The following is a 50,153-nucleotide window of genomic DNA, read 5'->3' as shown; positions in this document are numbered from 1 at the left end:
GCGGCGCGGGCCTGCACTGGTCGGGCGTGCATTTCCGCATCACGCCGGAAGAACTGCGCCTGAAGAGCCACTACGAAGAGCGCTACGGCAAGAAGTTCATCCCCGAAGGCATGACGATCCAGGATTATGGCGTCACTTACGACGAACTGGAGCCGCACTTCGACTTCGCGGAGAAGGTATTCGGCACGTCGGGCCAGGCGTACAAGGTGAAGGGCAACGTGGTCGGCGACGGCAATGTGTTCGAAGCCGCCCGCAGCGACAATTTCCCGTTGCCCGCGCAACTGAATACGTATTCGGCGCAGCGCTTCTCCGACGCGGCGAAGTCTATCGGCCTGCATCCCTACCGCCTGCCTTCGGCGAACACGTCGGGGCCGTACACGAACCCCTATGGCGTGCAGATGGGGCCGTGCAACTTCTGCGGCTTCTGCAGCGGCTACGCGTGCTACATGTACTCGAAGGCTTCGCCGAACCTCAACATCCTGCCCGCGCTCAAGCAGGAAAAGCACTTCGAACTGCGCTCGAAATGCCACGTGCTGCGCGTCGAACTCGACGACACCAGAAAGCGCGCCACGGGCGTGACGTATATCGATCCGGCGGGCCAGGAAGTGTTCCAGAGCGCGGACCTCGTGATCGTCTCGGCGTTCCAGTATCACAACGTGCACCTGCTGCTGCTCTCGGGCATCGGCAAGCCCTACGACCCGGTTTCGGGCGAGGGCGTGGTGGGCCGCAACTTCGCGTACCAGAACCTCTCGACCATCACGGCGTTCTTCGACAAGGACACGTGGACAAACCCGTTCATCGGCGCGGGCGGCAACGGCGTGGCCGTGGACGACTTCAACGCCGACAACTTCGACCACGGGCCGCCCGGCTTCGTGGGTGGCTCGCCGCTCTGGGTGAACCAGGCGGGCGTGAAGCCGATCAGCGGCATCGCCACGCCCGCAGGGACGCCGGACTGGGGCGCCGGGTGGAAAAAAGCCGTCAAGGACCACTACGCGCACACCGTTTCGATGGACGCGCACGGCTCCAACATGTCGTACCGCGACGTGTACCTCGACCTCGATCCGACCTATCGCGACTCGTACGGCCAGCCGCTCCTGCGCATGACCTTCGACTGGAAGGACAACGACATCAAGATGGCGCGGTACGTGACGGGCCAGATGCAGAAGATCGCCGAGGCGATGGGCCCGAAGGCCATCAACGTCTACACGCGCGAATTCGGCGCGCACTTCGACTCGCGCCGCTATCAGACCACTCACCTCGTGGGCGGGGCCGTGATGGGCACCGATCCGAACACCAGCGTCATCAACCGCTATCTGCAGTGCTGGGATGTGCCCAACGTGTTCGTGATGGGTGCCTCCGCGTTCCCGCAGGGGATCGGCTACAACCCGACCGGCCTCGTCGCCGCCCTCGCCTACTGGAGCGCGAAGGCCATTCGCAACCAGTATCTGAAGAACCCCGGCCCCCTGGTGAGCGTGTGAGAAGCCTCATGACGATCATGAAGAAAGACCTGGTCCCCGTGCGATTCGTTCGTAAAAGCGCACGCGGCGCACTGCGCCGCCTGAACCCCGTTTCGAAGGCGGCGATCACGCTCTCCGCCAGTACTGTATTGTCCATGGCGTTTGCGCTGCTCACGGCCCATGCCGCCAACTCCACTGCCAACCCCGCAGATCCCGCGCTCGTCGCGCATGGCGAATACCTCGCGCGCGCCGGCGACTGCATTGCCTGCCACACCACACAGGGCGGCAAGCCCTTCGCGGGCGGCCTGAAGTTCGACACGCCGATCGGCGCGATCTACTCGACCAACATCACGTCCGACGCGAATACGGGCATCGGCAAGTGGAGCTACGACGACTTTGCCAAGGCGGTACGCCAGGGGGTGCGGCCGAATGGCGAAACGCTCTACCCCGCGATGCCCTACCCCTCGTACGCACGCCTCTCCGATGACGACATGCAGGCGCTCTACGCGTACTTCATGCACGGCGTCGGGCCCGTGCAGGCACAGAACCGCGCCGTGGACATTCCCTGGCCGCTCTCGATGCGCTGGCCGCTGGGCGCCTGGCGCGTGTTGTTCGCACCGAAGGTGCAGGCGTTCGACGGCTCGCATTACAACGACGCGGTCGTCGCGCGCGGCGCCTATCTCGTGCAGGGCCTTGGCCACTGCGGCGCGTGCCACACGCCGCGCGCACGCACGATGCAGGAACTCGCGCTCACCGACCTCGAAGGCGACGACTACCTCGCAGGCGGCGGCCCGATCGACGGCTGGGTCCCCTCCAGCCTGCGCGCCAACCCGCGCACGGGCCTGGGCAACTGGAGCGAGGACGACATCGTGCAGTTCCTCAAGTCGGGACGCAATCTGCACACGGCCGCCTTCGGCGGCATGACCGACGTGGTTCAGCACAGCATGCAGCACATGAACGACGCGGACCTGCTCGCCATCGCGCGCTACCTCAAGACGCTGCCCTCCACTGACCCGAAGGAAACCGCGTATGCCTACGATCCCGCCGCCGCGCGCAAGCTGCAAAACGGCGACGCGAGCGCACGCGGCGCAGCGGTCTATCGCGACAACTGCATGGCCTGCCACCGCAGCGACGGACGCGGCTACACGCGCGTATTCCCGGCGCTCGGCGGCAACCCGGTCGTGCAGGGCAAGGACCCCACTTCGCTGATTCACGTGCTGCTCGCAGGCAGCGCGCTCGAAGGCACGCAATCCGCGCCCTCGTCGTTTACGATGCCGCCGTTCGCCTGGCGTCTGTCCGACCAGGAAGTGGCCGACGTGTCCACCTTCGTGCGTGCGAGCTGGGGCAACGCTGGCGCGCCAGTGAGCGCCGCAGACGTCGCGAAGGTCCGCAAGACCGTCACCGTGAGCAGGCCGGCGCTGCCGCCGGGCGCCTCGCTCAAACACTAACGCTAACGCCAATGGGGTAACTCGCTGGCGCTTTCAATCGCGTTTTCTTCCAGCGCCTGCCGCGGGCCGACTCGGCCGTTCCACTCATGTAACGGTCCATTGTTAATTGTCGAGATAGCACATGATGAAAAAGCTTCTGATTTCTACACCAATTCTCTTATCGCTAGCAGGAACAGCGGCGGCGCAAAGCTCCGTCGCGCTCTACGGCATCGTCGACGCAGGTATTACCTACCGCAGCAACGAACGCACCGGCAGCACCAGCGCGGGCCAGGGCCATTCGAATGCGGCAGTGACGAGCGGCAACCTATCAGGCAGCCGCTGGGGGCTCAGGGGCAAGGAAGAACTCGGCAACGGACTCGCCGCGATCTTCGTGCTCGAAGACGGTTTCGACATCACCAACGGCACCGAGGGCCAGGGCGGCCGCCTGTTTGGCCGTCAGGCGTTCGTTGGCCTCGCCGACACGCAGTACGGCTCGCTCACGATGGGCCGCCAGTACACCTCGCTCGACGACTTCGTCGGGCCTGTCGCTCCGGTCAGCGCGATCGGTGGCTTCGGCGCGCATCCGGGCGATATCGACGATCTCGACCAGACCACGCGCGTCGACAATTCGATCAAGTACACGAGCGAGAAGTATGCGGGCTTTACGTTCGGCGCGCTGTACGGCTTCGGCGGCCAGGCCGGCAGCCTCAAGAGCCAGAACACGTGGAGCGTGGGCGGCAGCTATGCGCACGGCCCTCTGCAAGTGGGCGTGGGCTACGAGCACTCGGATAACAGCAAGACTGGCCCCAAAGACCCGACATCCGGCAAGTGGCAAGGCACCTATGACGGAACATTCAATTCGTCGATCAACGAAGGCTTCGCGAGCGCGCAGTCGCAGCAGGTCGTGGCTGCTGGCGCGACCTGGGACTTCGGCCCGGCGATCGTGGGCGCGAACTACAGCAACGTACAATACAAGGCCGGTGCGAACTCGCTCTATTCGGGCACTGCGACGTTCAATATTGCCGGCCTTTTCGGCATGTGGAAAGTGCAGCCTCACATGCATCTGTTCGCAGGCTATAGCTACACGCGCGGCAGCCATGTGGACGGCATCGAAGACGAGGCGCAATACCACAACGTTTCACTGGGCGCGCTGTATGACCTCTCGAAGCGCTCGACAGTGTATCTGCTGGGCGGCTACCAGCACGCTTCGGGCATGACGCTCGATGCACTCGGCAAACCGGTGGCGGCCACGGCTTCGGTCTCGGACAAGGGCAACGGCCACTCGGCGGCGACGCAGTCGCAGGCGATTGTGAGCTTTGGATTCCGTCAACGGTTCTAGGGAAGGTCTGCAAAATTCCTGGAGTTGATGTCTGGTTGGCCTATCCTGGAAGAACGCGAGTTAAAGGAGTTTCTTGATGACACAGCTCGGTCTTGGTCTGGATCTTTCAACGAAACGCACGCGCAAGCGGGAAACGTCAAGGAACCATTGTTGGTGTCGCCTCTTGGAGTGTCGGATTTCGACCAATCGTCGCCCCTTACCCGCACCGCTAGAGCAGATTCGAGCATCGAATTTATTCTCTAGATCAGGATGAGAGGCAAGTAACAATTGCAGTCCATCGCTTGCACCGTATCCAAAATTATCGACGCATACCTTTTTACGGCGGCAATACGGATTGGTATGTAAGCTGGGCACCGGTCCTCTCCATCCGAATACTCGACCATCTGGATGAACGGTAAGACAGCGCTCTCCAATTAATCTGTAATCTTGCTTCGCGCCGATTGAAGTTAATCGCTTAATGCTTTGGGGAGACGCGCCGAGAAGATACATCGACACCGCCTGCTTTCTGGCGAGGTATCGAGGGAGTTGTTGCTATCAAGTGCGCCCTCGTCTGGAGCCGGCCATTCGGACGTATCCACGCACTGGCCGCAGACAATCCGTCGAGAATGGCTGAAACCGCTGCCATCAGCATCGGTAGACATAGGCGTGCAGCTCCGGCGAAACCCTACCAATCAAACGCTTGAAAAGAACAGTAGATCCCCTTATCGGAAAATCAAGTAACGAGCGTCTCGACCCCGTTGGGAAAACTACAAAATTGGTTCGTACGTAGGGGAAAGGAACAATATTACTTTAGGAAAATTAAATAAAAACTGTTCCCACCGCGAATTTGATCGCCTGTTCGCTGCCACTCGCTAGGAACAGAATCATTTAGACCAACGGGCAGCGTCGGCTAACCTTCCAGCGGCGCGCTCCGGATATCCGACTCCCTCAGCGCCCCTCATCCATTTGCTGCCCGACGACACCTGCCTTCACACGCCAGCGGTCGCTTTCCAGAACAGTCTGTGCGTCGATGCGCCTGAACAGATCCAGAAGCGGCGCAACGAGCCCAGTCCAACCCGTCTGGTGACTTGCACCTAGCCCCGCACCGTTGTCGCCGTGGAAATACTCGTAGAACAGGATCAGGTCACGCCAATGCGGGTCGTCCTGGAACTTGCCTGTCCCGCCATAAACCGGGCGCCGACCATCCACGCCGCGAAGAAACGTACACGTCAGACGGCGGACGATCTCCTGCGCCACCTCGAACAGCGTCATCTTCTGCCCGGATCCCGTCGGGCATTGAACCTTGAACTCGTCGCCGAAAAAGCCGTATAGATTCGTCAGCGCCCTGACGATCAGGAGATTCACGGGCATCCAGACCGGCCCCCTCCAGTTCGAGTTGCCGCCGAACATGCCGGTATTCGATTCCGCCGGCAGATACTGCACCTTGTATTCCTGTCCGCCCACGTTGAGTGTGTACGGGTGGTCGAGATGGTAGCGAGACAGCGACCGGATACCGTACGGCCCGAGGAATTCGTTCTCGTCGAGCAGGTATCCGAGCACGCGCTCCAGTTTCCGCGTATTCAGGATCGACAGGAGTCTGCGGTCTCTATGGCCGATGAAGCCAGCATCGGTCGGGGCCACATGGGCAAGCAACTCGGGGTAACGGCTTCGAAACTGTGCGATCAGCTCCATGAGTCTCGGACAGCGCGAGACTGAATCGGCCTCGAAAACCGTCGACGCGCACAGCGGCAGCAAGCCGACCATCGACCTGACTCTCAGGCGCATCGTCTGGCCGTCGGGCAGACGCAACAGGTCATAGAAGAATCCGTCCTGCTCGTCCCACATGTCGTCCGGCTGGTCTCCAAGCCGGTTCATTGCGTAGGCAATCCACATGAAATGCTGGACGAACTTGAACGCAATCTCTTCGTACATGGGGTCGTGCTCGGCCAGGAGCATGGCCATCTCCAGCATGCTCTGGCAATAAAACGCCATCCACGCAGTGCCATCCGCCTGCTCGAGCGCCCCCCCCGTGGGAAGCTGAGCGCTGCGATCGAACACGCCAATGTTGTCGAGCCCAAGAAAGCCTCCGGCGAAGACGCTTCGACCCGAAGGATCCTTACGGTTGACCCACCAGTTGAAATTGAGCATCAAGCCCTGGAACGAGCGCTCGAGAAAGCGCGGATCGGCGCGTCCCAACGCTTTCTCATACTTGTAGAGCCAGAGCGTAGCGGCGGCATGCACGGGGGGATTCACGTCACTGAAGTTCCACTCGTAGGCCGGGATCTGCCCGCTTGGGTGAAGATACAGGATACGCAGCATCAACAGCAGCTGCTCCTTGGCAAAATCGAAATCGACGGGGGCCAGCGCGATCGTATGAAACGCCAGGTCCCACGCTGCGAACCAGGGGTACTCCCATTTGTCCGGCATGGAGATCACGTCGGCGTTCAGCATATGGAACCACTCGGTATTGCGCACTGCATGCTGGCTGGCTTCGAGCAATGGATGGCTCTGGTGCTCGCGCAACCACCGCTCGAGATCGAAGTAGTAATACTGCTTGCTCCACAACATGCCTGCCAACGCCTGACGGTGTACGCGTCGCTCATCGTCGGTCAGTACCGTCGGCGCAATACGTTCGTAGAACGCGTCCGCCTCGGTCACGCGATCGTCGAAAGTCCTCTCGAAGTCATCGAAGGCGTTGTCCAGCCTGACAGCGCTCAGGCGCAGCCTGATGGTCGCGGCGCCGCCCGCCGGGACCTCGCATGCGTAATGCGCCGCAGCTTTGGTTCCCGCCCTCGCCGGATTCACGGCGTCGCGCTGCCCGTCAATGACATACGCGTGGAACGCGTCCTTCACATAGGGTGAAGCGTTGGGTTGGTTCCACAGACGCCGTGCGTTGCTTTCATTTTCCGTGAAGAGCAGTTCCGTTTCCCCATCGCAATAAAGCCAGTACTCACCCAGTTCCCGATGCGTCGCGCGAATCACGCCCGAATCTGCTTCGCATAGCGAAGGCCTGTAATCGTCGTAGCCCCACGACCAGGTATTGCGGAACCACAGCGTTGGCAGGACGCGAAGCCGCGCCCCTTCCCTTGCCCGGTTGTGCACGGTGACGCGCACGAAGATGTCTTCTGGGGCCGCCTTCGCGTATTCGACGAACACGTCGAAATACCGGTCGTCATCGAATATGCCCGTATCGAGCAGTTCGTACTCGAGTTCACCGCGCGAACGCTTTCCGTTTGTCTCGACCACATCCCGGTATGGATATTCCCGCTGCGGATATTTGTACAGATACTTCATGTACGAGTGCGTGGGCGTGCTGTCGACATAGAAGTAGTACTCCTTCACGTCCTCGCCATGATTGCCTTCGCTATTGGTCAGTCCGAAGAGGCGCTCCTTCAGGATTGGGTCGTGTCCGTTCCAGACTGCAAGCGCGAAACACAACCTTTGCTTGTCGTCGCAGAGACCGCCGATCCCGTCTTCTCCCCAACGGTAGGTACGCGAACGCGATTGATCATGGGTGAAATAACGCCAGGCGTCGCCGTCGCCGCTATAGTCCTCGCGGACCGTCCCCCACTGACGCTCACTGAGATACGGCCCCCACTTCTTCCACGGCAGCTGCGCGGTACGCGACTCGTTCAGACGCCTTTCCTCTGCTGCGTCGACGTTTGCAGGGCACATGCCTCGCCTCCCGATCCACGAGATAGTCGTGAATTACCGTAGTGATGGGCCTGCGCTCGCATTTGTGGCCGCGCACGAGGCCCCCCAGGATCACTGCGGCACCTGCGCGACGGATTCCGGCGTTGCGGGCTGCGCCGGCGGCGGTCCGCTCGCCGGTTGGGGCACGCTCATCTGCTCCGCCTGAACGACCCACCCGCCGCCCATCGCCATGTAGAGGCTGACGAGGTTCGTCAGCGTCGCGGCCCGGGTCTGCGTCTGCTGCAGCTCCGCGCTGAACAGATTGCGCTCGGCGTCCAGCACCTCAAGGTAGCTCGTGTAGCCGCCCTCGTAACGCAGCCGCGCGAGCCGCAGATACTTGCGCAGCGAGCCGACCTGCTGGGTCTGGATCTCGAACTGCTCGCGTGACTTTTGCACGGCGAGCAGCGCGTCGTCGACCTGCTGGAACGCCACCCGAATCGCATTTTCGTAGGCGAACAACGCCTCCTGCTGACGCGCCTCGGCCTGCTTGTTCTGACCGTAGATGTTGCCGCCCGTGAAGATCGGCATCACGGCCGAGCCGGCAAACGACCACACGCGCGCAGGTCCGGTGAAGAGATTGGAGAACTGCGTGCTCACCGAGCCGAACAGCCCCGTGAGCGAGATCTGCGGGAAATACAGCGCGCGCGCCGCGCCAATCAGCGCATTTTCCGCGATCAGGTTCTGCTCGGCCTGCAGCAGATCGGGCCGGCGTTCGAGCAGTTCCGACGGCATGCCCTCAGGCACGGCGGGCGTCGAGAGATCCACCAGCGCGCGGCCGCGCAGGATCGGCTCCGGATTGCTGCCAAGCAGGACCGAGAGCGCGTCTTCCTGCTGCCCGATCTGCTGCTCGAGTTGCGGGATGGTCGCTTTCGTCGCCGCATAGTCCGATTGGCTTTGGGCAAGCTCCATATCCGAAGTCTGTCCGAACTGCTGGCGCAGTGTGAACACGTGCACGGAATCGGCGCGGCTCGCGGTCGTGCTCTGTGCGATTTCGAGTTGCATATCGAGGCTGCGCAGCGTGATATAGGACGTCGCGACCGACGCGACGAGCGTCAGAATCGTCGCCCGGCGGCTCTGTTCGGCCGCGTTCACGTTGGCGCGTGCCGCCTCGGTTTCGCGTCGTACCTGACCAAACAGGTCGATGTTCCAGAAGGCCGATATGCTCGGCTGGAATTCGTTGAAGACCGGCGAGACGCCGGCCGGTATCGGTGTCGGTCCGTCCTGCGATGCGCGCTCGCGCGCCGCGCTGAAACCGACGCTCGCCTGCGGGAACAGCGCCGAACGCGTGCTCACGAACTGGCCCATGAACTCGTCGACACGCGCGGCCGCCTGCTTCACGTTGAGGTTGTTCTCGAGCGCGGTCTTCACCAGGTCGTTCAGCACCGGGTCGTCGAACTGCTCCCACCATGTGGTGTTGGCGACGTCGGCCACTTCCGGGTACGCAAACCGGTACGTCGCCGGCACCGCCACTTTCGGCCGCTCGTAGTTGGGGCCGAGCAGACAGCCGTTCAACAAGCCGATGAGGAGGACCGGCGCGGCGACGCGCACGAAGGCAGCGGCGCGCATGTCAGTCGTCCTTGTGCCGCGCGGACGGCGTGACGGTCGGCGAGCCCGAGCCGCCGGATACCGGCGGCGGCGTTCCGCTGCCAGCCACGGGTGTGTCCTTGCCGCCGCCCTTGCGCGAACCAAGCGACTCGATCCCCCAGTAGAACATCGGAATGAAGAACACGGCGATCGCGGTCGCACCCAGCATCCCGCCGATCACGCCGGTGCCGATCGAATGGCGGCTGTTTTGCGAGGCGCCGAGCGCAATGGCAAGCGGCACACAGCCGAGGATGAACGCAAGCGACGTCATCACGATCGGCCGCAGCCGCTCTTCCGCGGCGGTCAGCGCGGCGTCGTACGGTGTCTTGCCCGCTTCCCGGTTCAGCACCGCGAACTCGAAGATCAGGATCGCGTTCTTCGCGGCGAGCGCGATCAGCATGGTCAACCCGATCTGGAAGTACACGTCGTTGTTCAGGCCGCGCAGCAGGATCGCGAGCAGCGCGCCGAAAAGCGCGAATGGTACCGCCATGAGCACGCCGACCGGCAGCGACCATTTCTCGTATTGCGCGGCGAGGATCAGGAACACCATGATGATCCCGAACACGAACACGAGCCCCCCGGTCGAACCCGACTTGATTTCCTCGAACGCCTCGCCACTCCACCCGACGGCGTAGCCCGGCGGCATCTGCGCGGCGAGTTCCTTCAAGGTGCCGATCACCTGGCCCGAGCTGTAGCCCGGCGCCGCGTTCGCCGTAATTTTCACCGCCGGGAAGTTGTTGAAGCGCGTGATCAGATCGGGGCCCGTGGCGTACTTGTAAGTCATCACCGCCTTGATCGGCACCATGTTGTTCGAGCGGCTGCGCACGTAGATCTGGTCGAGGTCGGCGGGCGTGAGCCGGTAGCGCGGATCGGCCTGAACGATCACCTGCCAGAGCCGCGCGTCCTTGTTGAACTGCGACACGTAAAGCGAGCCGAACATCGTCTGCATCGCGCTGTACACCTCTTCGACCGGCACGCCGAGCGTCTCCGCCTGGTCGCGGTCGACGTTGACGAGCAACTGCTGCGAGCTCGCGTTGAACGTCGTGGTCACGCCGGTCAGCTCGGGGCGCGCCCTCGCCTTCGCGATGAAGTCCTGCACAACGCCCGCGAGCTGCTGAATCGAGCCGTCTCCGTGACTTTCGATCCACATCTCGCTGCCGCCCGTCGTACCGAGACCCGGAATGGACGGCGGATTCACCGGTATGACGAGGCCCTCCTGAATTTTCGAGAGCGTTTCATAAGCCTTGATCAGCACGGCGCGCGCGTTTTGCTCCCGGATGTTCGAGAACTTGTACCGCTCGTCGAAGCTCCTCAGGCCGACGAAGAACGTGCCCGCGTTGTTCTTGTTCTGGCTGTCCAGCAGGCTGTAGCCGTTCACGATCGTGATGCTGCTGACCGCGGGCTGCTTCATGAAATAGTCGGTGACCTTGTCGCCCACGTCCGCGGTCCGGTCGAGGCTCGCCGCGTCGGGCATGATGATCGCACCAAGCAGATAGCCCTGGTCCTCGGGCGGCAGGAAAGCGCCTGGGATCGACTTCCCCATCATGACGGCAAGCACGATCACGGCACCGAAAACAAGGAGGCCCAGCACGTAGCGCCGGATCATGAACCGCACGGCGCGCCCGTAGCCGGCCGTCATGCGCTCGAACTGATGGTCGAACCACCGGAAGAAGCCCTTTTTCTCATGGTGCGTGGGCTTGAGCAGGATGGCGGCAAGCGCCGGAGACAGCGTGAGCGCCACGATGCCCGAGAACACCACCGAAATCGCAATCGTGATCGCAAACTGCTTGTACAGCTGCCCGGTGATGCCGCCAAGGAACGCAACCGGCACGAACACGGCGCACATGACGAGCACGATGGCGATGACCGGGCCCGACACCTCGTCCATCGCCCGCTTGGCCGCTTCTTTCGGACTGAGCTTGAAGACGGTCATGTTGCGCTCGACGTTCTCGATCACGACGATGGCGTCGTCCACGACGATGCCGATGGCGAGCACCATCCCGAACAACGTCAGCATGTTGATCGAGAAGCCCAGCGCCGCCATCCCCATCGCCGTGCCGACGATCGACACCGGGACGGCCAGCACCGGAATGAGCGTCGCGCGCAGGCTCTGCAGAAACACGTACACGACGATCACCACCAGCACGAGCGCTTCGAAGAAGGTATGGACCACGTCGGCGATCGACGCACGCGTGAACTCCGTCGTGTCCATCGCGACCTGGTAGTCGAGCCCTTCAGGAAACGAACTCTTGAGCTCCGCGAGCGTCTCGCGCACCTGCTTCGAGACGTCGAGCGCATTCGCGCCCGGCTGCTGGTAGACCGCGATGATCGTCGCCGGCTTGCCCTGGTAGGTGGTGCGGTTCGAATAGCTCTTCTGACCCAGCTCGGCCCGGCCGATGTCTTTCAGCCGGACGATCGCGGCGCCGGTGCTCGCTGCGCGGATGATGATGTTGTCGAACTCGGCGGGCGTCGCGAGCCGCCCGGTGGTCGTCACCGCGAACGACTGCTCGACCGGGTTGCCGGTTGGCGCCTGGCCGACGGTGCCGACCGCGAATTGCTGGTTCTGGCCGCGTACGGCGTTTTGCACGTCGCCGGCGGTAATGCCGAGCTGCGCCATGCGATCGGGTTTCAACCAGATCCGCATCGCATAATCTGGAGTGCCAAAGATCGAAGACTGGTTCGCACCCGGAATCCGCTTGATCGTGTCGAGCACGTAGACGTTCGCGTAGTTCGCGATATAGGTCGGATCGAAGCGCTCGTCCGGCGAGTAGATCGCGATCACCATCATGAAGGCGTTCGACTTCTTCTGGACCTGGACGCCCTGCGACTGCACCTGCTGCGGCAACTGCGGCAGCGCGAGGTTCACGCGGTTCTGCACGTCGACCTGGGCAAGCTCCGGATTGGTGCCGATGCCGAAGAACACGTTGAGCGTGTAGTTGCCGGTCGACGAGCCGGACGAATACATGTAGATCATGTTGTCCGCACCGTTGACCTGTTGCTCGATCGGCGCGGCCACATTGTTCGCCACGACGTCGGCGCTGGCCCCTGGGTAGGTCGCGGAGACCGTGATCTGCGGCGGTGTAACGTCCGGATACTGCGCGATGGGCAGCGCGAGCATCGTCAATGCGCCGCCGAGCGTGATCACGATCGAGATGACGGACGCGAAGATGGGCCGGTCGATGCAGAAGTGCGAGATGTTCATCGAGTCGCCCCTTACTGCGACGCGCCGCTGGATTTGGCCGGCGCCATCGCTCGCTCGCCCCCGCTCACCTGCGGCGCCGACGCACCGCCCTTCTCCACGACCGTTTTGCCGCCGGTCTGGGTCGAGGGGAGCGTTCCGGCGATCTTGAGCGGCACCTCGGGCACGACGCGGATCGCGCCGTCCACCACGATGCGCTCGCCGGCCTTCAGACCATCGTTGATGAACCAGTTGTCGCCGCTCCAGTCGCCGACTTCGACCACTCGCTGCTTCGCCTTCGACTCATTGTCCACGACCCAGACGAAGTGGCTCTTCGCGCCCTGCAGCACCGAGCGTTGCGGCACGAGGATCGCATTCGGCCGCGTGGCGCCCGACACGCGCGCGCGCACGAACTGCCCCGGCCGCAGCGTACCCTTCGGGTTTGCAAGCGAGGCCCGCACGAGGAACGTGCCCGTGTCGGTACTGAACGCCGGATTCGCAAAGCTGATGGTGCCGTGCTGGGGAAATTCCGTGCCATCGGCGAGTATCACCGCCACCACGAACTCGCTGTTCGGCGGGAAGAGCAGCTTGCCCGCCGCAATCTCGTCCTGAAAGTGCAGCATTTCGTTTTCGGAAATGCTGAAGTTCACCCAGATCGGATCGAGCTGATAGACAAAGGTAAGGAGCCCAGATGAATTGGCGATCAGATAGCTGCCGTCCTGCTGTCTCGCATAGCTCGCGAGACCATCCAGCGGCGACTTGATCGTCGTGTAGCCGAGGTTGAGCTCCGCCGTCTCCACCTGCCCTTGCGCGGAAATCACCGCGGCCTGGGCCTGCTTCTCGTTGCCGATCGCGTCGTCGAGATCCTTCTGGCTCAATGCCTGTTGCGCGGCAAGCGGCTTGACCCGGGCAAGATTCTGCTGCGTGACCGTGAGCCGCGCCTGCTGCTGCGCAAGTTCGCCCCGCGCCGTTTGCAGCGCGGCCTGAAACGGCTTCGGATCCATCAGGAACATCGTCTGGCCGGCCTTCACCTTGTCGCCTTCGGAGTACGTCCGCCGGTCGAGAAAGCCGTCCACGCGCGCACGAATTTCCACTTCACGCGAACTCTGTGCCTGCGCGGTGAACTCGAGTTGGACCGGGGTGTCCTGAGCCGTGACCGTCATCACCGTGACTTCCGGCGCGCCGAGCGCCGGCGGCCCCGATGCCTTCTTGCAGCCGGCGAAGAGCGTCAGCGCAATGGCGAAGAAGATTAGCGGCAGGCGGTCCCGGCGTGCCGCAACCCGGGGTAACGGTCGATGCTCGGGAAAGAACGGTCCGCTCATGAATGGCCTCCCGCAACGCGCTGGACCTGCGCATCGCCCCGGTACGCGCGCCATGGTCACCTCTTCGTTGCCCGCTTACTGTTCGCGATCCGGATCGGCAAGGATCCGCACACTACGCTAGACGCGACGCCGGCCGAGGCAGGACGGGGCCAGCCGACTTGCCGCTCCCGGACAATTGCCCACGCCGGTTATGACTTCCTCGATACATCGTGTCCCGATGATTTGCGCGAACACCGGAATGACTTTTTGTCTACTGGCTGGGGTGCCGCGCACGCGGCGCGCTCGAAAGCGCCACCGGCGCCACCCGGCGCTTTGGTATCGGCGCCGGATTGTCACGGCGCTCGTAGTCGTGAAGTTTGGTAGCGGTCCGGGGCAAAAACAATGAGACTTTGGTCCGATATCCCACTGAGCACGCCTCTTGCTGTTCAGCCTCTTGCTGTTCACGGCGAAGACGCAGCGGTTGCCAATGCAACCGCCACGCGGCAAGCCCAGGTCAGGAGGCGCGGCGCAAACCGGCTATGGGACTTTCCTCAACCGTTGAAGTCGAAAGCCACGCCGGGAGTGTGGCCGGACGCTGTCAATTGCAACCGTGACTATTCGCTGTCCGATAACAGGTCGTGCCGCCGGGCCCACGCGCGACGCCTTTTCCGTTGGCCGTCTTCGCCTCGCCGCCACGATTGTTTTGGGTCGTCCGAACGCCGTTCTGATTCGTCTGGGATGTCCAGGCGGTGCCCGTATTCCGGTTGTAACCGCCCGCGGAGGACCCATTGCCACAGACTGTTTGTCCACGGTTATTGGTCGCGCATTCCGCAAATGCGCTTGAACTGATGATTAAGCAAGCCACTAGCAATACGATCTTCATGGCGGTCTCCCGAAGGTTCTGCCAAAACGTGACTGGCGCATGATCGATGAAGCGTTGATCACCGTCCCGTCGCCGTCTCAAAGAGTGTAGGTCGTGTGCCAAGCGAAGGCCACCGACCGGATACCACTGCCCCTCGTTAGGGGAAACCCCTCTTCCGGAATAACGATAGGTAGATCAATTATTTGAAAATCGTATTCTTACCGCGTCAGAATGTGATTTCTGCATTCTTGTGCATCTCGACACCAACCGGAAGATGGAACTACGCCAGCTCGAAGCCTTTGCCGCAGTGATCACGACCGGCAGCGTCACCGCCGCCGGCCGCCTGCTGGGGCGCTCGCAGCCGGCGATCACGCGGCTGATCCAGGAGCTCGAAACCGAGGTCGGCTATGCGCTGTTCACGCGCAACGGCCCGCGCGTCACGCCGACCGGGCAAGGCATCCTGCTCTACGAGGACGTCGAGCACGTGCTGACGGGCGTGCAACAGATACGCAAGCGTGCCGGCGAAATTGGCCGCGGCGAAAGCCGCCCGCTGCGCATTGCCGCGACGTCCGCCCTCGCCGCCGGCCTTGTGCCCGTCGCGCTCGCGCGCACCGATCTCGCTGTCGCCGCGCAGACGATCCAGTTGCGCAGCATGGCCCCCGAACAGGTCGTGCACGATGTCCTGACCGGCGCGGCCGACATCGGTGTGGCGAGCCTGCCGCTTGAACATCGCGGCGTGGTCGTGCACTGGATCGGGCAATCCGCGTGCGTTGCGGCGCTGCGCGACGACGATCCGCTAGCCCGCTCCGACCGGCTGCCGCTGTCGGCCTGCGAGGGCCGGCGCATCGTCACGATGCAGAACCCGTATCGCCTGCGCCGCCGGCTCGATCATGCGTTCGCGCAGGCCGATGTCGCGCCGGCCGGACTGATCGAGACGAATTCGTCGATGAACGCGCTGACCGCGGTTCGCGCCGGTCTCGGCATCTCGGTGCTCGAACCGGTCACGGCCTACGGCATGCCGCTTGCCGGCGTCGCGATCCGCCCGATCGACGCCGACATTCCGTATTTCTTCGGCGTGATCTCGCGCGACGCCATCGCGCTGCCCCCCGCGGCCGTGACGCTCATCGACGCGTTCGCCGACGCAGCCCGCGCCGTGCTGCCCGATTTCGCGCTGCGCTCGAGCGCCGAGCACGCCCAAGTCCTGCAGTCGCTGTATGGCGATCTGCCCGCCACCAAGGAAGCTTTGCCGTAATGAATCCGACCACCCCGTCGTCCGCAGGTCTCGCCGCGCTCGAAGCCCGTCTGCGCGAGGATCTCGCGTGGCTCGAACTGCCCGCGAAGCGCTGGATACCCGAACGCACCCTCGAAGGCCGACCGGTGATCGACGTGGCGATCGTGGGCGGCGGTATGGCCGGGCTTGCGCTGGCTGCCGCGCTCGGCCATCTCGGCATCGACGCCGTCATCTACGATCAGTCGCCGCGCGGTTTCGAAGGGCCCTGGGCCACCACGGCGCGCATGGAAACATTACGTTCTCCGAAGCAGCTGACCGGCCCGGCGCTCGGCCTGCCCTCGCTCACGTTCCGTGCGTGGTTCGAAGCGCAGTTCGGCGTAGAGGCCTGGGATGCGCTCGACAAGATCCCGCGCCTGCAATGGATGGACTATCTGCGCTGGTATCGCGACGTGCTCGACATCGACGTGCGCAACGAACACCGGGTCACCGCAATCACGCCAGGCGCGCACGGCAGCGTCGCGCTGTCTGTCACGAGCGCCGCGGGCAGCGAAACCGTCCATGCGCGCCACGTCGTCCTCGCGACGGGCCGTGACGGCCTGGGCGGCCCTGCCGTGCCGGCATTCGTGCGCGATCTGCCGCGCCGCTTTTACGCCCACTCGTCCGATGTCATGGACTATGGCACGCTGCGCGGCAAGCGCGTCGGCGTCATCGGCGCGGGCGCATCGGCGATGGACAGTGCGGCCACCGCGCTGGAGGCAGGTGCGGCGTCTGTCGATCTGCTGATCCGCCGCGCGGACATTCCGCGCATCAACAAAGGCAAGGGCGCGGGCAATCCGGGCCTCACGCACGGCCATGCTGCGCTGTCCGATGAGTGGAAGTGGCGCATCCGCCACTACATCAACGTGCAGCAGGTGCCGCCGCCACGCGGCAGTACGCTGCGCGTATCGCGCCACGCCAACGCCCGCTTCAACCTCGGTGCGCCAATCACTGGTATTGAACAGGTAGACGACGGACTGATCATCAGCACACCGAAGGGCGACTTCGCACTGGACTTCCTTGTGTTCGCAACGGGCTTTCGCATCGATCTGGCGAGCCGCCCCGAATTCGCGCCGTTTGCGCGCCACGTCCGGGCGTGGAAAGACCGCTACGCGACGCCTGCCGGCGACGACGACATCGAGCTTGCCGATTCGCCCGACCTCGGACCGGTGTTCGAGTTCCAGGAAAAGACGCCCGGCGCGTGTCACGGCCTCGAACGCATCCACTGCTTTTGCGCGCCCGCGACGCTCTCGCACGGCGCGCTGTCGGGCGATATCCCGGCTGTCAGCGAAGGCGCGAAGCGGCTCGCACAGGGGCTTGCCGCGACCTTCTATCGAGAGGATGTCGAATTGCATTACGCCAACATGGCGGCCTTCGCCGAGCCGGAAATCGAAGGCGACGAATGGACGCCCGCGCCACCGCCTCCGGCACTCGCCGAGCGCGAAGCGAAATGAGCGCGTGAATCTGCCGTTTTCCGGAGTTGACCATGACATACGACACTGACGACATCGTCGATCGCGTTGCCGAACTGGCGCCCGACTCGCCCACCCGCGCATTGCGGCACCAGCGCGCCAAGGTGGTGGAAGCGACGCAAGGCAGTTACGACGCGCTGTTCGACCCCGCGCTGGAAGGCCTCACGCTAGTCGAGCGGTTGCTCGTCGCGCTTTACGCGAGCCGCCTCGCGCCTTCACCGGCGCTCGCTGTCCACTACCGCGCGGAACTGGCCGCACACGAAGTCGATGCGGCGACGCTCGCCGCCGTGGAAACGGGGACGCCCGAGGATCTCTCTGCGCCGCGCCTGCGCGCGATCCTCGCGTTCACTCGCACGCTGATCGAAAATCCGGTCGCCGGCGACAAGGCCGCGCTGCAGACGCTGCCCGCCGCCGGCTTGACGACGCCGGCTGTCGTCGCGCTCGCACAGCTGATCGCCTTCCTTTCGTACCAGACGCGCCTCGTCGCGGGTCTGCAAGCCCTCAAGCAGCTGGAGCGTGCATCATGAGCGACATTATCCGATCGCACGGCTTCACGAACGAAGCGCTGGACTGGGACGCGTGGCTCGACGTCGTCGACCTCGACCAGGCCACCACGGGTCAGATCGCCGTGCTCGAGGAAAGCCACCCCAAGGCAAAAGTCTCGGACTACTACCGGTTTCTCGTCCATCAGCCCGAAATCCTGCGACAGCGCTCCGCCGCGTTCAACGCGATCATGTACGCGCCCGGCGGCTTGCCTCGCGCGGAACGGGAGCTCTCGACCACCGTGGTTTCGCGGCTCAACGGCTGTGTGTATTGCGCGTCGGTGCACGCCCAGCGTTTCGAGCAGCTCGCCAGGCGCAACGACGTGATCCGGCAGGTGTTCGCCGATCCTCACAGCGCCGGCACGACCCGGCGCGAAGAGGCGATCGCCCGCTTCTCGGCCGCGTTGACCGAGCACCCGAACGAGATCGGGGCGGCCCAGTTGCAGGCATTGCGCGAGGCCGGTCTAACGGATGCCGAAATTCTCGACCTGATCCATTCGATTGCCATATTCGCGTGGGCGAACCGCCTGATGCTCAATCTCGGCGAACCCGTGTTTCCCGAACCGACAGCCGCCTCCTGACCGGTCAACGCTGGACCGTCCTTCAACCAATACCCGGGGATAGCCGATGGGCACTCAACCTGGCATCAAGCCTGTCATTGTGGCCGCCGTGCTGGCCAATGCGATGGAGTGGTTCGACTTCACCATCTTCGCCGCGATGACGCCGATCATCAGCAAGCTGTTCTTTCCGGCCTCGCACGGCGCGGCGGGCGGCGATCTGAACGCGATCCTGCTGACCACGGCCCTGTTCGGCGCGGGTTTTTTCATGCGGCCCGTGGGCGGCGTGCTGCTCGGTCTCTACGGGGACACGTATGGCCGCAAGGCGGCCATGACGCTCGGCATGGGCATCATGGCGCTGGCCGCCGCGATCATGACCTTCGCGCCGACGTATGCAACGGCCGGTCTCGCCGCGCCGCTCCTGATGCTCGCGGCCCGGTTGCTGCAAGGGTTTTCGATAGGCGGCGAATTCGGCACGTCGACCGCGTTCCTGATCGAACTGGCGCCGCCGAATCGAACCGGCTTCTACGGCTCGTGGCAGATGAGCGGACAACTCATGTCGACGATGCTGGGCGCCGCGCTCGGTATGGTGGTCACGCAGGTGTTCACGCCCGGGCAGCAACTCGCGGGCGCCTGGCGCATCCCGTTCGCGGTCGGCCTGCTCATCGCGCCGCTGACCATCTATCTGCGCCGCCACGCAAGTGAAACCTATGCGCGCATCCACGCAACGCCGCATGCCCGCGCGACGGAGGCGGCCGCCGCCAGGCGCGGACTGTCCGACTATCTGATCGGGATGGGCATGGTGGTGGCGAGCACCGTCACGTTCTACGTCACGTTCGGCTACACCGTCACCTATGCGAAGCAGGTGCTCAAGCTGCCCGTATCGGAAAGCTTCATGGTGCAAATGATCGCGGCCATCGTCATGCTGATCGTCACGCCGATCGCGGGCGCGCTCTCCGACCGCTACGACCGCAAGACGCTGCTGGTCGGCTCGCTGGGCGCCTACCTGGTGGCGATCTATCCGCTCTATGCGTGGATCGTGGCGGCGCCGTCCGTCTCGCGGCTCCTCGTCGCGCAGATCGTGATCGGCGTGTTGAGCGCGACGTTCCTCGGCGTCTATTGCACGACGCTTGCCGAGATGTTCCCCAAGCGCACGCGCGCGACCTCGCTTGCGGTGGTCAATAACGTCGTCGTCCTGATCTTCGGCGGCTTTGCGCAGACGTTCGTGACCTGGCTCATCATGCTCACGGGCTCGCCCCTGGCGCCGGTGCTCTATGTGATGATCGGCATCGCGCTCAGTCTCGTGGCCGTTGTGGCGCTGAAGCCGGGTCATTTCAGGCGGGGTAGCGCAAACGCTGCTCAAACCACCGGATGAGGCAGCGGGCTTTTCCAGGTTGAAGGGGGTGAGGACTGGCGCGTGCCGTGACGCGGCCCCCCTCACGTCACCTTTCTGTCGTCAGGATTCCGTCGCCGTCCGACGCCGTCTGTGCGTTCGACGTGTTCCCTACACGCTCGATCTGCACTTGCATCGACCGTGCGTCGGTCAACCCCAGCGCTTTCGCCGCGGCATAAGAGAGATCGATGATCCGGCCTTTCACGTAGGGGCCGCGATCGTTGATGCGCACCACGACCGACTTTCCGGTTGCGACCGATCGGACGCGCACATAGCTGCCGAGCGGCAAGGTTCGATGGGCAGCAGTGAATGCGCCGGTATTGAAGCGCTCTCCGTTTGCGGTCTCATGCCCCTGGAACTTCTCCGCATACCAGGATGCCTCGCCAGATTGCACCACCTCGTGCCGCATATGACAGGATTCACCCCGGCACGCCGCTTGCCGGGACGCCATTTGTCCGCAAGCTGTGAATAACGCACAGATTGCGAAAACGCTCAAATAGCGCAGTGATGGCGTCATGGACCACATGTCAGTGAGTGAGCAATGGCTCAACGTTCTCAAAGGTGCTGAGCATACCGCGTGCCCGGCCGATATAAAATCCTGGCAACTTTTCAGGTTTCATGCAATGGGCTCGCAAGTCCGACCCTCTTTTCGTGGCGAGCCCCCGAAAAAGCCCCCCTCGATACGGAGGAAGGGCCTCGCCAACGCAATGGCTTACTGGCCGAAGTAAATCGGCTTCATGCTGTCACCGGCGGTAGGCGCACCCGACGCCGACGCACCGCCCGCCATCCCGCCGTAACTGCTCGCGCCGTTCTGCGCGGCCACGCGTGCTTCGGCAGCCTGGATATCGGCTGGATAGTTGGTGTTGTCGCCGTCACCTGGGCGGTAGCCCGCCTGTTCGAGCTGGACAAGCTCGGCGCGGACCTGCTCCGGCGTCACGGCGCTGTTCGATTGTGCGAACGAGACAGCCGGAGCGGCCATGACGGTAAGGATAACGAAGGTTTGACCAAAGAATTTCATGATGAGGTTCCTCTAACGATTGCCACGTAGGGTGCGACAAGCTTGAACTGATGCGCAGGTTCAATACGCTCTCGCAAATTTTCCCGCGCCCCCGCTGGCCTCCATTACTTGACGGAGGCCTGATTCCCCGTTCGTTGTGTCCGCCACGTTTTTGTTTGCACTGCCCAGCGACCTGTGTCGAATCCACCCGAAGCGCAGGCTGCACCGTGGGTCCGTTGCCACCATGCATGATGATCGAAATTGCGCAGAAAATCGGCGCGGCGACGCTCTCGGAGGTAGTGCGCCGTCACGCCAGCCACCGCGATCGCGAGTACGATCGTGCCGGCGGCCATACCCAGCCAGGTTGGGTCCACGTCAGCCTCCCCGATTACACCGCAGCGCTTGCGCGCCTCATGTGTCGTTGGACGCTCAGCCGTGGTAGTAGCCGTCGCCGACGGAGTTTTCCAGCACGCCGTCGACATACACGCCAACCGGGTCGCCATCGGCGGACGTGAGCAGCGAGCCGGGGTGCTGGCCGATGATTTTGATCCGGCCACCCTGGAACCTGGCCATCTCCCGGTAGTCGAGTTCTACCGACTTTTGAAGGTCGCGGATGATGAGCGTGGTCATGATGGGTCTCCTGGAGCAGGACGATTGCAGGAACAGGCATGCGGCAAGCCGCCTGCAGCACGCCATGCAGATGTCATGCCAACCGGGAGCGCTCCGCGCAGCGCCCTTCCCGACGTGCATCGCGATGATGCGAGTCTGGGCGCGCCCATCACCTGGCCAGGCGATGTTGGGCAATCGCCAACAGGCCGGCCGCGTCGCGCGGCAGTCGGCCAGGTACGGTCATTCGTGGGCAGCCTGGCGCGCGGCGATCCCCGCATCGAGCGCCGTGCGCAATGCGCTCACCACGTCGGCCCACTCGCCGCGGCGCGTTTGGCGGAACAGACGCGCATCCGCGTACCACGGGCTGTCGTCGCGATTCAGTTGCCAGCGCCAGTCCGGTGTGAACGGCAGTGCAATCCACACGGGCTTGCCGAGCGCGCCCGCCAGATGCGCGACCGCCGTATCGACGGCAATTACCAGATCGAGTTGCGCGACGAGCGACGCCGTCGCCGAAAACGTCGTCAGGCGCGCGCCGGCGTCGATCAGCCGGCCACCCTGCACGAGTTCGTCCATGCATGCGCGGTCACCCTCGCGCAACTCTTTTTGCAGCGACACGAAGCGCACATCGGCGTCGAAAAGCGGCAGGAGTTGCGCAAGCGGTATCGAGCGATTGCGATCGTTTGCGTGCGTCGTGCTGCCCGACCAGACCAGGCCGACGCGCAGCCGCCGATCGTCATTGTCTTCGGCGCCACTCACGTCGGACCACAACGCGCGCGCCGCGGCGTCGGCGTCCGCGCTGAGATACGCGCCCGAAGTCGCGAAATCCGCTTCGCGCAGCGCGAGTGCGTGTGGCAGGCTCAACATCGGCACGTGGTAGTCGTACGCAGGCAGCGCGGACGAATCGCCAATTACGCTGGCTGCGCCCGCCAAGTTCTGCAGCAACGGCAGCAGCGCGTCCTGCACGCGCACGACCACGTTCGCGCCTTTCGCGTGCAGGCGGCAGACGAAGCGCACGAACTGCAAGGTGTCGCCGAGACCTTGTTCTGCGTGCACGAGCACGGTCTTGCCCGCAAGCGGCTGGCCCTTCCATTGCGTCGCGTCGGGGAAATCGTGCGTCATCGTGCCGTCGCGCCAGCGCCATTCGTATTCGCGCCAGCCGTGCTCGAATTCGCCGAGCAGCAGATTGGTCTGCGCGCGATTCGTGCGCGCACCGGCGTCGTTCGTGTCGATCGACAATGCCTTCTTGAACTGGCGCAGCGCGTCGTTGAAGCGATGCAGATCGCGCAACGCGACGCCCAGGTTCACGTACGCGGCGACGAAATTCGGCTTGAGTTCGATCGCCCGCCGATACGCGTCGAGTTCCTCGTCGTAGCGGCCCAGCTCGCCGAGCAGCGTGCCGCGGTTGTAGTGCACTTCCGCGGCGTGCGGATAGCGACGCGCGAGGCGCGCGAGATACGCGAGCGCGGCCTCGGCCTCCTCCAGCTGGATAAGCGACATGGCCGCGCCGTGCAGCGCTCCGGCCTGATCGGGCGCGAGCGCCAGCAGGCGTTCGTAGAGCGCCACGGCTTGGATGTGACGCTGCGCGAGCTGGCAAATGCGCGCGGCCTGCTGCAACTGCTCCGGAAGCGTTGCGGCCGGTTGTGCTGCGCGCCAGGCGAACTCGGCGGCGCCCGCGTAATCCTCGCGCGCGGCGTAGACGAAGGACATCGCTTCCAGCGCACCCACGTGATCGGGATGCGCTTGCAGGATCGATTGCAGGTCGTGCTCCGCGGCGTCGATGCGGCCGGCGGTGAAATGCTGCTTCGCCTGGGCGAGCAGCGCGACGATGGTGTCAGTCATGGGTACGCGGGGCGCTCGCGCCCGAATGCATGGATGAGGGCTCAAGGCGGCATTTTACCTCAGCCGCGCCCGCTCAGTTTCGTCGCACCCCGTCGCCGGGAGTCTTGCCAGGGAACCGCGCAGTCGATTTGAAACGTGGAACAACGCGTATTTCTTCGCGTTATTCATTCACGGTAATGATCGGGAATATGGATTGCAAAATATTTCCAGAAATTACGATCAAAATACGATAAATAGCGCGTTCACATTATCGCATGGGCGTGATGAAAGTCCCTTGTTTTACCGGATATTTCGATCTCTCAAGCTGCGTATGTAATAGTCTGGAACAGGTAAGGCAATGTTAGCCAATAATCGTGGCAGGCATGCCACGATTTCTGAAAATCATTCCGGATATCGCGTTATGCTGCGCGCTCGCTCGCATTCGAGCGATAAACAAAGCAATGGAGTCACGATGAAAAAGAACACCCTATCCGCTCTCGCAGTCGCCGCAGCTTCTTTCGCCAGCGCTGCACACGCGCAAAGCTCGGTTACGCTTTACGGTTTGATTGACGCGGGCGTCCTGTACACGAGCAACCAGTCGGGCAGCTCGAACGTGCAACAGTCGAGCGGCGCACTCAACGGCAACCGTTGGGGCCTGCGCGGTAGCGAAGACCTCGGCGGCGGCCTCAAGACGATCTTCGTGCTCGAGAACGGCTTCAGCATCTCGACCGGCGCGGCGAAGCAAGGCAGCCGCATGTTTGGCCGCCAGGCGTTTATCGGTCTTTCGAGCGACCAGGCCGGCGCGGTCACGCTGGGTCGTCAGTACGACAGCGTGGTCGACAACCTGGGCGGACTGTCGCTGAACGGCACGCAGTACGGCGGCACGCTCGCCGCGCACCCGTACGACAACGACAACCTCAACAACTCGTTCCGCGTGAGCAATTCGCTCAAGTACCAGAGCGTGAACTACGGCGGCCTCAAGTTCAATGCACTGTACGGCTTCTCGAACGCCGCCGGCGGCTTCGCGAACAACCGCGCATACAGTGTCGGCGCCACGTACTCGTTCGGCGGCCTCAAGGCAGGTGCGGGCTATCTTCAGCTGAACAACTCGGGTTCGACCATCAACAGCAGCGGCGCGGTCAGCGACGACGCCACCTTCTCCGCTTCGCGTCAGCGCACCTACGGCGCCGGCCTGACCTACGCCTTCGGCGCAGCCAACGTGGGCTTCGTCTTCACGCAAACGCAGCTGAGCAATCTCACGGCCATCAACTCGTCGAACTCGGGCTCGAGCTCGACGACTTCGCTCGGCGGCAACAGCGCGCGCTTCAGCAACTATGAACTCAATGGCCGCTATGCGTTCACGCCGGCGTTCACCGTGTCGGGCGCTTATACGTACACGGACGCGAGCCTGGAAGGCGTGAATCCGAAGTTCCATCAGTTCACGCTGCAGGGCGACTACGCGCTTTCGAAGCGTACCGACCTGTACGCCGAAGCCGCGTATCAGCGTGTCGTGGATGGCGAGGGCAAGATTCACGCGGACATCATGGGCGTTTCCGCGTCGGATTCGAACTCGCAAGCCGTGGCGACCGTGGGCATTCGCCATCGCTTCTAACGCGACGATCGCTCGCAACGTGAGCGCCGCGCAAGCGGCGGACTAAGCATGGGCGGGCAGACGTTTCGGCGCCCGCCCGCCGATGTGCTTTCCCGATACGCCACGCTGACGCGCAAACACAGACGATTATCGATTCAGGTTCGTCGCGAGCGCGTCAAGCAATTCCCTGGCTTCTTGCAAGTCTGCCGTTCCGAAACCTTCCGTGAACGAGTCATACACAGGAGCGAGTATCTGCCGGGCTGCATGCATGCTTCCTTCTTCCTTAAGAAGCGTAGCCAGGCTCAACGCCGCACGAAGTTCGAGCGATCTGGCACCCCGGCCGCGAGCCGTTGCGATGGCTTCGTTGAAACTCGCCTGCGCTGCATCGCGCTGCGCGGCTGCGCCGGTGGCAAGACCCGCTGAAAGCAGCGACAACTTGCCTTTCAGGCGGTACAACTCGGGCTCGTGATACCGTTCGTCCGACGTTTCGCAAGCCGAGAGTGCCTCGGACAGCGCATGTTGCCCGGCGTCGCGCAAACCCGCCCTTGCATAGGTTTCAGACAACAACGCCAGAAAGTACGAGCGGCCAAGGCGAGCGCCTGTCGCTTCATAGTCGGTGAGACCCCGGCGCACTTGCGCAATCCCCTCTTCTTTTTTCCCTGCCTCCGATAGCGCCCAGCCGTGGAGCATGGTCGCCCACGCGAGAATCATCGGAAAGCCTTGCTCCGTCGCAAGGGCGATGGCGGCCTCGGCGCAGGCATCAGTTTGCGTGGCCTCGCGACGCAATTGATGAAGCTCGGCCTTGAAAATGAGCGTTTGTCCGAGACTGACCAGATCGTGTAACGAGCGGGCGCGAGTGAGCGCTTGTTCTGCATGCCTTAACGCCCCGTCCGGGTAGCCCATATGCCAAAGAACGAGGCCCAGGCTGCCTTCGCCCACGCTTCGCGGATCCCGCCCGTGCGCAAAGATTTCCTCATCGAGGTGCCCGGCGTCCTGCAGCAGAGAAGACTTCGCCAAGCCGGCCAGGTAGGCATGTGCGGATGGAAGCTCACCGAGCCTGAACAAGCTCATGCCGAGCAGATAGTGCGCTTCCATGACTTGCGTGGGATTCTCAGCGCGCTCTGCCAGTTCGAGCAGCCGCTCGGCGATTTCTTTGGCCGTTTTATATTCAGCGCTCAACTGATAAAACATCCGCAGCCCGGTTTGAGCGCGGAACAAATGCGGCGTTTGCCCAGCCAGCCTGCACAGCTCCAGCGCGCGCGAATACGTCGCCTCCACGTCGCGCGAGGCCCATCCTCTCGCGGCCATCAGGGCTGGCCCGATGGCGAGCCGCAATGCGAGCTCCCGATCGGCGCGTTCGGGCGTTTCAGGCAGGCCTGAGAGCAGATCGAGCGCCATGCCGAGTTGGCGAAGCGCCTCGGAGTTTGCCGAGCGCTGCCACGCCTGTTGACCGGCGCGATGCAAATACTCGACCGCTTTCGGTACGTTGCCGCTGAGGCTATAGTGATGCGCGAGTTCGTTCCAGTAGTCCTTGATGCGTCCATCGAATAGCGCCTCTATCGCCTGACCGATGCGTTCGTGCAGCAGCCGGCGACGCTCGGCAAGCATCGAACCGCCCGCCACTTCCTGCGTCAACGCATGCTTGAAGCCGTATTCCACCGCCGGAAAAGCGGGCTGCTCGTAAATGAACTCCCCCGCTTCCAGACGTGACAAGCTCGCGTGCAGTTCGTCGTCGGACAGGTCGACGACACACCGGACAAGATTTTCCGGGAACGTCTTCCCAATCACCGCGAGCGTCTGCAATAAATCTTTGTCTACGGCGAGCAGCCGATCGATACGCGACGCGAGCACGCCCTGCACCGTGGTCGGGATATGTAGCGCAGCCGGCGCCACTTCCATGCGGTAGTGGCCAGGCGCCCCCACGAGCACGCGTTCCTCGGCCAATGTCTGCACCACTTCTTCAATAAAAAACGGATTGCCTTCCGTCTTGTCGAGCACATGCTGCTTGACGCCAACGAGCGTCCGGTCGTCGCCGACGAGCGCGCTGATGAGCCCCTGTGCGTCGGCACGATCCAGCGGCTCCAGCACCCGTTGCGCATACCCGGCGCGATCGCCCCATTCATGCTGATACTCCGGGCGATAGTTCAGCAGCAACAGAAGGTGCGCACTCGATACGCGCTCAACGAGGTAAGCAAGGAAGGCTTGCGTCTCGCTGTCGAGCCACTGCAAGTCCTCGAACACCAGGACCACGGGTTCGTTCGCGCTTTCGCGCACGAAGAGCTGCGTGATCGCCTCGAACGTGCGGTCGCGCCGGATTTGCGAATCCATTTGCGCAAGAGCCGGACCGGGTTCACCGATCGCAAGCAGATGAAGCAAATACGGCACACCGTCCTCGAGATTGCGGTCGAGGGAGAGCACCCGGCCCGTCACCTTTTCGCGGCATCGCCGTTCGTCGTCTTCCGATGTGATCTGAAAGTAGTTCTTCAGCAATTCGACGAGTGGCAAATACGCGAACGACTTGCCGTGCGAGACCGAGAATGTCTCCACCACGAGGCACCCTTTTAGCGCCGAGCGTTTGAACTCGTGAAAAAGCCTCGATTTCCCCACGCCCGCTTCGCCGACTACGCCGACGATGCTGCATTGCCCGGTTCGCGTCGCATCGAGCGCTCTGCGCAGTGATTCGAGTTCAGGCTCGCGTCCGACGAACCGGGCCAACCCGCGCCGCTCGGCCACTTGAAGACGTGTGCGTAGCACGCCCGGCCCCTGCACCTCGTAGACGGCAAGCGGTTCGACCACGCCTTTGACCTGTGTCTGCCCCAAGGCCTTGAACTCGAAATACCCCTCGGTCAGCCTGTAGGTGGACTGGCTCACCAGTATCGATGCCGGGGTAGCAATGGCTTCCATGCGCGAGGCGATGTGGATCGTGTTGCCGACCGGGTCATAGTCCGCTTGCAAGTCGTTCTTGTGGATGGAGCGCATGAGAACCTCTCCGGTGTGGACACCCACCCGGATCTGCAAGGGAATGCCGCGCTCGAGGCGAATGCGGTCGCTATGACGACGCATCGCCTGCTGCATTCTGAGCGCCGCGTAGAGCGAGCGCTGCGGATGATCCTCGTGCGCGATCGGCGCGCCGAACAAGGCCAGAATGCCGTCGCCGAGCAATTTCGCTACGAAGCCCTCGTAATGGTGAACGGCCTCCATCATCAACTCGAGGACGGGAGCGATCAGCCGATGAGCCTCTTCCGGATCCAGACCGTATATGAGTGCCGTCGAGCCGGCCATGTCCGCAAACAACGCGGTAATGGTCTTACGTTCGCTGACGGCCTTGCCGCGGGCTTCGAGCGCCGCCTGCGCAGCCTGGACCTGCTCGGCCAGGTGCGAAGGCGTGTAATCGGCAGGGGGCCGCAGCGACGGCATATGAGCGACGATGGTGCCGCACTGCTCGCAAAATCTCGCGCCGTCGCGGCATTCGAAGCCACAGTTTGTGCAGCGCATATGGCCCCTGATCTCGAGAGACGTCCTCCATGGCAACTACCATTAAAAGCTCAATCTATCGAGGCATCAAGCTGACTCGCAAGCTCGTTTAGATCGTTCACCACGAAATCCCAGGCCTCTTCCGCCTTCAGGTCGGTTTTCTGATCGGGACCGTGCTCGGTCGGCCGCACGACGAAAGCGGTCGAAAGGCCGAGCCGGCGCGCCGCGGCCAGGTCGCCGTTATGCGCCGCGACAAGGCACAGTTCGGCGGGCGCGAGACCCAGAATGTCCGCCGTCTCGCTGTACACCTGCGGCGAGGGTTTGTACGCGCGCACCACTTCGGCGCCGAGAATGGCGTCCCATGGCAGACCAGCGCGCCTGGCCACATCCACCATGAGCCGGATGTTGCCGTTCGACAAGGGGGCGATGATGAAGCGACGTGTCAGGCGATTCAGCGCCTCGACCGCGTCCGGCCACGGATCGAGACGATGCCAGGCCAGGTTGAGTTCGTCGATCTCGGCGTGAGTCACGCCGGCAATACCGTGATGCGCCAGCACCTTCACGAGATTCTCGCGATGCAGCACGTCGAGGCGCACGTAGGGCCGGCGTCCGCTGCGGATTTCCTCCATGGAAGGCGAATACTCGCGCCGCCAGGCGTCGGCGAACTCGAAAGCATCGAGGTTCGGCGCGTGGCGCTGCAGAAAAGCGGCGGCTTCCCTCGCGACGCCGCTTCGCCAGTCCACAACCGTGCCGAAGACGTCGAATACAAGAGCCTTGATTTCGGTAGGGTTCGTCATAGGGGCCAGAATTGGGAGTGGATCGGAGCACGGCACGGCGAACCGCGTCGGCCAACCGGCAAAGGCGGCGCAATGCACATTGAAGCACTCAAACCGGATTCACGCTGACTGCTGCGCCTCTCCCCTGCGCGCTTCAGGCCGCTTCGGCCTCCAGTTCGCGCCCTGGAATCGCGGCGAGCAGCGCACGCGCATACGGGTGGCGCGGCGCGCGCCAGATGTCCTGATGGTCGCCGCTCTCGACGACCTTGCCCTCTTGCATCACGTGCACACGGTCGGCGATGTAGCGCACGACCGAAAGATCGTGCGAGATGAAGAGCATGGAAAGCCCCAGCTCGCGTTTGAGTTCGACGAGCAGATTGAGGATCTGCGCCTGGATCGAGACGTCCAGCGCCGATACCGGCTCATCGCAGATCAGCAATGCGGGTTCGAGCACGAGCGCGCGTGCAATGCCAATACGCTGACGCTGCCCGCCCGAGAATTCATGCGGAAAGCGCGCGAGCGCCGCCGCGGGAAGGCCCACGCGCTCGAGCGCCGAGCGCACACGTACACGGCGCGCCGCTGCGTCGCCAACCCCATTCACGCCCAGCACGGTTTCGAGAATGTCGCCCACGGTGCGGCGCGGATTCAGCGATGCATAGGGATCCTGAAAGACCATCTGCACCTTGCGCCGCAACGGCCGCAACGCGCGCTCGCGGAGCGGGACGAGTTCGGTGCCATCAAGCGCGATCGAGCCGCCCGCAACCGGCACGAGGCGCATGATCGCGCGCGAAAGCGTGGACTTGCCGCAGCCCGACTCGCCCACGAGCCCGACCGACTCGCCCCGGCCGATATCGAACGAGACGCCGTCGACGGCGTGGAACGCCGGTGCGCCATGGCGCTGCGGGTACGCCACGCGCAGGTCGCGCACGGCGAGCAGCGGCGCGGCGTCCGTCGCCTGAAGGTTCGAAGCGGTACGCTCGGGCGCCTTGCGCGGCACTACCACGAAGCCCGCCTCCTCGCCGGTGTGATCTGCCCGATCGGCCGCTGCCGTGTGGCGGATTTCCGGCAAGGTCCACGAGCGGTAGTGCAGATCATCGGCGAGATTGAGCGAAGCGCCCAGGAGCCCTCGCGTATAGGCGTGGCGCGGACGCGCAAAGAGATCCGCCGTCGGCGCTTCTTCGACCTTGCGCCCGGCCAGCATCACCGCCACGCGGTCCGCATGATCGGCCACGACGCCCAGGTCGTGCGTGATCAGCAGGAGCGACATCGACAGCTCGCGCCGCAGCGCATCGAGCAGTCCGAGGATGCGCGCCTGGATCGTCACGTCGAGCGCGGTGGTGGGTTCGTCGGCGATCAGCAGACGCGGGCGGCACGCCACGGCCATCGCGATCATCACGCGCTGTCGCTGGCCGCCCGACAGCTCGTGCGGGTAGTCGTCGAAGCGGCGCTGCGGCTCGGCAATGCGCACGAGATCGAGCAGTTCGACGGCGCGCACGCGAGCGGCCCGGCGCGACAGCGCTTCGTGCTGGCGCAGCGTCTCCACGATCTGCGCGCCGACGCTGAGCACGGGATTCAGCGAGGTCATCGGCTCCTGAAAGATCATCGAGATCTGTTTGCCGCGCAGCTCGCGCACCGACCTGGGCGGCAAGCCCAACAGCTCGCGCCCTTCGAAGCGCACGCTACCCGTGACGCGCCCGGGCTCGGGAACGAGCTGCATGAGCGAAAGCGCCGTGGCGGATTTGCCGCTGCCCGACTCGCCCACCAGCGCGAGCGTCTCGCCTGCCGCGATGTCGAAGCTCACCCCGCGCACCGCTTCGTGCGCCCCAAAACTCACGCGCAGATCGCGCACTTCAAGCAATTGGCTCACGAGACACCTTTACGGTCGTTGCCGCTGGCGCGGATTGAGGGCCTCGGCCAGGCCGTCGCCGAGCAGATTGAGGGCGAGCACCGCAAGCACGATGGCCGCGCCGGGAATCGCCGTGAGATACCACGCCGTGCGCAGCGAATCGCGGCCGGCGCCGATCATCGCCCCCCAGCTCATGACATTGGGGTCGCCCATGCCGAGGAACGACAGCGACGATTCGATCAGGATCGCGCTCGCCACCATCACCGAAGCCGTGACGATCACGGGCGGCAGCGCATTGGGCAGGATTTCGCCAAAAATGATGCGCGTGTTGCTGAACCCCTGGCTGCGCGCCGCGAGCACGAATTCCGAACGCCGCAGCGTACGGAATTCCGCGCGCACGATTCGCGCGACCGTGGGCCACGAGGCAATGCCAATGGCGAGCGCGATCACCACCACATTGGGCCGCCCGATCGCCACGAGCACGATCACCAGCAGGAAGGACGGCACGGTCTGGAACAGTTCGGTGAGACGCACCAGCGCGTCGTCGACCAGGCCTCCGAAATAGCCGCCGATGGCGCCCACCAGCGTGCCGATCACGAGCCCGATGCCTGCCGAGGCCGCGCCGATCAGCAGCGAGACGCGCGCGCCATGCGCGATGCCGGCCGCCACGTCGCGCCCGAGCGAATCGGTGCCAAGCCAGAATTGCGGGTCGCTGCCCGGCCATTCGAACGGCCCACCCACCATGTCGAGCGGGTCGCCCGGATAGAGCCGCGGCGCGAGCACGGCGAGCACAACGAATGCCGCGAGCAGCGCCATGCCTGCGCAGGCCGAAGGGTTGCGCAGCAGCGCGCGCCAGAAAGCGTGTCCGGAGCGGCGTGTGGCTGCGCTTTCGCGATCGGCGCCGCGGCGGCCAAGCAGCGCGAACGCCAACCGACGCCGCCACGGCGAACCCTGGCGCGCGGCTGCGCTTCGTGCGTCAACCGGCAGATCCGGCGATTCGAAACTCATTGAGGTTCCTCCGTTAGCCAACGCGCGGATCGAGCCACGCCTGCAGCAGATCGACCACGACGTTCGCGACGATGACGAGCAGCGACGACAGCAGCAGCACACCCAGCAGCACGCTGAAGTCGCGCGCCAGCACCGCATCGAGTGCCAGGCGGCCCAGCCCTGGCCAGCTGAATACGGTCTCGGTCACCGCCGCGCCGCCAAGCAGCGTGCCGAAATGCAGCCCCACGAGCGTGGTGAGCGGCATCAGCGCGTTACGCAGCACGTGCCGCAACGTCACGCGCCACGGATGCAGACCTTTCGCGTGCGCCGTGCGCACGAAGTCCTGGCGCTGCACTTCGATCATCGCGGCACGCGTAATGCGCGCGTAGATCGCGACGAAGAAGCTGGCGAGCGTCGCTGCGGGCAGCAACACGTGCCTCGCGACATCGGCGACGTAGGCGAAGCCGTGCAGGTCCGCCCCGATCGTGACGTTGCCGCCGCTCGGCAGCCACCCTAGCCGGACCGCGAACAGAATGATGGCGAGCAGGCCGATCCAGAACCCAGGCGTCGAATAGAACAGCAGCGCGAACACCGATAGCACGCGATCGGGCCACTTGCCGGCCCAGTGCGCCATCACGGCGCCGAGCACCACGCCGGCGACGAGCGCGAGCGAAAGCGCCACGCCCATCAGCAGCAAGGTGTTGGGCAACCGCGAAAGAATCAGCTGCATCACGGGCATGTCGTAGCGTGGCGAATAGCCAAGGCTGAAATGCGCGAGATGCTTCAGGTACGTCGCGAGCTGCACGAGCAAGGGCTGGTCGAGCCCGAACTTCGCGCGCAGCATCGTCATCGTTTCCGTCGTCGCGGAGCCGGCTTCGCCGGCGATCACGTCGGCGGCGTCGCCCGGCATCAGCTTGAGCAGGAAGAAGTTGAGGATCACGATGCCCAGCACCGTGGGCAGCGCCTGCCAGGCGGTGCGGCGCAGGATCGTTTGCCAGCGGGCGCTTCGGCTCATCGTCGGGCTCCTTTGCGGGTTGCGATGCGCGGCAGGCGCGCAGTCAGGCGCTCAGCCAGACATCGGCGAAGTTCCCTTCCAGACCCTGCGCGCTCACCGTGTGATCGTGCGCGCGCCGGTTGGCGAGCGTGACCATGCGCGGCGCGACGAGATTGAGGATCGGCAGATCGCGGTACACGGTCTGCTGGAACTGTTTGTAGAGGTTCACGCGGCGGCTTTCGTCGATTTCGACCGACGCCGCTTCGAGCAGACGGTCCGCTTCCGCGCTGCTGTAATGCGGCGCATTCGAGAACGGCACGCCGGGGCGGATATTCTTCGACCAGTAAAGGCGCTGCACGCCCACGGCCGGATCGAACAGCGTGTTGACGCCGATGCTCGTGAAGTCGAACTGGCGGTCGGCGTAGACACGCTTGAGAAATGACGGCAGATCCTGCGAGCGCACCGTGACGTCGATACCCACGCGCGCGAGCGCCGATTTCACGTAGCCGGCCTGGCGCTGGTACATGTCGCCATACGGCAGGTAATCGTGCGTCAGCCTGAAGCGCACACCATCCGCGCCGCGCGGCTTGCCTGCCGCATCGAGCAGCGCCTCGGCCGCATGGGGGTCGAACGCGTAGGGCGTGATCTGCGCATCGTGATACGGCGAAGCGGGCGTGATGGGCGTGGGCGAGACGTCCGCATAACCGTAGGCCACGGTCTTTTGCACGACCTGCGCATTGATCGCATGCGCGATGGCCTGGCGCACGCGCGGGTCCTTGAGCACCGGATGATCGAGATTGAAATCGATCTCGGCCAAAGGCTCGAGGAAGCGATAGCCGCGCGTTTCGGTCACGAGCAGCGGCAGTTGCGTGAGGCGCGGCAAGTCGGTGAGCGGCACGGGATTCTCGCCGCCCAGATCGAGCGCGCCGGTTTCAAACGCCGCCGAGCGCGCGGCCGGATCGGGAATGACTTTGTAGACGAGCGCATCGATATACGGCTTGCCCGTGTCCCAGTAGTCGGGATTGCGCTCGTACACGATGCTCGCGCCGCGCGTCCACGACTTGAAGCGAAACGGCCCGGTGCCAATCGGCGCGTTGTTGTGCGGGTTCGTAAGCGGATCGCCCGTGGCGTACAGGTGCTTCGGCACGATCGGCGACTCGCCGGCCGAAAGCGCCTTGAGCAGAAATGGCGCGGGCTTCGACAATTCGATGATGGCCGTGCTCGCGTCGGGCGTCTGCACCTTCGTCACGTTCGCAAAGGTACTGCGTCCGCGCGGGTGAATCGCTTTGAGCAAATCGACCGAGAACGCCACGTCCGCGGAAGTGAACGGCTGACCATCGTGCCAGCGCACGTTCTGCCGCAGCTTGAACGTGTAGCGCAGACCGTCGGGGCTCACACTCCAGGCGGTAGCCAGCTGCGGTTGCGCTCGCAGGTCGAAGTCATAGGCAAGCAGTCCTTCCAGTACCTTCGAGCTTGCGGCGAGCGCCGGTCCCGTGGTCTGGAAGATCGACACCAGCACGGGCGGCTCGGGATTGATCAGCACGTTCAACGTGCCACCGCGTTGGCGCGTAACGGCGCCCTGGGCGCGGGCGAGCGCTGGCAACCCCGCTACAGCGGCGGCCGCGCCGCTTGCAACAAGAAATTCTCGACGGGTCAAACGTGACATGCTGATGCGTTCCGATATCAATGAGGCTAAGCGAGGCTAAACGTTGCGATCTGCGAGAGCCGGGGAATTTCGCGCCGTGGCGACAATGCTGCAATCGTAGCAACGGCCTCCTCGCGCGCTAACCAAGCGATGCTGCTATCCATATGACCGGTGCGCCGAACTGCAAACGCAGCAGCACCACAAATCAATTGGAAAGCAGAAAAGCTTCTTTGTTATTCGCGCGCGGCGCGTGTTTAATCGATGGATCGACCGATCGACCAGCACGGCGCCCGGCGCCGCAACGAACTTCCAGGATGTCTGTCTTGAGCGAAAATTCCGTGGCCGCGCGGCGTGCACCTTCTGTTGCATCGACGCCCTTTGTGTCCGTAGCCTCCCCCGCCGCCTTTTCCGATAGCCCGGTGGCGCGTGCCTTCGCGCAGCCGCTCATGCTGGGACTGTTCCTGCCGATCCAGGCTGGCGGATGGAGCGCATCGACGCTGCCGCGCGGAACGGACTGGTCATTCGACTACAACGCCGCGCTCGTACAGAAGTGCGAAGCGCTCGGATTCGATCTCGTTTTCGCCCTGTCGCAATGGCTGCCGAAAGGCGGCTATGGCGGCGTGTTCGACGGCCATGCGCTCGACTCGTTCATGACGCTGGCGGCGCTGACCGCGCGCACCGAGCGCATCATCCTGGCCGCCACGACCCATGTGCTCTACGGGCCCTGGCACCCGCTGCATTTCGCGAAGTTCACGGCCACGCTCGACCACATCTCGCGCGGACGCTGGGGCATCAACGTGGTCACGGGGCACCGCGCCGTCGAACACGAAATGTTCGGCTGGAACCGCATCGAGCACGACCGGCGCTATGAGATGGCCGCCGAATTCCTCGACGCCGTGCAGCAGTTGTGGGCGCAACCGGACAACTTCAGTTTCGAGCCGGAACTTTCGGGCTGGCGCCTGCAAGGCGCGTACGTCACGCCCAAGCCGCGCTATGGGCGCCCGCTGCTCATCAACGCGACCGGCTCCGACGCGGGGATCGACTTCGCCGCGCGCTACTCCGACGTGGTGTTCATCACGAGCCCGGCGGGATCGCAGATCGATCGCGCGCTGGAAGCGCTGCCCGCGCACACCGCGCGTGTGAAGGGCGCGGCGCGCGCGTATGGGCGCGAGGTGCGCACGCTGATCAATCCGATGGTGATCTGCCGCGAGACCGCCGCCGAGGCGCGCGCCTATCACGACGCCATCGTCGCGCACGCCGACGAAGGAAGCTTTCACCGCTTCGACAGCGACGCGCACGCATGGCGCGGCGGTCTCGAGGATCGCGCGAAGGCGGCCTCACGCGCGGTGGGCGGCAACACCGCGATCGTGGGCTCGCCCGATGAGGTGGCCGACAAGATCATCAAGCTTCACGCGGCAGGCATCGACGGCGTGCAACTGAGCTTCTACGATTTTCAGCCTGACCTCGATTTCTTCGGCGAACGCGTGCTGCCTCTGTTACACGAGGCTGGCCTGCGCCGCTGAATTGCGTGCTCGCGGCGCCCGAAGCGCGCCGCGCAAGCCCCGCGTCAGGCGCGTTGAAGTTCCGCGCCAATCGCCTCCCCACGCACGCCCGGCCGTTCGAACCCGAGATGCGAGCGCAAGGTGTTGCCTTCGTATTCGGTTCGAAAGAGCCCACGCCGTTGCAGGATCGGCACCACGCCGTTCACGAACGCCTCCAGCCCGTCCGGCAGCGCGTCGGGCATGAGGTTGAAGCCGTCGGCGGCCTCGCCCTTGAACCAGTGCTCGATATCGTCGGCGATCTGCTCAGGTGTACCGACGATCACGCGATGCCCGCCGCCGCCCGCGAGCGCGCGGATCAACTCGCGAACCGTGTGGCCGCCTCGCCGCGCCTCGGCGATCGTGGCCTGAAAGAACGTGTGATTGCCGTTGCCGCCGTTAGGTAGCGCGAGGTCCTCCGGCAGGCGCGCATCGAGGTCGAGCTGATCGGGCGACAGGCCCAGCGTGCCGGCCAGGCGCGTGAGACTGTAGCGCCACGGAATCTGCTCGACGAGTTCGTCGCGGCGCCGCAGCGCCTCAGCCTCGGTCGCGCCGACGATGGTCGTGAGGCCCGCGAGCACCTGCACGCCCTGCGTGCGCCCGTATGCCGAAGCGCGCGCATTGAGGTCGCGCCGGTACGCCACCGATTCCTCGAACGACTGCGAAGCGGAAAACACGGCCTCGGCGTGTCGCGCTGCGAGATCGCGGCCATCCCCCGATCCGCCCGCCTGCACGAGCACAGGATGACCTTGTGGCGCACGCGGAAGATTCAGCGGCCCCTGCACCCTGAAAAAGCGTCCGTCATGCGCGACCGGCCGCACCTTCGTCGCGTCGATGAACCGGCCGCTCGCCTTGTCGCCGATGAAGGCGTCGTCGTCCCAGCTGTCCCAGAGGGCCTTGACGAGTTCCGTGAACTCCGCAGCCCGCGCATAGCGCTGCGCGTGATCGGGCACCGTGTCGTGGCCGAAATTACGCGCCGACGGCAAATCGGCCGTCGTCACGACATTCCAGCCCGCACGGCCGTGACTGACGTGATCGAGCGTGGCGAAGCGGCGCGCGATGTTGTAGGGCTCGTTGTAGCTCGTCGAAGCCGTGCCGATCACGCCGATATGCGTGGTCGCCGCCGCAATGCTGGCCAGCAGCACCGTGGGCTCGAGCGCCGTGATCGGACGGAAGTCGATCTGGTCGATGATCGCCGCGTTGTCGGCGAGAAAGACCGCGTCGAACTTCGCGCGTTCGGCCAGTTGCGCAACCCGCACATAGTGCGCGACGTCGACGAACGCGAGCGGATCGGCATCGGCAAGACGCCACGCCGATGGCACGAAGCCCGAATGCAGGATATTGACGTTCAAATGCAGGCGGCGCGACGTAGTTCGGCTCATTTTCTGGACTCTCCATGGATCATGGGTTTCAAAATACGCGGCCTTCGGTGAGGTGCGTCGTCACGCCGTTCAGGGCGTAGTCGCCCACCACACGCGCTTTGTGCAGCAGCGGGTTGTGACTGAAGATCGTGCGCAGGTTGCGCCAGTGCCGGTCGAAATTGTGCGCACGCGAAGTGGCCGACGCGCCGCCGGCCTCGAACAGGCGCTCGCCGGCTTCGAGCGCCAGCTTGCTCACCACGAGCTGCGTGCGGGCCGTCGCCAGCGCGCCTTCCAGCACGAGCTGATCTGCGTCCGGCGCACCCGCGCGGATCGCCTGCGCCGATCGATCGAGCGTGCGGGCGTTCTCGCGCACCAGCGCGTCGATCGCATGACTGTGCGCGGAGAGCGTGCCGACGACCTGCTGAATGAAGGCGTCCTCGCGCGCGGAGGGCGCCGTGCTGTGCAGTACGGGGCGGCCGTGCTCCAGCACGTAACGCCTCGCATCCGCGACCACGTTGCGAACGATGCCCGCGGCCACCGCCACGAGGTGGAGCTGCCGAAGCGCGCCGCCATGACGGCCGGCGAGTGTCGTCAGGCCGCGTTCGGTGATCTCGTCCGCACGCACCAGCAGATTCTCGAACACGAGACTGCCGCTCGCCGTCATGCGCTGCCCCATGCCGTCCCAGTCGTCGAGCACCGTGAGCCCTTCGCGCCGCACCGGCACGATGGCCACCACGGGCTGGCCCTCGTCGTTCAGCACGCTCAAGCGCGCGTAATCGGAAAAGGCCGTGCCGGTCGAATAGTATTTGCGGCCGTCGAGCCGGTAATGCTCGCCGTCGCGCCTGAGCGCCGTGGTGTATTCGCCCGGACGCGACGTACCCAGCTCGGTCGAGGCGCCCCCGAAAATGGCGCCGTCGATCACGCGCTGGATCTGCAAATCGTTGAACGGCGTGGGAGCCGAAAGCAGCAGCGCTTCGGTCTGGTCGTAATGAATCCGCAGCGCGTGCGCGAGATTGCTGTCGGCCGCGGCCAGCGTCGCGATCACATCGAATTCGTCCACGAGCGAGCCGCCCAGGCCGCCCCACTCCACCGGCAGCCTGAGGCGTCCCAGCCCTGAGCGCCGGAACGCGTCGAAGCCCTCGAAAGGCAATTCGCGGCGCGCTTCGCGCGCGGCCGCGTCGTTGCCGATTTCATTCGCAAGCGCGGGCAAGTCGGCGAGCGCCTCCTGCAACGACAAACTGGCCGCGCGAGCGCGCACCGGAAGTTGAGTGGGAAGAGCGGACATGGAGTTTTCCTTTTTGTCAGGCCCGCGAATGGATTGGATTCCCGGGCGGCCACAAGGCGTTTTGCCAGAAGGAAAAGTATAGGGAGCACATAGCGTGCGACTAACCACCGAATTCGCATTTTGTTATTCGCCTGTCTGCATTGGCCCGCAGTCCATGCAATCGGGCAGCACGAGGTTGCGGCCAAAGCAAATCACCTCCGCGCGCGGACCTATTTCACGATTCGTTCTTTGACCTGGCCGCAGGCGCTTGACGATAATCGATTGCTTCATGCCGCCCGCGCAGAGGTTCTGCGCGATGCGCCTGTTCGCGACCGAGGAATCTTCATGACGCTGCTCTGGTACACCCGTTGCCCTGCGCCGACGCCATTTGGCATTGCCGCGCAGCAAGGATTGCTGCAGGAGGAATTCGCCGCCGACGGCATCGAAGTGAGGGCATTGCAGGACGCCGACGACCCGGCCATCCGCCGCTCGCATTTCACGCATACGCAGCCGTGGTCGTTTCGTCAGGGCGGCAACATTCCGGCGCTATGGGCGCGGGCGCAAGGCAGCGAAACGCGGCTCATCGGCGTGAGCTGGGTCGATGAGTTTCAGGCGCTCATCACGCTCGATCCGCACCTCACGCCCACGCGCGCCTCGCTCGCCGGGCGTCGATTCGGATTGCCGATCAATACCGCTGGCGGAGTGGTCGATTTTCACCGCGCCACTGCGCTGCGTGGCTTGCATACGCTGCTTGAGGCCATCGGCGTCTCGCCAGCCGACGTCGAGAGCGTGGATCTGCCGCACGAACCCCGTGGCCTCGCCCACGCAAAGCCCGACGAATCCGCAGCGCTCGCTGAGTGGCTAGATGCGCAGCGCGCCCACGAATTCTCGCGCGAGACCGCGGCCCTGCTGCGCGGCGAAGCCGACGTGGTGTTCGTCAAGGGCGCGACGGGCCTCGACATCGCCAACGTGCTCGGCGCGCGCGTGCTGGTCGAAATCAGCGCGCATCCCGACCGGCGGGCGCACGCGAACAACGGTACGCCGCGCCCGCTCACGGTCGATGCGCAACTCCTGCGTGAGCGTCCCGACCTGGTCGAACGTGTGCTCGCGCGCACGCTCGACGTGGCCGCGTGGGCCGGCGCACATCCCGGCGAAATCACGCGCTATGTGGCCCGCGAAGTGCGCAGCGCCGAGCACTGGGTCACACGCGCCTATGGCGCCGGCCTGCCCCGGCAACTCGCGATCGGACTCGATGCCGGGGCACTCGATGCGCTCGCGCACTTCAAGCGCTTTCTCTTCGAGCACGGCTTTATCGCGGCGGATTTCGACTTCGCACACTGGGTCGATCCGGCGCCGCTCGAGGCGGCGCTGGCGCGGCGCGCGGAGCGTGGCAGCGTGCTCGCTGGTTAACCCAAGGGGCGCTGCCTGCCAGCGCGCATTTTCTCCAATCGCCTGTTGCCGAACCGATGATTGCTCTCCTCCTGCGCACGGCGCCACGCTGTGTCGTTCTGATGCTCCTCGTCATGGCGAGCGTGGCCGCACAGGTTGCCGCACACGCACAAACGCGCGGCGGCACGCTCAATTTCGTGGTGACGCCGGAGCCGACGGCGCTCGTGGATGTCGCCACGACGGCCGTGAATGTCCTTAAGGTCAGCCCGAAAGTGATTGAAGGCTTGCTCGACTACGACTTCGATTTGAAGCCCAAGCCGCTGCTCGCCACCGCATGGGAGATCGAGGATGGCGGCCGCCGCTACGTGTTTCATCTGCGGCACGGCGTGAAATGGCACGACGGTGCGCCGTTTACTTCGGCCGACGTTGCATGGTCGATCGAAACGCTGCGCCGGGTGCATCCGCGAGCGCGCACCACCTTCGCGAACGTCACCGCGATCGCCACGCCGGACCCCTATACGGTCGTGCTGACGCTCAGCGAGCCCACGCCATGGCTGATACGTGCGTTCTCGGCTTCGGAAACGCCGATCCTGCCGAAGCACCTCTACGAAGGCAAGGACGTGCTCGCCAATCCGGCCAACAATGCGCCCATCGGCACCGGCCCGTTTCGCTTCGTCAAGTGGGTGCGCGGCAGCTACATCGAATATGCGCGCAACGACGACTACTGGAACGCCGGCAAACCGTATCTGGATCGCATCATCGTGAAGATCATCGCCGACCCCGCTGCGCGCGCGGTGGCGTTCGAGGACGGCTCGGTCGATCTCGGCGGCGATACGCCCGTGCCGCTCGCCGACCTCGACCGCCTCAAGGCCAATCCGAAGCTCGGCATCGACACACGCGGCTACGAGTTTCAGGCGGGCGTGGCGCGGATCGAGTTCAATCTCGACAATCCGGTGCTCAAGACGTTGAAGGTGCGACAGGCGATTGCCTCGGCGATCGATCGCGAAGTCATCCGCAGGGTGATCTACTACGGCTACGCGACGCCTACCGCGAGCCCGCTGATGCCCTCGAACCCCTACTACGACGCGGCGCCTGCGCCCTACCGGTTCGACGTGGCGCGCGCGAACCGTCTACTTGACGAGGCCGGTTATCCGCGCAAGACGGACGGCACGCGCTTCGCGCTCACGCTCGACCCGCTGCCCATCGGCGACCTGCCCGCGCGCACGGGCGAGTACATCAAGTCGGCGCTCGCCCGCGTGGGCATCGCCGTGACGATCCGCAACCAGGATCTGGCGGCCTATTTGAAGCGCGTTTATACCGACCGGCAATTCGACTTCACCGTGAATGGCATGAGCAATCTGTTCGATCCGGTGGTGGGCGTGGCGCGTTTGTATACGACCGACAACTTCCGCCCCGGCGTGCCCTTCACCAACGGCTCGCACTACAGCAACCCGCAAATCGACAGCCTGTTTGCGCAAGCCGCGCGAGAAAGCGATGAAACGAAGCGCAAGCAGCAGTTCGCGCAGATCCAGCGCATTCTGGAGCACGATCTGCCGGACCTGAATCTCGTGGCGCCGCAGTGGGTGACGCTCGCCTCGAAGCGCGTGCACAACCACTCCATTTCACCCGACGGCACGGCCGCGAGTTTTGCCGATGTCTGGCTGTCGCGATGAGCGCGCGCACGTCGCATTGTTTGAATGAACCAGGGAAACTACATGGACTACCGGCAACTGGGCCATAGCGGCCTGAAAATCTCCACGCTGACGCTTGGCACGATGATGTTTGGCGGACCAACCGACGACGCCACGGCCGAACGCATCATCGGCGCCGCGCAGGAGCAAGGCGTGAATTCGATCGATACCGCCGACGTCTACCACCAGGGCGCATCGGAGCGCGTGGTGGGCCGGCACATTGCCCGGCAACGCGACCGCTGGGTGCTCGCCACGAAGTTTGGCAACCCCGTCGGCAATCCGTTCGATTCCGCGCCCGGCAGCGGCAGCCGCGATATCAACGCGGCCGGCGCGTCGCGCAAGCATGTGATCCGCGCGGTCGAAGCGAGCCTCGCCCGGCTCAATACCGACTATCTGGACCTCGCGTATCTACATCGCGAGGACCACCACACACCGGTCGAGGAAACCGTGCGCGCGCTGGGCGACCTGATCGCGGCCGGCAAGCTGCGACACTACGGGCTGTCGAATCATCGCGCCTGGCGCATTGCCGAGTTCAGCCGCGTCGCTGATTTGCTGGGCGTGCCGCGGCCCGTAGCGAGCCAGCCGCTCTACAACCTTGCCAACAGGCAGGTCGAGGCGGAGCAGTTGAGCGCCGCCTGGCACTATGGACTCGGCGTGATCTCATACAGCCCGCTCGCGCGCGGCGTGCTGACCGGCAAGTACGAGCCCGGTGCGCAGCCCGGCGCCGACACGCGCGCGGGACGGCAGGACCGTCGCCTGAGCGAGACCGAATGGCGTGCGGAAACGATCGAACTCGCGCGGCGCGTGGAAGCGCATGCTCAGAGGCGAAACCTCAGCGCCGCGCAGTTCGCGCTGGCGTGGGTGCTCAATAGCCGCTATATCACATCGGCGATCGCGGGGCCGCGCACCGAAGCGCAATGGCGCGACTATCTGCCCGCGCTGCAGTACCGCCTCGATGAGGATGACGAAGCATTTGTCGACTCGCTCGTGGCAAGCGGCCATCCTTCGACACCGGGATTCAACGACCCCGGTCACCCGTTCTTCGGACGCCTCGTGCGCCACGGCGCCACGCAAGACCCGCGTGCGCCGGGCGGTGAACGCTGATCGCCCAGGGAGAGCACCGTGAACGCATTCACACCGGACGCCGCGCTCGCGCGCGACGAGGATCAGGCCACCGCGTTGATCGAGCGCGCGGCTCGGCTCGGCCGCGCGTTTGCCACCGTGGCCGACGAGCATGACCGCAATGCTACCCCGCCGCTCGAGCAATTCCGCGCGTTGCGCGAAGCGGGCCTGCTGCGCGCGAACATCGCCCGCAGCGACGGCGGCTTCGGCGCGGGGCTCGCGCTGGCGCGCGCAATCGTGGCCGAGATCGCCTATGGCGATCCGTCGGTCGCGCTCATTCTCTCGATGCACTACAGCCAGCACGCCATGATCGTGCACGACGCGCGCGAGCAAACGGGCAACTGGCCCGCAGCGCTCGCGCAGCGCCTCACGCGGGCGAGCGTGGCAGGTCGCGCGCTCGTCAACGCGGCCCAGGTCGAGCCGGCGCTAGGTTCGCCCTCGCATGGCGGTCTGCCGGACACGCTCGCGCGCCGCGAAGGCGCCACGTGGCGCATCACGGGACACAAACTGTATGTGACGGGCGCGCCCTTGCTTACGTGGATCAACGTGCTCGCCCGCACGGACGAACCGGAGCCGCGTCTCGGCCATTTTCTCGTGCCCCGCGAGGCGGCGGGCGTGCGCATCGTGGAGACGTGGGACCCGCTGGGCATGCGGGCGAGTGCGAGCCACGATGTGGTGTTCACGGACGTGGCGATTTCCGTCGACGATGTGGTCGGCCTGAGGCCGGCGCATCTCGGCGTGCAGCGCGATCCGCACGCCACGGCGTGGTACTTCAGCCTGGTCGGTACGGTCTACGACGGCGCGGCGCGAGCGGCGCGCGACTGGCTGCTCGCCTTCCTCACCGAGCGCAAGCCCGCTGCGCTAGGGGGTGCCGCGCTCGCGACCGTTCCCATCGTGCAGGAAAGCGTGGGGCGCATCGAGATGCTGTTGGCGAGCAACGACTGGCTGCTGCGCACCCATGCCGAAGCGATCGACACAGGCACCGCGCCCGCCGAGCTGTCTGCCGTCGTCAAGCACAACGTGGTGGACAACGCCATTCAGGCCGTGGATATCGCGCTCGAACTCGCGGGCAACCACGGGATTGCGCGGCACAATCCGCTCGAGCGTCATCACCGCAATGTGCAGTGCGCACGCATTCACGCGCCGTCCAACAGCTTGCTGCGCGCCATGGCGGCGCGGCGCGCGCTGGGCTTGTGAGAAAACTCCGGCGCGAGCCGGTCGCGGCCGGGGTTGATGAAAACACGTCGCGCTAAACGATTCCCGGCGCTGCGGCTTCGAGCACGTTCACGCGTTTCGGAATCAGCTTGAGGTCGAAGAAGGTATTGGCGATCTGCTGCTGCTCGGCGAGGATCGCTTTCGTGATCGGACCCGTGCCGAATTGCACGCGCCCGATCGCCTCGCTCACCACGTCGTTCGGCAGGCCCCACACCTGTGCGAGCTGCGCGGCGAGCGCGGCCCGGTTAGCCTGCCCCCACTGATCGATCTGGCTCAATTCGTCGATGAGGATCTTGATGACATCCGGGTTTTGTTTCGCGTAACTGAGCGACGAAAAATAGTAGGCGCGGTTGCCGACCACGCCGCTCGCATCGGCGAGAATGCGGGCGTCGAGTGTCTTTTGCGCGGCGGCGAGGAACGGATCCCAGATCACCCAGGCGTCGATGGCGCCGCGCTCGAACGCCGCGCGCGCATCGGCGGGCGCGAGGAACACGACTTTCACATCGCCATACTGAATGTTGTGCGCCTGCAGCAGCTTCACGAGGAAATAATGGACGTTGCTGCCGCGATTGAGCGCGATGGTCTTTCCCTTGAGATCCGCAACGCTGCGGATGGCCGAGGCGTGCGGCACGAGCACGGCTTCCGCCTGCGGCCGCGGCACCGTGGCCGCGACATAGGCGAGCGGCGCGCCGGCCGCCTGCGCGAAGATGGGCGGCGCCTCGCCCACGTCGCCAAAGTCGATCGAGCCGACGTTGAGGGCTTCGAGTTGCACCGGGCCTGCATCGAACTCCGTCCACGTGACCGCGACACCGAGGGGAGCAAGCCGTTTCTCCAGCGTGCCGCGTCCTTTCAGCAGGCTCAGATAACCCTTCTGATTGCCTACGCGCAGCGTACGCGATGCGTTGGCCGCGCGCGCGGGCAACGCGCTGAGCACCGGCAAGGCGGCGAGCGCAGCGGCTCCGGCTGAGATTCGAATGAAGTTGCGGCGTGCATTCATGCGTGGCTGCCTCGGCAATAGATTAGAAAGAAGCCGATGTTATAAGCCCCGCGGCAGCGTGAAAACCATCAAATCCTGCGCTTCTAATTCCCGCTAAAGATAACCACGCGGCTTCGTGATCCATGCGGGCAGCCGATATGTAAATCTCGATTTAATATTGGCCGCCCACGAAAGCCCCAACCATAATCGGCCTTTCCAAATCACGAAGTCACTCATCATGCGATATCGATTAGTTATCCAAATATTATTCTCCATTATCGCGCTGTTTGCGCTGCAATCGCCGGTGGTCTACGCTGCCGATAACGCCGCGCACGTGTTGCGAGTCGGCTTTGTGCCCGGACCGTACGCCGACGAATTCCGCGAAGGCGTCGAGCCGCAGCTCAAGCGCAAAGGCTACACCATCCAGTACGTGAACTTCAGCACCGGGCTCGAGGCGAACCAGGCCGTGTGGCACGGCGAAATCGCCGCCGACGTGATGCAGCACAGCGTCTATCTGAAGGCGTACAACGACCGGAACGGCACCGACCTCGTCGGCGTCGTACAAGTGCCGACGCCCCCCATGGGGCTCTACTCTACCCGCCATCATTCGCTCTCCGAGGTGAAGGCCGGCGCCACGGTCGCCGTGCCGAACGACCCCGTCAACCTCGAACGTGCGCTCAAGATTCTCCAGGCGATCGGCTGGATCCGCATTCGCGAGAATCCCAATCCCGTCGATGTCACCGAACGTGACGTGGTTGCCAATCCCGCCGGCATTCGCATCGTCCCGCTCGAAACCGCACAGGCGCCGCGCGCACTCGAGGACGTCGATTTCGCGGCCATCCAGGGCAACTTCGCCATTTCCAGCGGGCACCGTCTGACCGAAGCACTGGCGCTCGAACAAATGCGCTCCCCTTATGTGAATCAGGTCGTCGTCAAATCGGCGAACCGTCAGTCACAGGAAACGGCCGATATCGTCGCGGCCTATCGTTCGGACGAATTCCGTGCGGCAATCCTGCGCAACCCGACCTATCAGGGCTATCGCCTGCCCGATTATTTTCCGCATTAACTCGTTCGATGTGTCCAATGCATTTGCCTTGACCACGGCTTGAATAAGCCCACAACCATGAAAAAAACACTTCTCGCGCTGACTACCATTGCACTGTCCCCCGTCGCATCCTATGCCCAAAGCAGCGTGACGCTCTACGGTATCGTCACGGGCAACGTGACCTACACGAACAACGTTCAGACGGCGGCAACGCCTGCCGGTGGCAAGCCCACCGGTGGCGGCCAGGTCGCCCAGTTCGACAGCGGCACCTCGGGCCCGAGTTCGAGCCGCTGGGGCCTGAAAGGCACCGAAGATCTGGGCGGCAGCGTGAAGACGCTGTTCGTGCTCGAAAGCGGCTTCAGCGTCAGCAACGGCACGCTCGGCCAGGGCGGCACCCTGTTCGGCCGTCAGGCCTGGATCGGGGTCACCGCACCCAATTACGGCACTGCCTCGCTCGGGCGCCAGTCCGACGCCGCGGTGGATTATGTGTCGCCGCTGCTCTATGCCTGGTACTTCGGCAACCTCGCGATCCATCCGGCCGACTATGACAACCTGAATTTCACGCACCGCATCAACAACGCGATCAAGTACAGTTCGGACTCCTTTAGAGGGTTCCGATTCGGCGCGCTCTACAGCCTGGGCGGGATAGCCGGCAACTTCACGCAGAACCAGTACTGGTCCGCGGGCGTGAGCTATACCGGGCCGAGCGTTGCGGTCGCGGCGTCCGTCATCAACGCGCGCAATCCGAACACTTCGCTCTATGGCACCAATGCGAATGCGAGCGCGACCGGCAACAATCTCGGCTCCGCCGGGTCCGCCACGACGCCGGCATCGAACCCGTCCATCTCGGGATTCGCCTCCGCCCGCACGCAGCAGACGGTCGCCGTGGCCTCGACCTGGACGATCGGGTCGGCCATCCTGGGCCTCGCCTGGTCCAATACGCAATATCGCGGCCTCGGCGCCACTGCCTCGCTGAACACGCAGAACTACCACGGCACGGCCTCGTTCAATACGGTGGGGGCGAGCGTGCGTTACCAGGTCACGCCGTTCCTGCGCGTAGGCACCTCGTTCGATTACACGAACGGCGGCAACCTGAACGGGACGGGCGGCGCGCGCTATGAGCAGTGGAATCTGGGCGCCGGCTACTCGCTCTCGAAAGCCACCGAACTGTACACAACGGCTGCGTACCAGCATGCAAGCGGCGTCGACTCGTGGGGCCGCCAGGCGGTCGCGGACATCGGCTATCTCTCGCCCTCGACCACGTCGAATCAGGTGGCGGTGTCGGCCGGTATCAAGCACCTCTTCTAACCCGCAATACGAGCCGCGGCCCGGTCAGTTTGACCGGGCCGCGCGATCGTCCAGCCTGTTGGACAAAGAGGCGTTCCTTTGGACGCGCACGCGCATCCGCCCTACGATGCGTGTCGCCACGCTCACTCCGGAATGCCTGCCATGTCCTCAACATCCGCTTATCTTCCGTACGATCTCGATAGCGCGCTGCTCGTCGGCCGCGTCTGGCGGCCCACCCCGGAGGGTGACGGACCCTGCGTCGTCGTCGTGCGCGGCGGCATGGTCTTCGATATTTCCGAGGTGGCCCCCACCACGGCCGACTTGTTCGACTACGACGATCTGCTCGATGTCGTGCGACATACGCCCGGCGAGCCGCTCGGCACGGCCGAGGCGCTGCTCGAACACAGCTTCGCGGGCGATCGCCCCGCGGATCGCCCCTGGCTGCTCGCGCCCTGTGACCTGCAGGCGATCAAGGCCTGCGGCGTGACGTTCGCGGTGAGTCTTCTCGAACGCGTGATCGAAGAACAGGCCGGCGGTGATCCCGCCAAAGCCCAGGACGTGCGCACCGAAATCACGAAGCTGATCGGCACCGATCTTTCGACAATCAAGCCCGGGTCCGAGGCCGCGACCAAACTGAAGGAAGAACTTCAGCGCCGTGGTGCGTGGTCGCAATACATGGAAGTCGGCATCGGTCCGGACGCCGAGGTGTTCTCGAAGTCCCAGCCGATGTCCGCGGTGGGTTTCGGCGCCGATATCGGCCTGCATCCCGCCTCTGCGTGGAATAACCCCGAGCCCGAGATCGTTCTCGCGGTCAACAGCCGCGGCGAGGTGGTCGGGGCGACGCTCGGCAACGACGTCAACCTGCGCGATATCGAAGGCCGCTCCGCCCTGCTGCTCGGCAAATGCAAGGACAACAACGGCTCGTGCGCGATCGGCCCGTTCATTCGTTTATTCGACGAAGCCTTCACGCTCGATACGGTTCGCGCCACCAGCGTCTCGCTGCGCGTGGAAGGCACGGACGACAACTTCCTGCTCGAAGGCGTGAGCCACATGCGGGAAATCAGCCGCGACCCGCTCGATCTCGTTTCGCAGGCATGGGGCCGCCACCATCAGTATCCGGATGGATTCATGCTGTTCCTCGGCACGATGTTCTCGCCGATCAAGGACCGCGACGCGCCCGGCGGCGGCTTCACGCATCATCTCGGCGACCGGGTCACGATCAGCGCGCCGCCGCTTGGCGCGATCGTCAACACCGTGCGCCTTTGCACCGAAATCGAACCGTGGACGTTCGGCGTGCGCGCCCTCTATACCAATCTCGCCGAGCGCGGTCTTTTTTAATCTGGAGTGAATTCGTAATGCAGACAGAAAACAACGTGACGTTCGCGCGTATCGACGAAGCCGCCGCGCTCGCACACGCAGCACAGGCCCTTTACGGCGCGGCTTCGCGTGCCGTGCGCAGCGCCCTGCTGCGCGGCCTCGCCGACGCGCTCGAGCGCGACGCCGCGCAGCTCGTCGCCATCGCCGACGAAGAAACGTCGCTTGGCGCCGCACGTTTGAATGGCGAGCTCGCGCGCACCGCGTTTCAGCTGCGCGGCTTTGCCGAGCGCGTGGAAGCGGGTATTGCCAATCGCCAGGTCGACGACGCAGCCGTGCCCGGCGCGCCGCCCGCAGGCCGCCCGCACCTCACGCGCGTGCAATTGCCGCTGGGGCCGGTGGCGATGTTCTCGGCGAGCAATTTCCCGTTTGCGTTCTCGGTGCTCGGCGGCGATACGGCCTCGGCACTCGCAGCGGGTTGCACGGTGATCGTCAAGCCGCACTCGGGCCATCCCGAACTGTCGCGCCGCGTGCATGCGCTCGCCGCGCGTGTGCTGCGCGAACAGGGCTTGCCCGAAGGCGTGATCGCGTTCGTCGATCAGGCTTCGCGCGAGGCGGCCGTGCATCTCGTCGGTCATGCCGATGTCGCGGCGGTGGCGTTCACGGGTTCGTATCAGGGCGGCGTGGCCCTGTGGCGCGCGGCCAATGCGCGTCGTCGGCCGATTCCGTTTTATGGCGAACTCGGCTCGATCAATCCGCTCGTCGTGCTGCCGCAAGCGCTCGCGGAAGGCGTCGAGACGCCCGCCGCCACGCTCGCCGCCTCGATCGCGATGGGTTGCGGCCAGTTCTGCACGAGCCCGGGGTTGATCGTCGTGCGCGACGATGAAAATGGCGAGCGCTTCGTAGCGGCGCTGGCGCAAGCGTTGTCCACGCAAAAGCCGCATGCCATGCTCACGGCCGCCATGCGCCGCGGTTTCGAAAGCGCCGCCGCGCATATCGCGAGCCAGGCGGGTGTGCGCGTGCGTCTCGCCGCACCGGCACACGACGAAGAAGCCGCAGCGCCCGCGCCGCGCCTGTTCGAAACCGATGCGCAGACGTTCATCGCCAACGCGGCGCTGCACGAAGAAATGTTCGGCCCGGCTGCGCTGATCGTGAAGGTGCGT

The 50,153-nt window shown here is 64.5% G+C and carries 34 protein-coding genes and 2 pseudogenes (1 of these 36 running past the window's edge); 18 read left to right on the top strand and 18 right to left on the bottom strand.

Annotation, left to right across the window (positions count from 1 at the left end; all coding sequences use genetic code 11):
• The 4 genes and pseudogenes from M3A49_RS09715 to M3A49_RS42665 all read left to right on the top strand — a co-directional run.
• Positions 1-1,478 (top strand): GMC family oxidoreductase (locus M3A49_RS09715; RefSeq protein WP_266228495.1); only part of this gene is annotated, 1,478 nt, incomplete at its 5' end.
• 134 nt (positions 1,479-1,612) lie between these two features.
• Positions 1,613-2,905 carry a cytochrome c gene (locus M3A49_RS09710; protein WP_266228511.1) on the top strand — a complete coding sequence of 431 codons (1,293 nt, stop codon included), beginning with the start codon at positions 1,613-1,615 and terminating at the stop codon, positions 2,903-2,905.
• 124 nt (positions 2,906-3,029) lie between these two features.
• Positions 3,030-4,223, top strand: a complete 1,194-nt coding sequence (locus tag M3A49_RS09705) for a porin (protein WP_266228510.1) — start codon at positions 3,030-3,032, stop codon at positions 4,221-4,223.
• Positions 4,224-4,299: 76 nt separating this feature from the next.
• A pseudogene (locus M3A49_RS42665) lies at positions 4,300-4,425 on the top strand (IS5/IS1182 family transposase); the annotation flags it as partial.
• Positions 4,426-5,150: 725 nt separating this feature from the next.
• On the opposite strand, the gene M3A49_RS09700 reads toward M3A49_RS42665, so the two are convergent.
• The 4 genes from M3A49_RS09700 to M3A49_RS09685 form a co-directional block, all read right to left on the bottom strand.
• Positions 5,151-7,877 (bottom strand): MGH1-like glycoside hydrolase domain-containing protein, encoded by a 2,727-nt coding sequence (locus tag M3A49_RS09700; protein ID WP_266228494.1) that lies wholly within the window; start codon positions 7,875-7,877, stop codon positions 5,151-5,153.
• Positions 7,878-7,967: 90 nt separating this feature from the next.
• Entirely contained in the window at positions 7,968-9,461 is a 1,494-nt protein-coding gene (locus M3A49_RS09695; protein ID WP_266228493.1) for an efflux transporter outer membrane subunit, read from the bottom strand.
• A 1-nt stretch (position 9,462) separates the two neighbouring features.
• Entirely contained in the window at positions 9,463-12,681 is a 3,219-nt protein-coding gene (locus M3A49_RS09690) for an efflux RND transporter permease subunit (RefSeq protein WP_254354689.1), read from the bottom strand.
• Between the two features lie 11 nt (positions 12,682-12,692).
• Complete coding sequence (locus M3A49_RS09685) at positions 12,693-13,979, bottom strand: efflux RND transporter periplasmic adaptor subunit (protein WP_266228492.1); 1,287 nt, start codon at positions 13,977-13,979, stop codon at positions 12,693-12,695.
• A gap of 1,115 nt (positions 13,980-15,094) precedes the next feature.
• Here M3A49_RS09685 and M3A49_RS09680 point away from each other — a divergent pair.
• From M3A49_RS09680 to M3A49_RS09660, 4 genes and pseudogenes are all read left to right on the top strand, one after another.
• Complete coding sequence (locus tag M3A49_RS09680) at positions 15,095-16,072, top strand: LysR family transcriptional regulator (RefSeq protein ID WP_266228491.1); 978 nt, start codon at positions 15,095-15,097, stop codon at positions 16,070-16,072.
• Positions 16,072-17,541 carry a flavin-containing monooxygenase gene (locus M3A49_RS09675; RefSeq protein ID WP_254354692.1) on the top strand — a complete coding sequence of 490 codons (1,470 nt, stop codon included), beginning with the start codon at positions 16,072-16,074 and terminating at the stop codon, positions 17,539-17,541. Before M3A49_RS09680 ends, M3A49_RS09675 begins: the two co-directional genes overlap by 1 nt.
• 32 nt (positions 17,542-17,573) lie before the next feature.
• Positions 17,574-18,682 (top strand): annotated as a pseudogene (locus M3A49_RS42660) (CMD domain-containing protein).
• 46 nt (positions 18,683-18,728) lie between these two features.
• Complete coding sequence (locus tag M3A49_RS09660; RefSeq protein ID WP_254354695.1) at positions 18,729-20,033, top strand: MFS transporter; 1,305 nt, start codon at positions 18,729-18,731, stop codon at positions 20,031-20,033.
• Between the two features lie 67 nt (positions 20,034-20,100).
• Here M3A49_RS09660 and M3A49_RS09655 read toward each other — a convergent pair whose 3' ends face one another.
• From M3A49_RS09655 to M3A49_RS09640, 4 genes are all read right to left on the bottom strand, one after another.
• Positions 20,101-20,568: a septal ring lytic transglycosylase RlpA family protein gene (locus tag M3A49_RS09655; RefSeq protein WP_254354696.1), complete on the bottom strand. Its 468-nt coding sequence runs from the start codon at positions 20,566-20,568 to the stop codon at positions 20,101-20,103.
• Positions 20,569-20,763: 195 nt separating this feature from the next.
• A complete protein-coding gene (locus tag M3A49_RS09650) occupies positions 20,764-21,069 on the bottom strand; it encodes a DUF4148 domain-containing protein (protein WP_266228489.1) in 306 nt (101 codons plus the stop codon).
• A 408-nt stretch (positions 21,070-21,477) separates the two neighbouring features.
• Positions 21,478-21,678 carry a hypothetical protein gene (locus tag M3A49_RS09645; RefSeq protein ID WP_266228488.1) on the bottom strand — a complete coding sequence of 67 codons (201 nt, stop codon included), beginning with the start codon at positions 21,676-21,678 and terminating at the stop codon, positions 21,478-21,480.
• A 219-nt stretch (positions 21,679-21,897) separates the two neighbouring features.
• On the bottom strand, positions 21,898-23,496 hold the full coding sequence (locus tag M3A49_RS09640) for a tetratricopeptide repeat-containing glycosyltransferase family protein (protein ID WP_266228487.1): 1,599 nt from the start codon (positions 23,494-23,496) through the stop codon (positions 21,898-21,900).
• A 451-nt stretch (positions 23,497-23,947) separates the two neighbouring features.
• Between M3A49_RS09640 and M3A49_RS09635 the strand changes: the two genes are divergently transcribed.
• Positions 23,948-25,087 carry a porin gene (locus tag M3A49_RS09635; protein ID WP_266228486.1) on the top strand — a complete coding sequence of 380 codons (1,140 nt, stop codon included), beginning with the start codon at positions 23,948-23,950 and terminating at the stop codon, positions 25,085-25,087.
• Between the two features lie 126 nt (positions 25,088-25,213).
• Here M3A49_RS09635 and M3A49_RS09630 read toward each other — a convergent pair whose 3' ends face one another.
• From M3A49_RS09630 to M3A49_RS09600, 7 genes are all read right to left on the bottom strand, one after another.
• Positions 25,214-28,561: an AAA family ATPase gene (locus M3A49_RS09630; protein ID WP_266228485.1), complete on the bottom strand. Its 3,348-nt coding sequence runs from the start codon at positions 28,559-28,561 to the stop codon at positions 25,214-25,216.
• A gap of 50 nt (positions 28,562-28,611) precedes the next feature.
• A complete protein-coding gene (locus M3A49_RS09625) occupies positions 28,612-29,337 on the bottom strand; it encodes a haloacid dehalogenase type II (protein WP_266228509.1) in 726 nt (241 codons plus the stop codon).
• Between the two features lie 133 nt (positions 29,338-29,470).
• Complete coding sequence (locus M3A49_RS09620) at positions 29,471-31,183, bottom strand: ABC transporter ATP-binding protein (RefSeq protein ID WP_266228484.1); 1,713 nt, start codon at positions 31,181-31,183, stop codon at positions 29,471-29,473.
• Positions 31,184-31,192: 9 nt separating this feature from the next.
• Positions 31,193-32,170 (bottom strand): ABC transporter permease, encoded by a 978-nt coding sequence (locus tag M3A49_RS09615; protein ID WP_266228483.1) that lies wholly within the window; start codon positions 32,168-32,170, stop codon positions 31,193-31,195.
• Positions 32,171-32,183: 13 nt separating this feature from the next.
• Entirely contained in the window at positions 32,184-33,164 is a 981-nt protein-coding gene (locus M3A49_RS09610) for an ABC transporter permease (protein ID WP_266228482.1), read from the bottom strand.
• A 43-nt stretch (positions 33,165-33,207) separates the two neighbouring features.
• Entirely contained in the window at positions 33,208-34,809 is a 1,602-nt protein-coding gene (locus M3A49_RS09605; protein ID WP_266228481.1) for an ABC transporter substrate-binding protein, read from the bottom strand.
• Between the two features lie 184 nt (positions 34,810-34,993).
• The gene (locus M3A49_RS09600) at positions 34,994-35,236 is read right to left on the bottom strand and encodes a hypothetical protein (protein ID WP_266228512.1); all 243 of its coding nucleotides are present in this window, start codon (positions 35,234-35,236) and stop codon (positions 34,994-34,996) included.
• Here M3A49_RS09600 and M3A49_RS09595 point away from each other — a divergent pair.
• Positions 35,127-36,311: an LLM class flavin-dependent oxidoreductase gene (locus M3A49_RS09595; protein ID WP_266228508.1), complete on the top strand. Its 1,185-nt coding sequence runs from the start codon at positions 35,127-35,129 to the stop codon at positions 36,309-36,311. The genes M3A49_RS09600 and M3A49_RS09595 overlap by 110 nt on opposite strands.
• A 44-nt stretch (positions 36,312-36,355) precedes the next feature.
• Here M3A49_RS09595 and M3A49_RS09590 read toward each other — a convergent pair whose 3' ends face one another.
• Both M3A49_RS09590 and M3A49_RS09585 read right to left on the bottom strand, forming a co-directional pair.
• Positions 36,356-37,708, bottom strand: coding sequence for an LLM class flavin-dependent oxidoreductase (locus tag M3A49_RS09590; protein ID WP_266228480.1), 1,353 nt, complete (start codon positions 37,706-37,708; stop codon positions 36,356-36,358).
• A gap of 28 nt (positions 37,709-37,736) precedes the next feature.
• On the bottom strand, positions 37,737-38,972 hold the full coding sequence (locus M3A49_RS09585) for an acyl-CoA dehydrogenase family protein (RefSeq protein WP_266228479.1): 1,236 nt from the start codon (positions 38,970-38,972) through the stop codon (positions 37,737-37,739).
• Between the two features lie 324 nt (positions 38,973-39,296).
• Here M3A49_RS09585 and M3A49_RS09580 point away from each other — a divergent pair, with 324 nt between their 5' ends.
• Genes M3A49_RS09580 through M3A49_RS09565 form a run of 4 tightly spaced genes read left to right on the top strand, consistent with a single transcriptional unit; the run spans position 39,297 to position 44,350 of the window.
• On the top strand, positions 39,297-40,361 hold the full coding sequence (locus M3A49_RS09580) for an ABC transporter substrate-binding protein (protein WP_266228478.1): 1,065 nt from the start codon (positions 39,297-39,299) through the stop codon (positions 40,359-40,361).
• A 56-nt stretch (positions 40,362-40,417) separates the two neighbouring features.
• Positions 40,418-42,013, top strand: coding sequence for an ABC transporter substrate-binding protein (locus M3A49_RS09575; RefSeq protein WP_266228477.1), 1,596 nt, complete (start codon positions 40,418-40,420; stop codon positions 42,011-42,013).
• Between the two features lie 42 nt (positions 42,014-42,055).
• Complete coding sequence (locus M3A49_RS09570) at positions 42,056-43,135, top strand: aldo/keto reductase (protein ID WP_266228507.1); 1,080 nt, start codon at positions 42,056-42,058, stop codon at positions 43,133-43,135.
• Positions 43,136-43,153: 18 nt separating this feature from the next.
• Positions 43,154-44,350, top strand: coding sequence for an acyl-CoA dehydrogenase family protein (locus M3A49_RS09565; protein ID WP_266228476.1), 1,197 nt, complete (start codon positions 43,154-43,156; stop codon positions 44,348-44,350).
• Positions 44,351-44,402: 52 nt separating this feature from the next.
• Here the strand turns inward: M3A49_RS09565 and M3A49_RS09560 are convergent, their stop codons facing one another.
• On the bottom strand, positions 44,403-45,365 hold the full coding sequence (locus tag M3A49_RS09560; protein ID WP_266228475.1) for a sulfonate ABC transporter substrate-binding protein: 963 nt from the start codon (positions 45,363-45,365) through the stop codon (positions 44,403-44,405).
• Between the two features lie 217 nt (positions 45,366-45,582).
• Between M3A49_RS09560 and M3A49_RS09555 the strand changes: the two genes are divergently transcribed.
• The 4 genes from M3A49_RS09555 to M3A49_RS09540 form a co-directional block, all read left to right on the top strand.
• On the top strand, positions 45,583-46,410 hold the full coding sequence (locus M3A49_RS09555) for a MetQ/NlpA family ABC transporter substrate-binding protein (RefSeq protein WP_416338943.1): 828 nt from the start codon (positions 45,583-45,585) through the stop codon (positions 46,408-46,410).
• 57 nt (positions 46,411-46,467) lie between these two features.
• Positions 46,468-47,697 carry a porin gene (locus M3A49_RS09550; RefSeq protein ID WP_266228473.1) on the top strand — a complete coding sequence of 410 codons (1,230 nt, stop codon included), beginning with the start codon at positions 46,468-46,470 and terminating at the stop codon, positions 47,695-47,697.
• A gap of 141 nt (positions 47,698-47,838) precedes the next feature.
• Positions 47,839-49,014 (top strand): fumarylacetoacetate hydrolase family protein, encoded by a 1,176-nt coding sequence (locus M3A49_RS09545; RefSeq protein ID WP_266228472.1) that lies wholly within the window; start codon positions 47,839-47,841, stop codon positions 49,012-49,014.
• Positions 49,015-49,031: 17 nt separating this feature from the next.
• Positions 49,032-50,153, top strand: partial view of an aldehyde dehydrogenase (NADP(+)) gene (locus M3A49_RS09540; protein WP_266228471.1) — the 5' portion only. 324 nt of this gene lie beyond the right edge of the window; 1,122 of the gene's 1,446 nt are visible here — the first part of the coding sequence; it begins with the start codon at positions 49,032-49,034; its stop codon lies off the right edge, out of view.

It is taken from the genome of Paraburkholderia sp. CNPSo 3076 (assembly GCF_026343935.1).
In the GTDB taxonomy this organism is placed as follows: domain Bacteria; phylum Pseudomonadota; class Gammaproteobacteria; order Burkholderiales; family Burkholderiaceae; genus Paraburkholderia; species Paraburkholderia nodosa.
This window is presented reverse-complemented; position numbering and strand designations above follow the sequence as displayed.

Bases quoted from the DNA above. Each gene is read 5' to 3' on its own strand.
- M3A49_RS09630 (WP_266228485.1), bottom strand. From the start codon at position 28,561: ATGCGCTGCACAAACTGTGGCTTCGAATGCCGCGACGGCGCGAGATTT.
- M3A49_RS09640 (WP_266228487.1), bottom strand. From the start codon at position 23,496: ATGACTGACACCATCGTCGCGCTGCTCGCCCAGGCGAAGCAGCATTTC.
- M3A49_RS09550 (WP_266228473.1), top strand. From the start codon at position 46,468: ATGAAAAAAACACTTCTCGCGCTGACTACCATTGCACTGTCCCCCGTC.
- M3A49_RS09705 (WP_266228510.1), top strand. From the start codon at position 3,030: ATGAAAAAGCTTCTGATTTCTACACCAATTCTCTTATCGCTAGCAGGA.
- M3A49_RS09590 (WP_266228480.1), bottom strand. From the start codon at position 37,708: ATGAGCCGAACTACGTCGCGCCGCCTGCATTTGAACGTCAATATCCTG.
- M3A49_RS09570 (WP_266228507.1), top strand. From the start codon at position 42,056: ATGGACTACCGGCAACTGGGCCATAGCGGCCTGAAAATCTCCACGCTG.
- M3A49_RS09655 (WP_254354696.1), bottom strand. From the start codon at position 20,568: ATGACGCCATCACTGCGCTATTTGAGCGTTTTCGCAATCTGTGCGTTA.
- M3A49_RS09695 (WP_266228493.1), bottom strand. From the start codon at position 9,461: ATGCGCGCCGCTGCCTTCGTGCGCGTCGCCGCGCCGGTCCTCCTCATC.
- M3A49_RS09615 (WP_266228483.1), bottom strand. From the start codon at position 32,170: ATGAGTTTCGAATCGCCGGATCTGCCGGTTGACGCACGAAGCGCAGCC.
- M3A49_RS09605 (WP_266228481.1), bottom strand. From the start codon at position 34,809: ATGTCACGTTTGACCCGTCGAGAATTTCTTGTTGCAAGCGGCGCGGCC.
- M3A49_RS09635 (WP_266228486.1), top strand. From the start codon at position 23,948: ATGAAAAAGAACACCCTATCCGCTCTCGCAGTCGCCGCAGCTTCTTTC.
- M3A49_RS09680 (WP_266228491.1), top strand. From the start codon at position 15,095: ATGGAACTACGCCAGCTCGAAGCCTTTGCCGCAGTGATCACGACCGGC.
- M3A49_RS09650 (WP_266228489.1), bottom strand. From the start codon at position 21,069: ATGAAATTCTTTGGTCAAACCTTCGTTATCCTTACCGTCATGGCCGCT.
- M3A49_RS09555 (WP_416338943.1), top strand. From the start codon at position 45,583: ATGCGATATCGATTAGTTATCCAAATATTATTCTCCATTATCGCGCTG.
- M3A49_RS09585 (WP_266228479.1), bottom strand. From the start codon at position 38,972: ATGTCCGCTCTTCCCACTCAACTTCCGGTGCGCGCTCGCGCGGCCAGT.
- M3A49_RS09645 (WP_266228488.1), bottom strand. From the start codon at position 21,678: ATGACCACGCTCATCATCCGCGACCTTCAAAAGTCGGTAGAACTCGAC.
- M3A49_RS09690 (WP_254354689.1), bottom strand. From the start codon at position 12,681: ATGAACATCTCGCACTTCTGCATCGACCGGCCCATCTTCGCGTCCGTC.
- M3A49_RS09545 (WP_266228472.1), top strand. From the start codon at position 47,839: ATGTCCTCAACATCCGCTTATCTTCCGTACGATCTCGATAGCGCGCTG.
- M3A49_RS09660 (WP_254354695.1), top strand. From the start codon at position 18,729: ATGGGCACTCAACCTGGCATCAAGCCTGTCATTGTGGCCGCCGTGCTG.
- M3A49_RS09610 (WP_266228482.1), bottom strand. From the start codon at position 33,164: ATGAGCCGAAGCGCCCGCTGGCAAACGATCCTGCGCCGCACCGCCTGG.
- M3A49_RS09675 (WP_254354692.1), top strand. From the start codon at position 16,072: ATGAATCCGACCACCCCGTCGTCCGCAGGTCTCGCCGCGCTCGAAGCC.
- M3A49_RS09685 (WP_266228492.1), bottom strand. From the start codon at position 13,979: ATGAGCGGACCGTTCTTTCCCGAGCATCGACCGTTACCCCGGGTTGCG.
- M3A49_RS09600 (WP_266228512.1), bottom strand. From the start codon at position 35,236: ATGAGCGGCTGCGCGAAGGCACGCGCCACCGGGCTATCGGAAAAGGCG.
- M3A49_RS09580 (WP_266228478.1), top strand. From the start codon at position 39,297: ATGACGCTGCTCTGGTACACCCGTTGCCCTGCGCCGACGCCATTTGGC.
- M3A49_RS09700 (WP_266228494.1), bottom strand. From the start codon at position 7,877: ATGTGCCCTGCAAACGTCGACGCAGCAGAGGAAAGGCGTCTGAACGAG.
- M3A49_RS09575 (WP_266228477.1), top strand. From the start codon at position 40,418: ATGATTGCTCTCCTCCTGCGCACGGCGCCACGCTGTGTCGTTCTGATG.
- M3A49_RS09710 (WP_266228511.1), top strand. From the start codon at position 1,613: ATGGCGTTTGCGCTGCTCACGGCCCATGCCGCCAACTCCACTGCCAAC.
- M3A49_RS09625 (WP_266228509.1), bottom strand. From the start codon at position 29,337: ATGACGAACCCTACCGAAATCAAGGCTCTTGTATTCGACGTCTTCGGC.
- M3A49_RS09560 (WP_266228475.1), bottom strand. From the start codon at position 45,365: ATGAATGCACGCCGCAACTTCATTCGAATCTCAGCCGGAGCCGCTGCG.